We start from the raw sequence: 57,671 nt of genomic DNA, 5'->3' as shown, positions 1-57,671 counted from the left end.
ATTCTCACATTATGGAAAATCAATCAGTTCATTATCGCAACATCAAAGTCAACAACTTAAATCTATTCTACAGAGAAGCAGGTTCTACGGATGCTCCCATCATATTATTGCTACATGGTTACCCAACCTCATCACACATGTTTAGAAACCTAATTCCCATATTGAGTACAAAGTACCATGTCATTGCCCCTGATCTACCAGGATTTGGGTATTCTGATGCTCCGGATCATCAACATTTCAATTATACATTTGACAATCTTGCGGCTACGATGCAGGCCTTTGTCGATACATTAGGAATGAAACGTTTTACCATCTATATTTTTGATTATGGTGCTCCGGTAGGATTACGCCTTGCCTTGAATAATCCTGAAAAAATAACAGGTATTGTTTCTCAAAACGGAAATGCCTATGAAGAAGGATTAAGCACAGAATGGAATCCTATACAAAAATACTGGAAGGAGCCCTCAGAAGCTAATCGACTTTCTTTGAAAGATTTTGTTTCTAAAGAAGCTACCTATTTTCAATACCATCATGGAGTATCAGACATTTCTTTAATAGCTCCTGAAGCGTATACATTAGACCAAAAGTTCCTGGATAGACCGGGAAATATAGAAATACAGCTTGATTTGGTTAAAGATTACAGAACGAATGTAGCTTTATACCCAAAATTTCATGAATATTTCAGAAAGCATCAGCCAAAACTTTTATTGGTCTGGGGAAATAAGGATCCCTACTTCTTACCAGAAGGTGCAGAAGCTTATAAAAAAGACCTTCCCAATGCCCGACTCAAGTTTTACAATACCGGACATTTCGCATTAGAAACCCATGCTACGGAAATCGGTACTGAGATTCTTGAATTCATGAAAACTCTTCCTCAATAACAACTATTAAATAAACAGATATCTTATTATGAAAGCTATTGTCATCAAAAATTATGGGGGGCCGGAAGTCCTTCAATCTGCAGAAATTCCTACTCCATCTATCACAAATCCTTCTCAGGTATTGGTAAAAGTAAAAGCTACATCAATCAATCCATTGGATTATCAGATAAGACGAGGGGATTATGCTCCTTTATTTGATTTACCTATCATAACGGGGCACGATATTGCAGGTGATATTGTAGCAGTGGGCGATGCTGTTAAAAACTGGAAACCCGGTGATAAGGTTTATTATTCACCACGTTTTGGCAGTACCGGAAGCTATGCGGAGTATCATGTTACTGATGAATCCTCATTGTCAAGAATGCCTGAGAATATTAGTTATGAAGAAGCAGCTTCCATTCCTCTGATTGGGGGAACAGTCTGGGAAATGCTGGTTGTAAGAGCACAATTAAAAAAAGGAGACACCATTCTTATTCTTGGGGGTGCCGGAGGAGTCGGAACATTAGCCATACAGGTTGCTAAATCACTTGGAGCTTTTGTCTATACAACAGGGCAAAGTACTTTACATAAAGAGCTTCACAATCTTGGCGCGGATGTAATTATTGATCACCATCAAAAAAACTATATTGAAGAAGTACAAACTCTTACAAATGGGAAAGGTGTCGATGTAATTATTGATACCGTTGGAGGCAGTACATTATCAGACAGTCCGCTTGTCTTAGCTGATTATGGCAGAATTGTCACATTGGTTGATATTCCTCAGCCTCAAAATCTTATCCATGCCTGGGAAAAAAATGCTACCTATCATTTCGTTTTTACCAGACAAAGCAGAGATGAAGTTCATCATATTACGCAATTAATTGAAAGCGGACACGTAAAACCAGTTATAGATAGTGTATTTCCACTTGAAGACATTCAAAATGCCCATCAAAGAATAGAAGATACAAATCGAAACCGCCCTTTGTTTGGTAAAATTGTATTGTCATTATAGATATACGAAAGCATCGTTAGTTATGCATTATAATATTGAATTCCCTCAACATATGTAAACGTTTTGAAAAATGATTCAGTTTACCTTTGCTTCATCAATTTAAACTTTACCAGTCATGATTCATTCTAAAAACATCATATATAAAGGAAAGCTTCTTCTGGCTTCATTTATTTTTATGTTGTTATTTTCAAGCTGTTCACAAACTAGCAACAATAAAACCAACAAACAAAAAAATATGACAAACGTCGAGTCTAAAAACCCAGAAACTCTATTTGACCCTACTCCATTTGCTTTTTCACATGCAACAAGCGGCGTAGGGAATGAAAAATATGTATTTATATCAGGACAAAGCGGTGGTGAAGACCTGCACCATAATCTCTCTGTAGACTTTAGACAACAAGTTCAGTTTGCTTTGAAAAACCTGGAAACAGTGCTTAAAGAATATCATTTGAAGCCTGATGATGTCCTTAAAATTACAGTATTGATTGTTGATCACGATCAGGAGAAGCTTAGAATCTGGACAGAAGAAATGCATAAAGTATGGAAAAACAACAAGTTCCCTGCCAGCACTTTAATTCCTGTTCCCAAATTAGCATTGGATGGGATGATGATAGAAGTGGATGCCATTGCTTTTATGCCTTTATAGATAATAATCTCACCAAGCTGTTTTGTTCACAAAACCTATAAATTATTTAAATTTTAAACCATGTACTCCATTTTTTCATTGAGAAAATGGCAATCCCTGCCCTCTTTAAATTAGAGAGCAGGGATTAATTGATAAACTGGTCTTCATTCCGGCTATACGTTTTACACTTTAAAAGTATAAGTTAAAGCGAAAAACAATATAAAAAAGCAGATTACGGTATAAATCCCATTGGCTACCATCAATACAGCTCCCAGTCTCGTTTTTCTTGATGCAATGGCTAACATCAAGGCTAGAATGACAACCACAACAATCAGGAACATGACATCATTTTCCCAATCATAAGTAAACAACCACTCATTATACTTCATCAGTATCACAAGTAAAATAATATGAGTTATAGTGGCAGCCAGGCTTAATTTTGATGTAGACATAGGTAGATTTTATGAGGGATAAGATGCACTCTTTCCCATGATAAGAAGATCAAATATAATGTATTATTTTCTTACCCTCTATTTTTCGGGAATCTACTTCAATGGATCAGATCATTCGGATAATATCTCTGATCCTTCAAAAATTGATCATCCAGATTTACTATTTTCATGAAAACAGCACTTTCAAAACTCCAATATCCAAAGAATGAAGACTGCTTGCTTTTATCACTTTCATACCAATAGCTCTCTTTCATTTTTTTGTACCAATGATCATCGAGATATTTCTTTAATTTGGCAGTATCTTTCGTTTCGTAGAGCTCTTTCAAAAAAACAAAAACATTAGGAAAAACCAACAGAGAATCTGATAAAGGCTGTTGCCCTGCCTGGAATGCAATGATAATATCATAGAGGTAATCCTGATGCCCGTTTGCTTTCAAAACACTTACAATTCTACTAAAATCTGAATCGTCAATAGCAAGTAAAATGCCTAGCGACAGCATCCAGAGCATAAGAATATAATCATCAAACCGAATTTGCTCTTTCCAGCTTTTCCATCCTTCAGGCAAACGATCAATAGCTTTTAGAAAATCGGGTATAATATCCTGTACAGTATATCCTGCCGAGTATTTTGCAATAACTGTATGCAGAGTTGTGGTAAATATCTGGCGGTTTACAGCAGAGATTCTTTCTTCCGCCACTCTTCCAGCTCTTAATTCGTTCAGGTAATACTCAATATCGTCATTATTTAATTGAATATAGTATTCAAAATAGGCTAAATCTTTAAGGAAGGTTCTTACTATCATTATTAATCCAGTTTTATTAGATCTTCATTTATTTTTTACAAAAATCTTTCATCAATTTCAGCTGATTTTTAATTCTTTAAATGTAACAAAAAAGGTGAATGAACATCACATTCATTCACCTTCTATATTGTCCGCCCAATTGATCTACCAGATCACGGATGTTTTTCCATACAGGATTATCATAGGCATTCATTTTGGAAATACCCCCAGTACTTGTTGTGATGATAATCTTGGTATCAATTCCGTCTACAGGCTGTACACTTTTCCCTTCCTTTGCTGCTCTAAATAGTTTCTGATCAGTTGTAGCAACCAGGTTTTTCCAGTCTTCAGTCTTCACTTTTCGGCTGTAGGTCAGATTTTCAGCTTCATTAGCAGCTACTGTACGGCTATAATGAATAGAATCTTTATCAATTAAAGTGCTGGAAGAAAAACCCAGTTCTCCACCGGCAGAAACCATTTTTACAGATTGAATGGTTTCAGTATGTTCCATAATATTATGATCTGTTTTGCTCTTATTTTCTTTACAAGAAATCAATATCAACAACGACAGAATCATTAATTTACCTAAAATATATCCCTTCGTTTCTATTCTTGATGGTATTCGTTTTCTCATATTGTATTCGTTTAAATTCTAAATGATAAGACTTTTTAAAGTATAATCAAAAATACAATATAAACAGACAGAACAAAGGCTTGTTTAGTCTTCTTTTAAAATGATACCGGTTATTTTATGTGCCACAGGTAAGAATAACAGAACACATACATAGGCAACAGGCAATGAGAAAGCCCATGACTTGAAAAATGCTTCTATCCATTTTCCATCAGGAACTTCTTTGATAAAAACAGAGAGTACAGATATGGTAAAAGTAGTTGGAAGCACTACAAACAATGTGTTAAGCAATCGATAATATTGGTGCTGATCTTTCAAAATCTTAGAATTTACCATTCGTGTTTTTACGGTGCTCAGGAGCCGGAATTGCTTCAATAACATCCCAATGCTCCATAATTTTATCATCCTCTACTCTATACAGATCATAAAAAGCAGAGTGTATCTCTCCGATATATCCCTCGCTCAGCACCAGGACAAAGTTCCCCTCTCCCAACACCATTTGGATCTTGTGATAAACCTGAGCTTTTCCCGCCTCCTTCATCGCTGCCAACCCGTTGAAATACTCCTGAACTCCATCCTCCATATCAGGATTATGCTGTATCAGTTGATTTCCTTTAAAATAATCTGAAGCCTGTTCCTTATCATCATCAATCAGAACCTGTTGAATAAAACTTCTTACAAGAGCCTTATTCGCCTCCGTTTTATGATGATCTATTGCCTTCGTTTTCCCGTCAGTCATGGTTCTACCGCTTTTATTTAATCTTTTGGAATTGATCTGCAGGTTATCCCAATGTTCAACACTCATTCCGTTCTCAAAACGATGGATATCGAAAGCAACCGTAGGTTCAAAAAGGAAATAATCCACATGTACAAAACCGTAATCACCATCCTGGAATTTACGCACCACATTCGTATAGACTTTTTCCATCGGCATTTGTTCATGCAGTGCCTGAATCGCTTCTAATCCCGTTTCTACATGAGGATTATGCTGTTTGTATGACTTAGGATTGATTAATCCGATTTCCAATAATGTTTCCGTTTCAATGCTATTTTGAATAGCCTCTGCCTTATCTCTGTTGGATAATAAATTCATGTTGTATATTATTTTGATTAAAAACTATCGGCAAAGGTATTCGCCTCCGGAATGGAAAGAAATAAGGGTGAAAATTTTGGAATGGTGAAAATATTATCCCTATAATACCCAAATGGTAATATTCCTAAATTTGTACCTTAAAAAACAGAGATAAAATGTACGAGAAGAAAATACCAAAAGATTTCAGCTGCGGCATGAGTATTACAGTGGAAATTATAGGCGGAAAATGGAAACCCTGCTTAATCAATTCTATTCATCAGGGAATACGAAGACCCAGTGAATTATCCAGACATCATCCGGGAGCCAGCAAACGGGTTTTAAGCTTACAATTAAAAGAACTGGAAGAACACGGTATCGTTGAAAAAATTATCTATCCCGTCCTCCCGCCCAAAGTTGAATATTTTTTAACACCACTCGGAGAATCTCTTTTGCCGATTGTAGCCATGATGGAAAACTGGGGAAATGATTTTATGGATGAGTTCAATCAGAGACAGGAATCCAAAACTGCTATACAGCTCTAGTCCAACAGATATTTTTTATTTTTATTTCTCCAGCCCGTTTTGTATTTGGAGCTTACATAATAGATTTTAAGATCCGCAGCATACTGATTACTGGTGAAATACACTTTCTTTGCCGCCCATTTTGAAACATCCGTAAAATACCATTTTCCATCATTTCCATCCGCATCTCCCGGATAGCTTACTTTATATACCAGAAGATCAGCTTTGGATGGATAATCTACCACGTACACTTTGAAATCAGCCTTTTGAGAAAAATAGACTTCTTTTATATATTGAGCTTTCAGATGGATAGCAGATAATAGCAGAAAGGGAAAAAGAATTTTCATTAATTTTTAATTATTGTGTTTTTAACTCCTTATAAAATACAGTTCAGATTTTAAAAATAGATATTATTTTTTAAGTAGACTAAGAAAAATCAGTTACAACACAGCAAATCTTATCCATCTGCTTTATAGAATCAATTCTTTTGATTCCATACAAAAATTGAGCACCGAAAAAGTGCCCAATTCAAAATGTAATATATAGAGATCGTTATTAGTTCTGTTTTTTTAAATTCTTACATTCTGTTCAGTTTTTTTCTGAAAAAGATCAGTAATGAACCGAAGAATGTAAGATAAGCAATATTGAATATCGCTCCCCCAACCCACCCTGAGTAAGGAAGTGGTAAAAGACCTTTCATGGGGATGATAAATAAAGTCAGCACAAATGGGGTAAGCAAAGCCATCCATCTTGGAAGCAATGTTTTATTCAAAAGGATACATACCGCAAATGAAATCCATCCGATAGCTAACACTCCAATAGCAGCTCCCCAAGCAATATTAAGCATCTTCATAAATCCACGCCCTGTTTCTAAAAGATAGGCATGGGCAACCGAATCGGTATGATAGATCGCTTTATAAATTTCTCCTACATAAAAGAATCCTGCATGACCTAAAGGAGACAAAACCGCACCTGTCAGTAAAATCCAGTACACACCCACCGAATACCATGTTTTGGTATCTTTAAAGAACTGCAAAACCAACCAGGTTGCCGGAAGTAACAGTGGCCCTGTGAGTGCTCCGATTAAAGCTCCAAACATTAATCGAGGAGTTGACCCTTCTAACATCAAAGTGGCAAATTCTACATTCACCTGATCGGCATAAGTCTTTGAAAACAATGGATAATCGGCAGGATTCGGATCAAATCCGGCAACAAATATATCTCCGATGATCCAAAACACAGATACCATGATAGCCGCTGCAAAAGACCAGTTTACTTTACTTGAATACTTCATATTTTATAATTATTGATTACGTTTTATTTCTTCATTTCTATTTATTATCAGCCTCTATTCCCTATTTTTAATAGAAATAATGAGATCGTTCTTCCTGTTTCCTGAGTTTTCTTTTTAGGATAATTTTCCACTTGTTTTGCTGGAAATTTTTCACCCGCAAGAAAAAACGGATGCAATGCAATATGATTTGTTCTTTTTTGAACATTTTCAAACTCTTTTTGTTCGGTTTCAAAGTTCTTCATAGGCTTCCTTTTCGTTGATTTTAAATCTTTTCTGTTTCGTAAAACATAAAATATTATTAAGAATGATTCTAAATAATTATTATATTTGTGCAAAAGTAATAGGAAAAGCACTGCCCATAGGTCTGCAAAAAGGAGTAAAAAGTCCGTAAAAAGGAGAATTCTAATTAAAACAAACAATAATGGCATTAAGGATCTACGATGATAAAATTGGTGGAACATTGGTGGAAAGAAAATATCCCAATGCTTATTTTGTAAATGATGGCGATATCAGAGAATGCATTACCCATCTTCAACCACCTTATGGAAGTGGTTTTTATCATGAAATCTGTTTTGAGAATGTGCATATCGGTTTCGGAAATGTTTCTCTTGAAAATAAAATATTGCTATACTTTGAGGCCGATTTTGACAGTGTTGAAATGCATTTTTCATTAAAAGGAAAAAGTTCTGCCCTTTCAGAAAACTTCAGCAAAAAAGTGTGTTTTGACAGCTATCAGCACAATATTATTTATGCCAATCAGATGTCCGGTCAGATGGAATTTGACGGCCAGGAAATGCAAATCCTGGAAATCAATTTAGCGCCTGACTTTTTTAAAAAATTCCTCCCGGAAGACTCAGACTTATTCAATACTTTCAGAAATGCTATTGAAAAGCAGCATTCGTGTCTTATTAATCCTTACCATAACCGCATCAGCCTGGAAATGTATCAGATTCTAAACGATATCATCCATTGCGATCGAAAAGGAACATTTAAAAGAATCTATCTGGAAGCTAAAGTTGCTGAATTGCTTCTTTTACAACTGGAACAGCTTTTTAAAAGTGAATCCTCCACCTCATCTCTTCTCAAAAAAGATGAAGAAAAAATATATGCAGTGAGGGATTTTATTATCAATAACCTCAGCACAAACTGCACATTAATAGACCTTGCCCATCAGGTAGGAACCAATGAATTTACTTTAAAAAAGGGATTTAAAGAGCTGTTTGGAACTACCGTTTTCAACTTCTGGAACGACATGAAAATGAAAGAAGCAAAAAGAATGTTGCTTGAAGGAGACCTGAATATCAATGAAATCTCCGACATTATCGGATATAAAAACCCAAGACATTTTTCTGCGGCATTTAAGAGAAAGTACAATTTAATTCCAAGTAAACTTAGAAATACCAATGGAATAACTCACTAAACCCTTCAATGATTTCAACTTAATTTCCCCATAAAAATTCATAAAATCATCCCTTAGTGTTTATCTTTCACTATAAAACTTAACTCCACTATTTTCAAATATAAAAAGTAGCCATAAAAACACATCTTTTATTTTATTTCATTTAACATTCAGCTCTATTTGTTAATGATTTGGTAATAAGAAAACACTATAAAAAGACTGATTTTTATCATATCATCAAAAAACAAAGATTCACAAAACAAACATTATCAACCCATTACCCAAAATTAATTATTGTTTACATAAAATATTTTGTCATTCTCTTAAAATGGCTATATTTACCACCAAGGAGTTCTTAACACCTTCTTTATCAACCGAAATTGGTTACACTTAGCTGTGTATTAAAAGGGAATCGTGTGTAAATCACGAACTGTCGCGCAACTGTAAGTAACAAAAAAAGGTTTTTATCAAATCAATATCCACTGTATGCTCTGGTGTATGGGAAGGATGATAAAAACTGTTACAAGTCAGGAGACCTGCCTATTTCGTAGTGACGATGCTTTCGCGATTTGAAGCTTATAGTCAGGCATGATACGGTATGGATAATTGTGTGATAAAATTGTTTATCAACTTATTTCATTTTTTGAGATAGATACTGGCAGAACAGCATGTGCTTATTCTGTGGGTCTGTAACTCGTCCGTGTTCCCCTTTCCGTAATTTTTCTTTCTCACAAAACATCGTGAAGTTTACCAAGAACTTTTTATTGGGTTTAATCTATGTAAAAAGTTAAAAAATGTACCAAACCAATCACAATTACGTATTCACGAGCCGCAGATCTCTTACAGCACAGATCTCATCATGCAGAATTTTTAAAAAACATCTGTCTTCATGCTCATCAACAATTCATGTGATTTCTTCTGACCATTTTCTTTTTACATCCCACAGCATAGCAGCTCTTCTTTCTTATCGCACAAATTTCAACTAAACAATAAATATTAAAATGACTAAAAATGAAAACTGGAAGTCTCCTGGTGCTCTGTTCCGGGAGGCTATGCACAAAGAAAGTCCTCTTCAGATTGTAGGAGCCATCAATGCCAATCATGCATTACTGGCCCAACAAGCAGGCTTCAATGCCATTTATCTTTCAGGAGGTGGAGTTGCTGCCGGATCTTTAGGAGTTCCGGATCTGGGAATTACCACGCTGGAAGATGTATTAATAGACATTCAGCGTATTACCAACGTTTGCGATCTGCCTTTACTGGTAGATATAGATACAGGGTTTGGCCCATCAGCGTTTAATGTTGCCAGAACGGTAAAATCTTTAATCAAAGCTGGAGCAGCAGCCCTGCATATCGAAGACCAAGTGGGCGCAAAACGCTGCGGACATCGTCCTGGAAAAGAAATCGTAAGCAAAGAAGAAATGGTAGACCGATTAAAAGCTGCCGCTGATGCCCGTACTGATGAAAACTTCGTAATCGGAGCAAGAACTGATGCCTTTGCCAATGAAGGATTGGAAAAAACCTTGGAAAGAGCAGCCGCTTACAAAGAAGCTGGAGCTGATTTTATTTTTGCAGAAGCCGTTCCTGATTTAAGCTTCTATCAAAAATTTGTAGATGCTACAGAAATCCCTGTGCTAGCCAATATCACCGAATTTGGAATGATTGATCTATATACTGTTGATGAGCTAAAAGCTGCCGGAGTAGGATTAATACTCTACCCTCTTTCAGCCTTCCGTGCTGCCAATAAAGCCGCATTGAATGTCTATGAGCACATTCGTAAAGACGGAACTCAGGCTCATGTATTAGATACTATGCAAACCAGAGAAGAGCTCTACCAAAGTATTGGATACCATGACTATGAACAAAAATTAGATAACCTTTTTAAACAAAATATTAGTAATGTCAACGAATAGCGAACCAACATTCAAGCCTAAGAAAAGCGTAGCCCTTTCAGGAGTAGCAGCAGGTAATACCGCGCTTTGCAGCGTAGGAAAAAGTGGAAATGATCTTCATTACAGAGGATATGATATTCTAGATCTGGCAGAGAAAGCAGAATTTGAAGAAGTAGCTTATCTTTTGATCTATGGTCAGCTGCCTACAGGGGCTCAGTTGAAAAATTATAAAGCCAAATTGAAATCTCTGAGAGGATTACCACATTCTGTAAGAAATATTTTAAAAAGTATTCCTGCAGCGGCTCATCCCATGGATGTGATGCGGTCTATGGTATCTGCAATCGGAAGTATTCAGCCTGAAAAAGATGATCACAATGTAGCCGGAGCAAGAGATATTGCGGATAAATTATTAGCTTCATTCAGTTCCGGGCTTTTATACTGGTACCACTATACTCATAATGGTAAAGAAATCAATGTAGAAACAGATGACGATACGATTGGCGGCCATTTCCTTCATCTGTTACATGGTAAAAAAGCTCCAGATTCCTGGGTAAAGGCCATGGAAATATCGCTTAACCTTTATGCGGAACATGAATTTAATGCTTCTACATTCACAGCTCGTGTTATTGCCGGAACTTCTTCAGATTTTTATTCATGTATCACAGGAGCTATCGGTGCGTTGAGAGGCCCAAAACATGGAGGAGCCAATGAAGTGGCCTTCGAAATCCAAAGCCGCTACAATTCACCGGACGAAGCTGAAGCTGATATCCGTCAGCGTATTGCCAACAAAGAGGTCATTATTGGATTCGGACATCCGGTTTACACGATTTCAGACCCTAGAAACGTAGTGATTAAAAAAGTAGCTAAAGAACTTTCTGAGGAAGCTGGAGATATGCTTCTTTACAATATAGCAGAAAGGTTAGAAACCGTGATGTGGGAAGAAAAGAAAATGTTCCCAAATCTGGATTGGTTCTCTGCAGTATCTTACCATTTAATGGGAGTACCAACCCTTATGTTTACTCCATTATTCGTTATTTCCAGAGTGACAGGATGGAGTGCACATATTATTGAACAGAGACAAGATGGAAAGATCATCCGTCCAAGTGCTAACTATACAGGCCCAGAAAGCAAGGAATTCGTTTCTCTACAAGACAGAAAATAAAAAATACCATTAATAACAAAACTATAAAACAAAGATGTCATCACACATTTCAAATGAAAGACCACAACCGGATCAGGTATTAGTAGATATTGCAGATTATGTATTACACTACGAAATTAAAAACGACTTAGCCTGGAAGACTGCTCATTATTGTCTTCTGGATACCATCGGATGTGGTCTGGAAGCTTTAACCTACCCCGCCTGTACAAAACTTTTAGGCCCTATCGTGAAAGGAACAGTGGTTCCTCATGGTGCAAAGGTTCCGGGAACACAGTTTCAATTAGATCCTGTTCAGGCAGCATTCAATATCGGAGCTATTATCCGTTGGCTAGACTTTAATGATACATGGTTGGCTGCTGAATGGGGACATCCGTCAGATAACCTGGGTGGGATTTTAGCAACAGCAGACTGGTTATCAAGAACCAATATTGCAGAGGGAAAAGCCCCTTTAAAAATGAAGCAGGTATTGGAAGCCATGATTATGGCTCATGAAATTCAAGGCGTAATGGCATTGGAAAATTCTTTCAATAAAGTAGGTCTTGATCACGTATTATTGGTAAAATTGGCCTCCACTGCTGCTGTTGGAAAATTGATCGGATTGACTCGTGATGAGATTATCAATGCAGTATCATTGGCTTTTGTAGACGGACAATCTTTAAGAACATATCGTCATGCTCCCAATACAGGTTCCCGTAAATCATGGGCTGCCGGAGATGCTACATCAAGAGCAGTACGTTTAGCATTAATCGCGAAAACAGGAGAAATGGGTTATCCATCTGTTTTAACAGCTAAAACTTGGGGATTTTATGACGTTTCTTTCAAAGGAAATGAATTCAAATTCCAGAGAGAATATGGCTCTTATGTAATGGAAAATGTATTATTCAAAATTTCATTCCCGGCTGAATTCCATTCTCAAACTGCTGTAGAAGCTGCAATGACCCTGCATTCTACTTTGAAAAAGCTTGGAAAAACAACAGATGATATTAAAAAGGTTACGATCCGTACCCATGAAGCTGCGATTCGTATCATCGATAAAAAGGGGCCTTTGAACAATCCGGCAGACCGTGACCACTGTATTCAATACATGGTAGCTGTCCCGTTGATCCACGGAAGATTAACGGCTGCTGATTATGAAGACAATATTGCCTCAGATCCAAGAATTGATATTCTGCGCGATAAAATAGAATGTGTGGAAGACGTTCAGTTTACAGCAGATTATCATGATCCTGAAAAACGTTCTATTGCCAATGCGATGACCATAGAACTCAATGATGGAACTATTTTAGATGAAATCGTGGTAGAATATCCTATTGGACACAAACGAAGAAGAGAGGAAGGAATTCCTGAACTTATCAAGAAATACAAAGTCAACTTAGCCCGTATTTTCCCTGAAAAACAGCAAAAAGTAGTCCTTGAAAACTCATTGGAATACGAAACATTGATCAATCTTAATGTCAATGAATTCGTTGATCTACTGGTAATATAACCCCATTAAAAGTTGAAAGTAAGCAACACCACTTACTTTCAACTTTCCTTCTCAACTTTTCAACTTATAAAACGATGTCACAAAAAGTAAAAATATTAATCAACGGAGCGTTTTTTGAAAGTAAAACTCAAGAATACCTTCCTGTAGAAAATCCTGCTTCCCAAGAAATTCTTGCTGAGGTACCTTTAACATTAGTATCAGAAATCGATCAGGCCATTGAAGCTGCTACAGAAGCTTTCAAAATCTGGAAAGAGGTAGCCACTCCGGAAAGAGCGAGGTTATTTTTAAAATACCAACACCTTTTAAAAGAACATCAAAAAGAAATTGCAGAAATCCTTTCCAAAGAAAACGGGAAAACCTTTGCAGATGCAATGGGAGATGTATGGCGTGGTATTGAAGTCGTGGAACATGCCTGCAATATTCCAACCCTGATGATGGGAGAAACCGTAGAAAATGTAGCCCGTGGAGTGGATACCTATAGCTATATTCAGCCTCTTGGAGTTTGTGCGGGAATTACTCCCTTTAACTTCCCTGCGATGATTCCTTTATGGATGTTCCCAATGGCAATTGCCTGTGGAAATACCTTTATCTTAAAACCCTCTGAGCAAACTCCGATGACTTCAATGAAAATGGCAGAGCTATTCTTAGAAGCCGGTTTTCCAAAAGGTGTTTTAAATATTGTTCATGGCTCCAAAGATCAGGTGAATCACATCCTGAACCATCCTGAGATCAAAGCCATTTCATTTGTAGGTTCCGTCCCAGTGGCTGAACACGTGTATCGTACAGGAACAGATAACCTGAAAAGAGTTCAGGCTTTTGGCGGTGCTAAAAACCACATGGTCGTTATGCCTGATGCTAATAAAGGACAAGTCATCAACAATCTGGTAGGAGCATCGTGTGGTGCAGCCGGGCAACGTTGTATGGCTATCAGTGTTGCAGTTCTGGTAGGTGAAGCTCAAAACTGGGTAGAAGAGATCAAAACAGCTTTAAGCACTATCAAACCTGGAGTATGGTCTGATGAAGCGGCAGCTTTTGGCCCATTAATCAATAAACAGTCTAAGGAAAAGGTGCTAAGACTTATTAAGAGTGCTTATGACCAGGGCGCTGAAGTATTATTAGATGGAAGCAACTGTACCGTAGAAGGATATGAAAACGGATATTTTGTAGGCCCTACTTTGTTTAACAATGTATCTGTAGAAATGGATATTTACAAAGAGGAAATTTTTGGCCCTGCTTTACTTTTATTAAAAGCAGATACGCTAGATGAGGCAATTCAGATCATCAATAATAACCCTTATGGAAACGGAACTTCAATCTTTACCAATTCAGGAGCAGCAGCCAGAAAATTCCAGCATGAAATTGAAGTAGGGCAAATTGGAGTCAACCTTCCTATTCCTGTTCCATTGCCATTTTTCTCATTTACAGGATGGAGAAAATCTTTCTTTGGTGACCTGCATTCTTACGGAAAACAAGGAGTAAAGTTTTATACAGAAACCAAAACCATTACCGCACGCTGGTTTGAAGAAGATGTTCCGGGAGGAAGTCTCAATATGACGATCAGTTTAAAATAGTACATGATGAAAGTGGGCAACTGAAAATAAGAGGCAAGTCCCCATTCACGATGTGAGCACTTTCAATTCAAATTTTAAACCTTAAAAATTATGGAATTTAACCTAAGTGATGAACAACTGGCATTTCAGGATGCCGCTAGAAAGTTCGCTGAAAAAGAGCTCACACCTTATGCTTCAGAATGGGATGCCCAAAAGATATTTCCAAGAGAAGCTATAACCAAAGCCGGTGAATTGGGATTTTGTGGAGTCTATACAAGTGAAAACGCCGGAGGTTTGGGATTATCACGGCTTGATGCCGCCATTATATTTGAAGAATTAGCCGCTGCTTGTCCTTCCACCACCGCTTATATAACCATTCACAATATGGTGTCGTGGATGATTGACGAGTTTGGGAATGATGAAATCAGAAAAGAATTCTGTTCAAAATTGGCTTCCGGAACACTACTTGGCTCTTATTGCCTTACTGAGCCCGGATCAGGATCTGATGCCGCAGGCTTGAAAACGACTGCTACGAAAAAGGAAAATAAATATATCATTAACGGAACAAAGGCTTTCATTTCAGGAGCTGGCGAAAGTGATATTCTTATTGTGATGGCGCGTACAGAAAACTCCGGTGCAAAAGGGATCAGTGCTTTTGTAGTACCTGCTAACAGCCCGGGAATCAGCTTTGGTGAAAAAGAGAAAAAACTGGGATGGAATACCCAGCCTACCCGTTTTGTATTTCTCGATCATGTAGAAGTGGATGAGAAATATCTTTTAGGTACCTTAGGAGAAGGATTTAAAATTGCCCTGAAAGGATTGGACGGTGGCCGAATCAATATCGGAACATGCTCTGTAGGAGCTGCTCAGGGAGCCATCAATCAGGCTCAGCGCTATATGCACGAAAGACAGCAGTTTGGAAAATCATTGGCACAGTTTCAGTCATTACAGTTTAAAATTGCAGATATGGCGACAGAACTGGTAGCGGCCCGTCAAATGGTACAGTTGGCAGCCTTTAAACTTGATTCTAAAGATCCCAATGCAACGACTTACTGTGCCATGGCTAAGCGACTGGCTACCGATATGTGCTTCAGCATCTGTAATGAAGCGCTGCAGATATTGGGGGGCTATGGCTGTACACAGGATTTCCCTGTAGAACGTTTAATGCGTGATGCCCGAGTGCATCAGGTAGTAGAAGGTACTAATGAGATTATGAAGCTCGTTATTTCAAGAAAGATACTCGAAGAAGGAGCTACTTTACAAATTCGTTAATTCAAATCATAAAAAATGAGTTTACTACTTACAGAAATAAAAAATAAAGTCGGAATCATCACTCTTAATTCTGAAAAAACACTCAATTCTTTGTCATTACCTATGATTGAAGAATTAAAAGCAGTTTTGGAAGACTGGAAAAATTCCGATGAAATAGCCTGCCTGTTTATTCAGGGGGCAGGTGAAAAAGCCTTGTGTGCAGGAGGTGATGTAAGACAATTGCATGATGCTATCATTGCACAAAGAGCTATTGATGATTCTCAGGTACCACAGGATTGCTTTGATTTCTTTTCAAAAGAATATCAGGTAGATTACACTATACATACCTATCCTAAACCTATTATCGTTTGGGGACACGGAATTGTAATGGGAGGCGGAATCGGAATTATGGTGGGTGCATCACATCGTATTGTAACGGAAAGAAGTAAACTCGCCATGCCGGAAATTACAATTGGATTGTATCCGGATGTGGGAGCAACTTGGTTTTTAAATAAAATGCCATCCGCTTATGGATTGTATTTAGGATTAACAGGTGCCAGACTGGATGGAGCGGATTGCAAATTTTTAGGACTGGCAGACTATTATGTATCATCTTCATCAAAAGAAACCATCTTCAACGAATTAGAACGTACAGAATGGAATGACAATCACCACAAAACCGTTTCTGAAATATTAAAAAATATTTCCAAGGAGGTTTCTGTTCCGGAATCACAGGCAGCCTTGCATCAGGATTTTGTAGAACAGTTTGAAAAGGCTGAAACATTGGAACAATTCAGAGAAATATTAATCAATTCTCCCGAAAAAGATGAATGGATCAATGCCGGAATTAAAAGTTTTGAAGCCGGTTCTCCCAGTTCAGCTCACATTATTTTCAGACAACTGAAACAAGGGAAAGATCTAAGCCTGGAAGAAGTTTTTCAATCTGAACTGAATCTATCCTCCCAATGTTGTATTCATCCTGATTTTGCAGAAGGAGTACGAGCATTATTAGTAGATAAAGATCAGTCTCCAAAGTGGCATCCTGCCACCTTAGATGAGATCACTCAGGAATGGGTAAGTTCTTATTTTGAATGGATCATCGGAGAATGGAAAGTGAATAAAGAAGTCGTGATCGGATCTTAAATTGTCCTCATTCTTTTTTCAATTCAATTTAAATCATTTTGTAACCCTCAAAGAAATAATTATGTCCAATATAGCATTCATAGGATTAGGAAATATGGGCGGGCCTATGGCCGCAAACTTAGTAAAAAACGGTCATTCTGTAACCGGATTTGACCTTTCACATGCCGCTTTAGAAGCATTAGTTTCTGCAGGTGGACACATTTCAGGCTCAGCTTTGGAAGCTGTTAAAAATGCAGAGGCAGTCATCACGATGCTTCCTTCCGGAAAACACGTTGCTGAATTGTATTCTGAAGAATTTGTCAACAATTTACAACCTAATACATTATTAATCGACAGCAGTACCATTGATGCTGTAACAGCCCGTTCAGTTGCTAAACTTGCAGCATCTAAAGGCTGTAAAATGATAGATGCTCCTGTTTCCGGAGGTACAGCCGGAGCAAAAGCCGGAACATTAACTTTTATTGTAGGTGGTAAAACCGAAGATTATGAAAAAGCAAGACCTATTTTAAAATGTATGGGACAAAATATATTCCATGCAGGAGATTCCGGAGCCGGTCAGGTGGCAAAAATTTGTAATAATATGTTATTGGCCATCCACATGATTGGAACTTCTGAAGCTATTAATTTAGGAATCCGACATGGATTAGATCCTAAAACATTAAGTGAAATCATGCAGAAAAGTTCCGGTAAAAACTGGTCTTTAGAAGTATACAATCCATACCCTGGCGTGATGGAGAATGCTCCTGCATCAAGAGAATATTCAGGAGGATTTGCTGTAGATCTGATGACCAAAGATTTAGGACTGGCAGCAGAAGCAGGATTGGAAACCAAAACCTCTACTCCACTGGGAAATGCCGCTTTAAATTTATATAGAATGTGGAGCGAATCCGGAAATGGAGCTATAGATTTTTCAAGTATTATCCAATTTTTAAATGGGAAATTAAACGTAGAAAACGGAAACTAATTCCACTTCCCTAAAAATCATCCCATACACTAAAACCAGATACAATGAATTTCGAAACACTATTATATGAACAACAGGGATATGTCGGAACACTGACTATTAACCGTCCACAAGCCTTAAATGCCTTGAATGAAGTTGTTTTAAAAGAACTAAAAATATTTGCCGATCAGATAAAAACAACCCCAGACATTCGTGTTCTGATCATCACAGGTTCTGGCGAAAAAGCTTTTGTTGCAGGTGCGGATATCAAGGCCATGCAGGGAATGACTCCTCAGGAAGCTGAAACCTTTTCCATCATGGCACAAACTGCATTTAATGCTATTGAAGAATTACCGATGGCTGTTATTGGAGCAGTGAACGGCTTTGCACTAGGTGGCGGCTGTGAACTGGCATTATCCTGCGACATTATTCTGGCCAGCGAAAAAGCTAAATTCGGACTGCCTGAAGTTACCTTAGGCTTATTACCTTGTTTTGGCGGAACACAAAGACTTCCAAGAGCCATTGGTCTGTATAAAGCAAGAGAAATGGTTTTCTCAGGCGAATTTTATTCAGCAGCAGCCTGTAAAGAATTTGGCTTTGTCAACCGTGTCATTGCACCGGAAGAACTCCTGAGTGAGGCTAAAAAACTAGCAGAAACCATCGCTTCAAGAGGGCCTGTAGCTGTAACTAAAGCAAAACAATCATTAAATACAGGCTTTGAACTGCATATTGCAGACGGACTGAAACAAGAAGCCGCCTTATTTGGTGAGTTGTTTACAACCCAAGACCATAACGAAGGCATAGGCGCATTTATAGAAAAAAGAAATCCTGAATTTACAGGGAAATAATAATGAAAATGAATTTTGAAAGAGAGAAATTAGTATTGCCGGAAGGAGGCAAAAAGCTGCTGCTGCATTCCTGTTGTGCCCCGTGCTCAGGAGAAGTAATGGAAGCCATCATTGCATCAGGTATAGAGTTTACCCTATTTTTTCATAATCCTAATATTCATCCAAAGAAAGAATATGATTTAAGGAAAGAAGAAAATATACGTTTTGCAGAAAAACATAACATTCCTTTCGTTGATGCTGATTATGATGTGGATGATTGGTTCGCCAGAGCAAAAGGTATGGAATGGGAACCCGAAAGAGGAATCCGATGTACCATGTGTTTTGATATGCGCTTTGAACGGACTGCATTGTATGCCTATGAAAACGGATTTGATATCATTTCCAGCTCACTGGGCATTTCCCGTTGGAAAAACATGGAACAAATCAATGATTGCGGAATTCGTGCTGCCGGTCATTATGAAGGAATTACTTATTGGACCTACAACTGGAGAAAAAAAGGCGGTTCAAAGCGTATGCTTGACATTAGCAAGGAGGAACAGTTTTATATGCAGGAATATTGCGGCTGTGCCTATTCTTTAAGAGATACCAATAAATGGCGGGTGGAAACAGGAAGAGAGAAAATAAAATTGGGCGAAAAATATTATGGTAAAGACTGAAAATATCTTTTTATTGATCTCAGCTAGATAAAATCATTTCATTATACTACGATACAAATGACCCCAATGGTCTTCAATAAATTGTATGCCCGTACTGTTGGGTACGGGTATATTTTATAGAGTCATTGTCTTGATTCCATCTTTGCTTCCTTAAAAATATAACATAAAATTCTTAAAGCTTTGCATCAAAAAAATCATTGTTTTCTAAACTCTACAGAGTAATTACCACAAATCATCTTATTTATAAAAATGAAGCTCTAAATTCCAAGGGTGAAAAAGAGGTACGGTTTTTAAACAAACGGTGAAAAGACTGTGGATGCTCAAATCCTAATTGATAAGCAATTTCTGAAACCGACATTTCTGTTGTGGAAAGTAGTTCTTTAGCTTTTTGAATCAAACGATTTTGAATATGCTGCTGGGTAGTCTGCCCTGTCTGTACCCGAAGCATATCACTGAGATAATTCGCACTTAGATTAAGTTTTTCAGCCACAAAATGAACGGTAGGAATTCCATTAATGATCAGCTTATCATTTTTAAAACATTCATCCAAAAGGGTTTCCAGCTTTGAAAGCAGATCATTATTCACTTTTTTACGGGTTAAAAACTGTCGGTTATAAAAACGATCACAATATTTCAACAATAAATCCAGGTTGGATACCAGCAGATCTTGTGTAAAAGAATCCATATTTGCATCGATCTCCTGTTCTATATTTACAATAATATCCATAATCGATTTTTCTTCTTTCTCAGAAAGGAATAGGGCTTCATTGGCGGTATAGGAGAAAAAGCCATAGTCTTTAATTTGGGATGCCAGAGGATAACTTTGAAGAAAATCAGGATGTACAACCAATACAAAACCCTCCACTTCATTCAGAAGAATATCTTCAAATTGTAAGACCTGCTGTGGAGCAGTAAAATACATAATACCCTCGTCAAAATCATAATACTGCTGACCATATTTAAACTTACCTCCTGCACAGTCTTTCTTAAGGGCTACAGCATAAAAATCTGTTATTATTGCACTGAGAATAGTCTCTGATTTTAATTTCACATCATTAAAACTGAATACACTGATCAGTGGGTTGGATGGCTTTTTCAATCCCAGAACCTGATGCATCGCATTGATTGATGAAATTTTTATGGGTGTTTTCATTACTGAATTTCTAATTTATTTTTTTTAACCCCAATAGAAATTTATGTGGTTTTAAAAGATAACTCATACTAAGTTACAATTTTATTATTTTCCGGAAAGCTGTTCGCTTTTAATCTGGCTGATTCCTTGTTTATAAAGAGTCACCTGAAATTCAGGAAATCTTTTTCTGAACTTTGAATCATCAAAGATATTATCATGCTCATATCTTGGAAGCAGCTCCAATAATTCCTTTACTTTTTTATTGAATAAAGCACCTATCTTAAATATAAACTTAGGTACAGCTGAATACTTCAGATCTTTATCATAAACTTCAGACGCTATTCTAATAAATTCGTTATAGGTTGGGTGGCTTTTATCCACTGGTAAATGCCAGGTTTGTCCAAATGCATCCGGTGTATTTCCAATTAAAGAGGTTGCACGGCTCGCATCCGGTGTCCAGATGAGACTTCTTCTTTTACTTGCACTCAATGGAACTTTCAATTTTTTTCCTTCTTTGATATGATTAAAAATCAATGTATTGGTAATACTTTGTGTTTTTCCAGGGCCATAAAATTCAGGAGCACGGCAGATTACCGCTTCCAACTCACCGGATTCTATTTCTCTCAATACCATTTCGGCCATTTTCCGTCTTACTCGTCCCTTTCTTCCCACTGGATCAAATACTGTATTTTCGTTCAAAACACGGCCATCTTGTGGATACATATAGGTGTTGTCAAAAAACACCAGTTTTGTTCCGTTGATCTTACAGGCATCAATTACATTTTGAAGTATCAGTGGAAATTGTTTTTCCCAAAGATCTGAACTTATCGAAAGGCCCAGTGTAAAGTAAGCAATTTCACTTCCTTTTACAGCTTCAATAGCTTTTTCACGAATAGATAAATCTGCGGAAAACACCTCATCAGTATCGTTTACTTTCTTTGCATCTCTGCTGACAATTCGGATATCTGAAGTAAAGTTTCTTTTTAGTTCTCTTGCCAGCTCTTCACCAATCTGTCCATTGGCTCCTAATATTGTTTGCATATTGTTTTACTTTTCCGGTTAATATTATATCCCGTTATTTTGATAAGGCAAAGTTCAGAAGAACAGAAATCATCAGAGTATCTCAATTAAGGGAAGTTGTAACAGAATCTCTGTTTTGAAAATTTCAAGATAAAAATGACTGTTATGAGCTTTTGCAGCAATGAATTCCAGGTAATTTATTTTAATTTCCCTCTAAACTCATGGATTTCGCAGATTTTACAACGATAAAGAGGAGTTAACTGGATCAAAGAGAGGATATTTACTCCTGATAAAAAATTATGGCTATGCGCCCGCTTAAAAAGAATCAATTTCATTGATACCATAAAACATAACTTAATTTATATTAAGAAATAGCACCATTTAAAAAATGATGCTACTATATTTATAAGTTAACAGTAAAAAGTTGTTATTTTTTCCGTTAGATCATTAATTTAGTTCCTGATTGGTTTTCTGAACAAAATCATTCCACTGTTTATTCAGAGATTCTAAAGATTGTTTTTTCTCATTTTTATTCAAAGAAGAGTAGTTAATAGAATTGAGAACCAATTTCTTTAATGCTTTTACATCCAATTCCCAATATACATAGGCCATCCAAAAGTCGTAACTTAATCCTTCATAGCCATATACGGCAGGGTCATCACTATTAATAGAGCATTGTACTCCATTGCTCAGTAAAACTCTTGCCGGATGGTTTCTCATATCACTTACATATCCTAGGATTTGGTTACTGATTGGACTTACTTCTACCAATTTATTCTGTTTTTTAATTAGCTCCATAGATTTTGGGAAGTAGATCAGATTAAGACCATGCCCAATTCTCTGGTTGTTCAATAAAGTAATATCCAGTATGTTTTTATTGAAAATGGAAGTGCTTTCTCCCGCATGAAGGAACAAAGGCATTTCTATTCCTGATTTTTTAGTAATTTCATTAATTTTCGTCCAGTTTTTCTGGAAAGAATTGATGCTGTTTCCGGCTGCTTCATCGGCAACAAGATCAAAACCTGAAATCATATCCGGGAATTGTTTTTTTAACTTAAAAGCAATCTCAAGTTCTTTTTCAATACTGTCGGAATCTAAAAATTTAAAACTCGAATAGATCAACTTCAGACTGAACTGAGGATCCGACTGACGCATTTGCTTTACAATATCCTGTAGATCTGTAATGGACTTTTCCAATGGATATTTCCCATGTTCAAAATCGTAGAGTTCATTAAAAACATATCTGATCTCCACATGCTGCACATGATCTTTAGCTAGATCCTGAAAGCCTTTTAAATAATATTCCTTGAAAAAAGGACGATAAGGCAATAACAAGTTGATGCGTTGGAAACGTTTTTCAAACTCAATCCAATAGTCTGTGTAAGAACAAAGATTATCTCTTTTTAAAAGGAGAAGATCATACAGTTTCTTTTCAAAACCGGCATCTGAACTTAGCTTTTTATCTAGATTAACAAATCCTTTTGGAACTTTTCCATTTTCAAAGAAGCCTAACTGACCGAAAATGAATTTATCATTGTCTTGTTGGTCATACACATAGCATTCTTTATATTTTCTAGCTGTCGCTATCAACCATTCTGCATTAGCCAACCCGCCACTGTGTGTGTGGAGCAGCCCTCCTTTAGGCATTGTTTGAATGATCTTAAACAACTTACTGGATTCTATCAATGGTTTTATTTCATTAAAAGAACGATTATATAGTGGAATATGCTGTTTTTCTGTTTCAATAAGAAACTGTTTCCTGATCTGAAATAGTTTTTTATCTAAAGCAATCTCAGCATCAGATAATTTTACATCTGCATCAAAGGCTATTGCTGCATTTTCTTGATCCAGCAATGTCCAGTTCTCTTGATAAGTAGACTTTTCTGCTACTTTAGTTTGGGCTCCTAACAGAGGAAACCCCAACATTAATATATAGGTAAGGTATTTTCTCATAATAATACTAACCTGTCATCAGCAAAAAGTACTTTGCCAATACAGTATTCAAAAATATAATTAATTTTTTGGTAAAAGTGTTTCTATCTGAAAAAAAAACAAATGATAACCTTTTAACGACATATTTTTCCTCTTCATCATCCTGCCTCTAGCCCCGATAGTAACGGTTACCCCGCAACACGTCCAAGCCATAGCCTGGCGTGAGGAGTATGAGTGGATAGCGGGAAATAGCTCCCACAAAAGAAATCGGGCGTAAAATACATAAAAAGTCTACAAAAACAATAGACTTATAATGTTAATTTTTATTCAACTACTAAAAATGGATTTTTTTCTAATTTTAAAACAAATATTTACAAGAATATAACGCATTAAAAAACAACACATTACCTTCTTTAAAATTCAATATTTTGCACAAAATTTCAATTACCCCACTAAATTAGTAGACTAATATGATTTTTCTCATATCCTTTTTTAACAAAGTTTTATGAATTATTAAATAATTTTGACCCAGATAAAAAAAATAAAACTCTATTCTCATGAATAAGAATGACTTTAATTCTTACCTATACACTATCATGGCTGTAGTTTCTGAACAACATAAGGGTTGTACAGGGAATAGCCTTTCACAGCACAACATCACTTCTAAAAAGATGTGCTTTGAATCTATGATGTGTAAAATGATGATGCCATAACTCCCAAAGAAATATGCACATTATTGTAGGAATTAAAGCCCGATAAGCTCAAGGCCTATTTAATCCGGGTACACCTCCTCTATTTTAACATTTTCTTTCTAACACCTCCTTACAAAAGGGAGGCTGGGGACTTATTTTTCCTAAACAGGAAGACAAAGAGTAATACACATATTCAATTTTTTAAACCTAAGATTAATATAATGAGAAAAAAACAATGCAAACTTGGTGTATTGGCCGTGCTTCTATTCGCAGAATATGGCTTTGCACAGAAAAAAGATAGTCTTTCACAGGAGACTTCCATCAAAGAAGTGGTGGTGGTAGCCTTCGGAAAGCAGAAAAAAGAGGAGATCACCGGATCTGTACAATCTTTAAAGGCTAAAGATCTTGGTAATCTTCAAAATGGAAACGTTCTTCAGGGAATTGGAGGTAAAGTAGCAGGGGTACAGGTGATCTCTTCCGGACAACCGGGTTCTCAGCCTACGATAAGGATGAGAGGAATTGGTTCCATCAATGCATCCAGTGACCCTTTAATCGTATTGGATGGAATTCCTTACAGTGGTGACTTGAATAGTATTTCTTCGGCGGATATTGAGAGTATTTCCTTTCTGGAAGATGCTTCTTCTAATGCTTTATACGGTTCAAGAGGTGCCAATGGGGTTATTATCGTGAATACCAAAAGGGGAAAAAATAAGAAGTTAACCGTAGATGTTGATGTAAAAACCGGAGTAAACTTCAGATCTATTGAGGATTATTCGGTATATACTTCACCACAGGACTACTATACAGCCTATTATAACAGAGGGAGAATTGGGGAAATTGTAAGACAGAAACAACCGGGAGCTGTTCCCTCCGGAACGACACCTCATGCAGTAGGACTTGCAGCATTAAACGGATTAGGCTACAATGTTTATAATGTACCTTTTAGTCAGTTGATTGCTCCTGACGGTTCTTTTAATCCTAATGCGAAGCTGCTTTATCAGGATAATTGGAAAAAATTACTTTTCAAGCCTGCTTTAAGAAGAGAAGCTACGGTAGGAATCAACGCCAGCGGTGATCAGGTAAAGTCTTATACATCATTGAACTACCTGGATGATAAAGGATATCTTATTGGTTCTGGTTTTGAAAGATTCGGGATCAGATCGAATGTAGACTACTCTATTACTCAAAAATTAAAATTAACAACGGCTCTTTCCTATACATATAGCAAGCAGAATTTTGGAGAAACAGGAGGTTTTTCCAATCCGTTTCAGTTTGCCAGAAATATAGCCCCTTTCTATCCTGTTTTTCTTAGAGATGACAATTATCAAAGGCTTTATGACAACCATGGAAATGCTCTTTATGATTATGGGGATGGACAAGGGCCCAACGGTGCTACCAGATCTTATGCTGTTTTTGAAAACCCGGTGGGAAATCTTCAACAGGATAAATCTCAAAGAATCAGTAATATCACCAATGCCAATCTCGGGTTAAGCTATGAAATCATCAAAGGATTAGATTTCACGTACAACTTTGGAGCTTATCTTGAAAATTTAAGAAACCTTCAATTCGGAAATACATTGGGCGGAACTTCTTCATCGGTAGGTGGAAACATTACGCATGAATCAATATTTAACTATACCCTGAATCATCAGCAATTGCTTACTTATCAAAAGAAATTCGATAAACATAGTTTCAATCTCCTTGTTGGTCATGAATTGAATAAAACAAAAAATGAAGGATTTTCCGGAACTAAGCAACAGCTTCTACTTCCCGATTCATCATCTTTTGATAATGCTGTAAAAATTACAGATTTGTCAGGAAACGGATATGAATATGCTGTAGAAGGATATTTTTCAAGGTTATTATACAACTATGATAATAAGTATTTCTTCAATGCCAATGTACGTAGAGATGGTTCTTCAGTATTTGCTCCTGAAAGCAGATGGGGTACTTTCTATGGTTTGGGAGCAGCATGGAATGTTGCCAAAGAAGATTTCCTGAAAGACAGCAAGGTGATAAACGCACTGAAGCTGAAGGTATCTTATGGACAGCAGGGAAATGATAATATCTTATTAAACAGTACTACCAGAGATTACTACGCTTATCAAGATATCTATGGAATCAATGACTTTGGAGATGGCAAACCTGTACTTACTTTAAAGAAACAAGGAAATAGAGATCTAAAATGGGAAACTTCCAAAAACCTGAATGCTGGATTTGAAATTTCTTTATTCAACAACAGAGTGAATGTAAATGCTGATTACTTTGAAAGAAAGGTATCGGATATGATCTATGCCCTTCCATTAGCAATATCCAATTCAGGCCCCTATGTGAAATATGGAAATATTGGAGATATGTATAATAAAGGAGTTCAAGCTAACATCAATGTAGATATTATCAGAACACAGGATCTTCAGTGGAATTTCTACGCCAACGCCACTCATTACAAAAACAAGATTACAAAATTACCTGAGCAACAAAGAGCAACAGGACTGGTTTCAGGGCTATTTGTTCTTGCTGAAGGCGGTGACCGATATACTTACTTTTTAAAAGAGTTTGCGGGAGTAAATCCTGAGAATGGTGATGCATTATGGTATAAAGATAAGTTCAATCCTGTTACTCAACAAGTAGAAAAGGTTATTACCAACGATAATAAAGAAGCGACCAATTATAATACCGGAAAATCAGCAATTCCAAAGGTATATGGTGGATTTGGAACAGATATTACCTATAAAAGAGTGAACCTATCGGTTAATTTCGCCTACCAATTTGGCGGATATGGATATGATGATATTTACAGATCGCTATTCCACTCTGATGCTTATGGTTCTAACTACACAACTGATCTTGATAAAACATGGACTCCTGAAAACCCAACAGCTGCTCTTCCACGTGTGGATTTAAATTCCAGCAACCAAAACGGAAATTCTACCCTTTACCTGATTAAGTCTGACTACATCAGCCTTCAGGATGTAACATTATCATACCAGCTATCTGACGATTTTGTAAAACAAATCGGTTTATCAGCCTTAAAAATTTATGCTACAGGAAACAATCTGTATCTATGGTCTAAGAGAAAAGGATATGACCCAAGAGCCTCATTAACAGGAGTATCTGATGCTTACAGATATTCTTTATTATCCAGTGTTTCACTTGGTTTTAAACTAACATTTTAAAAGAAATTATGAAAACAATAAAATACTTTATATCAGCATTAGCCGTAGGACTTATTACAACCGGATGTGCTAATGATCTCAATACATTACCAGAGGGAGACATCTCCGGTGAACAACTGAATGAAGATCAATCAAAGCCTGAAAAAATCCTGGGCGGAATTTATCTTGACCTTCGTAGTAATGGTGCCGGAGGAAATATCTCGTCTCACTCTGATTTTGGGATCATGGGAATAAAAGCAGGTGCCGATTTAATGTCTAATGATGTAATACAGGCAAAAAATCAGCATTTGGGAATGTTTTATAATTATGAAGCAACGAATGCCAGTAATATTGCTTCAGAAATCGTATGGACTACTTTTTATGCAAGGATATTTATCATCAATAAGTTACTTGGTGATTTAAAAGATGATGCAAGCCCTAAAAATAAAGCGATTAGAGGACAGTTGCTTGCCCTAAGAGCCTATTCTTATTTTCATCTGATCCGTTTTTATGCGAATGATTATAAGGGGCATCAATCTGATCCGGGGCTTCCTTTGGTTCTTACCACCAATAATCCTAGCCAGGGGCTTCCCAGATCTACAGTAGCCCAGGTATATTCACAAATTGGCCAGGATATTGAAGAATCTATTGTTCTTCTGGAAAGTTTCACCCGCCCATCAAGAGCTCAGATCGATCAAAGAACGGCAAAAGCTATTGCTTCTGAGATATTTCTGCAAACCGGAGATTATGCAAAAGCGGCAAAATATGCAGCAGACGGCAAGCAAGGGATTGCTCTAATGACAGAGAATGATTATACCACTACAGGGTTTTCCAGCATCAGTAATCCTGAGGTGATCTGGGGATTCCATAATACCATTTCCACCATGAGTATTGGAAATTTTTATGCCTCTTTCTTTTCTATGTTTGACAACACCAATGAAGGATACGCAGGAGCGGCACAGATTTATAAGCTTATTGACAAGCGTTTGTACGAAGCTATTCCGGATACGGATTACCGTAAAAAGGTATTCAATGGAAGCCAGCCTGTGAAATATACCTTTAATGGAAAGACTAAAAACTATCCTGCCTATGTAAGCTGGAAGTTCAAAGATCCAAGCATGTTTGAAGGAGATTATGTTTACATCAGAGCCTCATCATTGTATTATATAGAAGCTGAAGCTCTGGCAAGACAAGGAAGAGAAGCTGAAGCAAAACAGGTGTTATTTGAAATCGCATCCAAAAGAGATAAAGCTTATACATTATCTACCAAAACAGGAGCTGAGCTGATTAATGAAATCATCCTGCAAAAAAGGATTGAACTTTGGGGTGAAGGCTACGCTTGGTTTGATATGAAGAGATTGAATACACCTTTAGAAAGAGTATATACAGGAACCAACCATACTTTTGGAAGATTTAACCTGACACCGGATAAATTCAAATTCCAAATACCGAATAAAGAGATTAATAATAACCCCCAAATACAACAGAATTAATAGATAAAACCCAGAAAAAACAATTTTAATATATTTCAAGAAAGGCACCATTTTCAATAAATGGTGTCTTTTTTATCATAATATTTCTATCTTTTCCGGTCTCTTATTTTTCAGTAAGAAATTTATATCTGACAACCAGAATATCAAGAATTCCGACACAGAGATAATAGACTCCGCCTGCTAACATATTTGCCGGAAGATCAGAATAGAACGTATGAAAAAATATTGATAACAATAAAATGAAAAACCATAAGATCAGCTTTGCTGAAAAAACTCCGGCAACCCGAGATATCATTTCGTCATCTTTTATCGTTTTAGACTGAATCAGACACTGAACCAAAGTGATCAGATATCCGTAAAGCAGTTCTTTCTCTTTAACCAAATCAAAGGCAAAAAAATACAAGACAGGCATAGTTGCTACTAACAGCCAAATAAAAAGTTTCAGAAAAAAACCGGCTTTAAATTCTTTGGTGAGAATAAGTGTTGAGATAATAAATAAAGGAAAAACAACAAATACTGAATACAGCATATATTTATAAGTCAAAAGGACTTCTGTTTTCATTTCATCCGACATCCAGAACATCCGGAAATACAAAACCGACAGGTAAAATGAATTAAGTCCAAAAGCAATGGGCAATATTCTATGTTTCATAAAAAAAAAGTTGTTAATCTATTCATTCTATGAATTCTTTACAAAATCTAGCTAATTTATAAAAAAAACAGCACCATTTATAGAAATGATGCTATTCATACAATTTGATAATCAATAGAGTTAACCTTTTCTTCTTTATTTATTTTTTTTCTAATTCCTTTAGTTTCTGTTTCATCAATTCAATTTCCTGCGTCTGGGTTTTCAGAATGCTTTTCTGCAATTTGATTCATTTCAGGTGGTCATCCATTGCCAGCCTTAACGATGAGCATGTCGGTACCAACTGTCTCTATATTGAGTGTTTGGATACTGTATTCTGCATATTTTCCGCAGTCAGAGGTTTTATTGTAATCCATAAATATTGAAATAAACCCTAAAGACTTTAAACGGGTAATATTTCTAAAAATTATGCATGTATAGAGAATAAAGCTATTTTAATCATTAAAACAAAAAAAATCTCAGAATCAAGGTTCTGAGATCGAGGTTATAACTGAATTTAAACTAAAAAGATCCTGAAATTATATATAGATCCTTTTCCACTTGGTTATAGTATTTCTACTGATCCTAAACAAAAGGGAAAGATCTTTATTACTGCAGGGATTTTTTTTCTGATAATCTAAAATTTCAAGAATAGAATTTTGGTCATATGACTTATGCTTCTGATTGTTTATACGATCACCAAAAATCATTGTATTCAGCATAATAACATCCAGTGTTTCCAGCTCTTCTTTATTCAAAACTTCGGCACATATCTCTTTTTTTTCAGGAAACTTCAACTCTAGGATATCCATATAAAGTCTTTTATAATCTGGTTTTATAGCTTCTCTCATTTTACTAGTACTGTTAATATTTATATATCTGATAGAATTTGATGTTTTGTAATCCATTTATACAACGTTGTTTTCGGAATTCTATAATCATGTATAACCTCCTGTTTTGTTTTTTTTCCTGTTTTTATAAGTTCTAATATAAATTCAATAAGTTCATCCGAATAGATATTTTTTCTGAACTGCATAGATTGAGGTTTCTCTTTATTCTTAATCGGATTAGGATATTGAGGAGTATACAGAATCAAATGTTGAGAATATATTCTAAAAAAATCGTACCTCAGAAGTTTAGACCATTTCAGAAGATCACCAGTAGCAAGCTCCGGCTTTGTAAATATCTCTAAAATAGCATCTTCAGAAACCCTAAAAACCTCAGCAAGATGTCTTACGGTAATTTCCATTTCCTCTATTTTACTTTTGATAAGTTCTCCTATATGTATTTTTTTATATAGCATATGTATTTCTTTGGTTTTAATAAGTAAGGGGAAATACACTTACTTATGTGAATGTTATTCTAATAAAGAGCCCTGTTATTCCGGTACGAGGGAAAAATACTCGGCAGAGCTCCTGGATAATATAGTGGTGTGTTTTTAGAATCTATTGAGCTGTGATTGGTTTATTTCAAAGAATCACAACATACCCCTCAATATCTTATCATCAGGTTACCTATACTATAGAATATGTTCTTTAGAAAATATTTCTTAGCTCCAAAATCTATAGGAAGGCTGAGGGATATTTGTATAAATTCCAACCTGGGAGTACAAACCGTAAGAAAATAATGCAAGCATTAAGGTTAACAAATTTGTTTTCATAATTTAATATTAATATTAGTTTATTGGTATATATTATTTACAATTGAAAAAATAACAATAAAACCACATTATCATCCCTACATTTAATTGCTTCATATCGCTAGTATAAATTTGAAAAAAATGAAGTCAAGTTGCCAAAAAAAATAATTCTACAAATGTCCTTCATTAACCACAATACACTGATTATCAGTAAAATATTTTATTAAAAGAATCTTAAAACTTTTATAAAAACTCAATTAATATTCATCCATAAGTGAAAAATTCATTAAATACGCTGCATCACAATGCAAAAAAATACATCAATTCATACAACACCATTAAAAACCTGCCAGTAAACACAATGTTTTATAATCAATTCGTATATCATAAATTCCAGATTTCAATAAATTTCAAGTTGAAATAAGCGAACAAAAAAACAGAAAGAGAAGCTTACAGTTAAGTGTGTACTAACACACAATGAAAGCATCTAATCTTATTTTAGTTACTTTTATATCCCAATGCTCCATTTCACGACCTATTTACACACAGTTTCATAATTGCATATGCTACCACTCTCTTTTTTTACTTCTACCGGAAGAGACTACAATCCTGTTTGAGTACATTTTCAAATCTCAATGATATTACTTTCAGACTGCTCCCCTAATTAGAACCAAACAATTGTATAAAACAAAAAGCCACCCCTTAAAAGGATAGCTGTCATAATGTTCATCTTTGAAAATGTAACGTTTTTATTACTTCAATATATTAGGAATCCAATCCCTGAAAGAAAACATAAAGATCCTGATCGCTTGGAACATTGAGCTTTTTTCTCAACCTGTATTTTTTTTGTTGAGCAGACTTATGAAGGATAGACATATAGGAAGCAATCTCTTTTGAGCTGAAATTAAGCTTAATCATCGCGCACAAATGCAGATCAGCACTTGATAAATCTTCATTAATATCCAATAGCTTTTCTATGAAGTCCGGATATACTTCCTGAAAGCGGGTAAGAAAAGCAGAATCATTTCTTTTCGCCAGCTGAACAAGATCGCTAAAACTTTCATTTACTTTACTGGCAAGAACTTCTGTCTCATTGGTTAAAAGCTCAGTCTGACTTTTAAGAATGGTAGTCTCTTCCCGTAGCTTACTTTTTTTGTTTTTCATCTTTCTATACATCAAAACAAATCCAATCACAATGATCAATATCAGCACTGCCGAACTCGCAAATAATTTGAATTTGAAGACCTCTACATCATTTTCTTTCTCCGTCAATACTTTATCAATCAGAAGATTTACTGTTTCAGTCTGATCTTTAGAAAGTTTTGATTTAGCATCCAGGTATTTATTTTCAAATTCAGCTTCTTTTTCCTTATTCCCCATTCCTTTGTAAGCCTCAGCTATAGACTGATAAATAAATGGAAGATTGTATGCCCGTTTGGTTTCTAAAAAAACATCAAGCGCTTTCTGATAAAAAACCTGTGCTTCAGCATAGTTACCTTGAGTTTTGTAATAATCTCCTGCTACCCTATACACCATTCCTTTCTGTGCATTTAATTGGATTGTATCTCTTTTTACAAGCTCAAGAGATCTGTCAACATATAATTTTGAAGAATCAATAAGTGCTGTATGCAACAAGTGATGTTTAGCAATTAAACTATTAATCAGAGGAGTATTGATCACGTTTCTTGCCCGGTGAAAATAGATAAGCGCAGAATCCTTTCTTCCTGCTTCATATAAAAAATCGCCTCTGTTTGAAAATACTCTATCTAAAAAGTAATTTCTTTTATCCTGCAAAGAGCATTTACCGGTATAATACAGTGCTTTTGAATTAAACCCTAAAGCATTTTTATACAATCCGGTTACTTTACTCAACTGGCCGTACTCCTGGTAAAGCTTTGCTTTAAGAGCTTCATTTTTTGAATTTTGAAGGAGAGCCTCTGCTTTCTTTAAAAATACAAGGCCTTTCTTATAGTTCCCAATGCTTACAGATATATTAGACATATTAATGTAACAAAGAGCTTCTCCATCACTGTAATCTTCTTGTCGGGCTTTTTGAAGATATTCTTCATTCAGCAACATACAGTCTCCAAAATTACCAGCAAGACGCAACACCTCATTTTTATGAAGCAATGGATAATCAAAATTGGTCATAGACAACTTTCCTCCCGTACAACTATTAAAAAAAAAGAAGCAGAATATACTTAACATAAAATATCCACTCTTCGGGAATCTAAGATCTGTCATAAATTAATTATAAATAAAAATTAAATCATAAAATGAATCAATAATACATTTTATGAAAAAGTTTAACGAAAATAAGAAAACAGATACATCCTACAGAAAAAACACATCCTACAAATATCCCTCATTCAAAAAATAACAGAACAAAAAAATTGATAATCAATAAATTAAAATACAAAATTTATTTAGAACAATAAAATAAATAAATCAGGAGACTCATGATGTAGTACCTATTTTTCTTTTCATATTTACCAAAAAATTCATACTTATTTGATATAAGACATTGAAAAAAATCTTTTTTAACATCTTGTAAAAGTCATAAATTAAGTTTCAAAACAGCCAATCAAAATCTATCAATACCATAAAATTTACCAAATGGTAAACTGCAAAGAAAAACTTTTTTATACCTTTTCATCATGAATGAATTCATTGAATATATCCTCCGTTTTGGAACCCTGAACCAACAACAGATTGATTTTATTTCAGGCAAAGGAAAAATAGCTGAACTTCGCAAAGATGATTATTTTGCTGAAGCAGGTAAAGTACTCCGGGAAGTAGGTTTTCTTATTGATGGTATTTTCAGAATCTGTTATTACAACAATAAAGGAGATGAAATTACCAAGATCTTTTTAGAAGAGAATCATTTACTCATGAATTTGAAAAATGTCCCCTCTACAGAATATATACAGGCAGCAACAGATTGCAAGCTTCTTACATTTACAGTAAAAGATTGGGAAGAGATATCCAATACGGTTATAGGCTGGAACGAGATCATTCAAAAAATACATAGTAAAGCACTGCTGCAAAAACTGGAACGAGTTTCTCCGCTTGTATCTCAGGATGCCACGACCCGCTATCTTGAGTTTATGCAGAAATATCCAACGTTAGCTAACCGCATTCCGTTATCCTATATTGCATCCTATCTTGGAATTACCCAACAGTCCCTGAGCAGAATACGGCGAAATATCCACTAACACTTTTTACCAAATGGTAAACGATTCTGTTTTTCTTTTGAAGAATTTTGTCTTGTCGATTCAAAATAAAAGAAAATGAAATCAAGAAAATTAGGAAATATACAAGTCTCTGCCATTGGCTATGGCTGTATGGGATTAAGCATGGGATATGGTGCTCCTCCTACAAAAGACGAATCTATTCAATTGATTCAACAAGCTTTCGATCTGGGATGTACATTCTTTGATACCGCAGAAATATATGCTGCAGGAGACAATGAAAAACTGATTGGTGAAGCACTGAAAGCAGTCCGCCATGATACGGTAATAGCAAGTAAATTCCTGATCAGAGAAGCCTGGACAGCAGGAGCAAAAGACCTAAAGAGAGAAATTCAAACCCGACTGGAAAATTCATTAAGAAATTTAAAGACAGATCATCTTGATCTATACTATCAGCACAGGGTAAACCAAGATATTCCGGTGGAAGATGTTGCCGGGATTATGGGTGATTTTATTCAGGAAGGAAAAATTCTCGGGTGGGGACAATCGCAGGCTACTCCTGATGAGATAAAACGAGCCCATGCCGTCACTCCACTTGCTGCCGTACAAAGTGAATATTCTATTATGGAAAGAATGTTTGAAAAAGAGGTTATTCCTTTATGTCAGGAATTAAACATTGGATTTGTCCCGTTTTCTCCCTTAGCAGGAGGCTTTCTATCCGGAAAAATAAATGCAGATACTTCATTTACAGGATTTGATGCAAGACGTGTCATTACTCGTTACCAAAAAGAAAATATCATTGCCAACCAGCCTTTATTGAATATATTACAGGAATTTGCTTTCAACAAGAATGCTACTCCTGCTCAAATTTCATTAGCTTGGATGCTTCATAAATACGATTTCATTGTTCCTATTCCAGGATCTAAAAATAGAGATCGGCTTAAAGAGAATCTCGGGGCAGCAGATATTGTTCTTACCAATGAGGAATTTAGCAATATTGAAAATGAACTTTCTAAGATTCAGATTCACGGTAACCGTAGGGATGAAGATCTGGCTAAACTGAGTACATTACAATAGCTTCTTTCTCCTCAAAAAAGTTAATCCTAAAATGAGAATAGATTACAATGCCATTTGATTCACCTCAAATGGCATTTTTAAAAACAATTTTCAATGAATAAAAATATTGTCCTCAAATTGAAAAAGAGATAACAGAAATACATATATTTGAAAACCAAAAACCAATTCAAACAACCATCACAAAATGAAATCAGAGAAAATCATTCTTACACTATTTATTCTATTTTTAAGCCTTTCTCTGTTTTCACAAAACAATACCAATTCAGAATTAAAAGCACAAAAAGTACCGTCTTATGCTAAAAAAATCGACAGTATTATGACAACTTCTTCTCCACTGAAGTTTAATGGAGTGGTTTTAGTTTCTCAACATGGAAAAGCAAAATTTCTAAAGGCCAATGGATATAAAGATGTTGAAAAAAAGATCGCTTTAAAAACCGATGACCAATTTGAAATCATGTCCAATTCAAAACAAATCACTGCAGTTCTCATCCTACAAGCTGCAGAACAGGGAAAACTTGATCTTCAGACTTCTATAAAAAAATACCTTCCTTCACTTACTCAGTCCTGGGCAGACACTGTAACGATACACAATCTTTTAAATCATACTCATGGTATTGTAGATATTGAAAAGCCGACAGCTTTTAAAGTAGGATCACAGTTTAAATACGGAAATCTTTCTTATATGCTTTTGGGGGAAATTCTTCAAAATACAACGGGTAAAAACTTTACAGAACTCGCCAATTCCCTTTTTAAAAGGCTAAAAATGAAGAAAACATTCGTTTACAATCATCAAAATAATCAAGCGCTCGTTCCAGGCTATAGAAGTGAGAATAATCAGTTTGAAAAAGTAGAGCATTCATTTTTAAATGATGAAATAGCTCCTGCTGCCGGAGTGATTTCTACAGTAGAAGATCTTTCAAAATGGGATCAGGCGCTCTTTAAAGGAAAACTTCTTTCGCCTCAATTTCAAAAGCTTATCCTCACCCCATCTACATCTTCTCAACACAATGTTTTTGGGAAAGAAAGTATGGGATTTGGATATAACATCAGATTCATCAAAGAAGCCGGACTTGATTATTATGCTGTTACAGGGCTTGGGGATGGTTTTACCTGTCTTAATGTGTATTTCCCATCCACAGATACAAGTTTAATCATTCTTGAAAACCAGATGCCCAGAAATAGTGAGCATTGGAGCTTCCAGGAAGCAGCCATCAAAAATGTAATATTGAAAAGTATGACCTACCAATAACGCTTTGAAATTTTCACGCACTTTTTTGTATCTTTTCAAAACACAGTAAAACCGATGGGAATATTCTTCATAGTTTTTATAGTCATCATTCTGGTTATTCTCCTGATATCCAAATTAAAAATCCCTACCCTTCAGAAAATATTCTGGTCTGTAGTGGCCGTTATTGTTGTCTTTTCTTTGATTTTCTATTGGTTTATCCGGGGATTTGAAAGAGGAAGAGACAAACTGGCTCCAACCGAAGAAGAACTCAATCAACCTACCAAATAAAAGCTCTCCTATTTACTTCTTTTTAAAATCCGGTCTTTCATAGCAGCAAAAGGTTTTTCAATGAAAAATCTGTACAGCAAAGCACTTATAAGGCAGCTCACTAAACAGATAATCATACATATTGCATCTGAAGATTCAAGATCAAATCGTTCGAAGAGAGTCTGAATTATATGAATAATTCCCTTATGAGAAAGATAGATTGCATAAGATAAAGCTGCCAGTTCAGTCGTAATATAGGATTTCCACTTAGCAAGAAACGAGGACGCTGAAACAGCAGACATCAGAATACAACCATAACTTACTGCCACCAAAGTAAATCCCCAAACTGAAGCCATTTCTGAAGCCTGTTCATTACATATCCAAAATGTAATACCCAATAATATTACTCCTACCAGAAAAAGACCGTTACCATTCTGATGAACCCCTTTTTTAAAAAGGGAAGAATACTGCATACAATGACTAATGAGAACCCCTACTCCAAGGCAATCCAATCTAGTATGGGTGGGGTAATATATTGTCATATACCAAGTACGCCAGAATTCCAGAGAGTTAGTTTCCATTCCCACAATAGATGTATTCCATAATACCAACCGCATGATGATGGAAAACATAATGAATAACACCATCAAAGCTGCTAAATATTTAAACAGTTTTGAAGGCATTATCAGTAAAAGAAATAAAGGGAGGAAAAGGTAAAATTGTTCTTCAATGCACAATGACCATGCGTGAGAAAATGTTCCCTGATCAATCACATTTAATCCATAATTTTGTGTGAAAGTAATGAATTTCCAGAAGGGTGGTAAAGCTTCCCGTTCCCTGAAAAAAGGTACTGTAAAATACAGGAAAAGCGTAAAGAAATAGGTTGGGATAATCCGAAAAAAACGTTTGATGTAAAATGTCTTCAGACTTATAGTTCCTGTATATTTCATCTCCTTAAACAATTGACCTGAAATCAGGAAACCACTCAGTACAAAGAAAAGATCCACTCCTGTCCAGCCAAACTTCCCCATTATTTCGATCCATTCCGGATGTTTAAATGCCCGGTAGTGAAACAATAAAACCAATACAATAGCTAATGATCTCAAATGATCTAATCCATAAAGCCTTTCTGAACGCTCTGTTGTCATATTTTTTTATACAAATTTTGAGAAAAACAAGACTTCCTTTAAACAAGAAATGCAGAAAGCAGGAATTCAGATTCCAATGACGAAATATGCAGTCTGCCCTTTGAATGATGTTATCTATCCTCATTGCATCGGATTTTAAATCAATTTTACCAGCGTTATCCTAAGTTTTTATATTTTTGATGGTGATGACAATCAAACCCTTCGCTTATAACCTACAAAATCTATACTTCCAGCTTCTTTTCTGGATCGCTTTATTTTTGTTTGGAACTGCCAAAACTTATGGGGAATATGATGGAGAAGTGTTTAATCAATCGGTAATTTACAATTTCTGTCACTGGATTTTTCAGATTTTGGGTGCTAATTTTATCTACTATTTCCTGATCCGATATTTTTTTGACCGAAAAAAATATATTGAATTTTCAATCTATCTTATTCTAAGCTTGTATTGTATTTCGGTAGCCAACAGGATCTTTATTGTGGATATTGCAGAACCTTTTTTCACCCATGAGCCTAAAGATAGCCTGATCAGCATTTTCACAGATATCCGATATCTTTTGTTTCATTATACATTTCCCATTATCAGTGGAGCTTTTATCTTTATCTCAATAATGTTTTTCATGCGGTATAAAGATGAAAAAGAAAACAGCATAAAGCTTCAAAAAGAAAAAACTGAACTGGAACTAAAATCCCTTAAATCACAACTTAATCCTCATTTCTTGTTTAATACTCTGAACAATATCTATTCTCTTTCCATCAGTCGGTCAGATAAAACCTCCCAGTCCATCAGTCAGCTGTCAGACATTCTGGATTACATCCTTTACAAAGGACAAAAAAAATGGGTTCCTGTGGCAGATGAACTTAGTATTATTGATGATTATATAGCATTGGAAAGTCTTCGTTATTCTGATGAAAGATTAAAAATAACCAAGAAAATAGCTATAAGATCTTCCAATTGTATTCCACCACTCCTCTATCTTACCTTAGTAGAAAATGCCTTTAAACACGGTGCCGGAAAAAATTTTGAAGCGACAGAAATAAAGATAGAGCTGGAAGCGAATGAAAAAATCTCAGTTTTCAAAATTAAAAACACTTTTATCACTCCTTCCGTTCATCATGAAACAGGTATTGGGCTTCAGAATATTCAGCAACAATTGGAGCACCATTATCCGGGAAATTTCACCTTTTATATTTCCAGAGAAAACAATATTTTTAATGTTGAAATAATTACTCCCTCACAATATGATTAACTGTATCATTGTAGATGACGAACCTTTGGCTGCCACATTACTGGAAAATCATATTTCTAAAATCGATTATTTAAAATTGATCGGGAAAGCAGAAAATGCTCTTGAAGCCTATAAACTCCTTCAAAACCAAACTGTAGATCTGATGTTTCTTGATATTCAGATGCCTCACTTCAACGGAATCGATTTTTTGAAATCACTTTCTCAAAAACCTAAGACCATTTTTACAACCGCTTACAGAGAGTTTGCAGTAGAAGGATTTGAGCTTGAAGCTGTAGATTATCTCCTGAAACCCATCACCTTTGAACGTTTTTTTAAAGCCGTAGAACGCGTATTGAGGAATATTACAGATTCAAAAGATGATTTTATCATTCTTAAAATTGAGGGAATGCATAGAAAATTGCCTCTTTCAGATATCGTTTACATGGAAAGCCAGGGAAATGATATTAAAATAACTTTATCTACTCACGAAAACTTTATTTCAAAAAGTAAAATAACAGACCTGGAATTTCTTTTATCTTCAAAAGGATTTATAAGAATCCACAGATCGTTTATCATCAATACGGCTTTTGTTACAGCATTCAATAATCATGAGATTCATCTGGGCAGTTATCAGATTCCTGTTGGAAGAAGCTATAAACAGGAATTTGATTCTTTTACTTCTATTATTATAAAAAATCGTTTGCTATAACCTACCCATCAAATTTATCACAGTTAAGTGATGAATTATTGCAATTTTATCAGTTAAATAACTGACTTATATGTATTTTCACTATATTTGAAAATAGATAATATAAAAATCTACCCTATACACCTTACACAAATGAATGAAGAATTTTTAATACATGATGTATTATCAGGTGAAAGCCTTTCTACTATTGCAGAAAAGATAGGAATGACCGATGTACAACTCAGAGACTTTCACAATGAAAATTGTAGAAAAGTCAACTTACCGTGGTTCTATACCTTCTTGGGTATTCAAAAAATTGTAATTCCTAAAAATTATAAAAGTCCGGAACAACTTTGGAATGAAATTTCAGAAAAACTCCCACCACAGTCTTTACAACCGGGAATGTATGAAGAAAAATATGTAATCCAAGAGACTTTCGAGCAAATAGGGGAAGAAAAGATGGAACATGAATATTTTCTTGCGTTGAATCTTAAAGAAATAAAAGAATCCTTAATTGCAGAAATCAAACAATCCGGACACACTATAAACCAAAGAAAACCGGACAAAAAAACCAGTAATTTGGGCATGGCATGCATGGAAGCTATTTATCCCATTCAAATTCCTATTTCTAATAAAGGCGAAATGTCTGTAGTGCCAACAGAAGATTTAAAGAAAAAATTTGAAAGCAAACGAATCGAAATTGAGGAATTTTACACGGATGATATTTCAAAAAAATATCTGGATAATTTTCAAAAAGAACTCGGTAAAGACGGCCATTTTTATCAACAGTTTCGCTCTACATTACTTTATCAACTGATGTTTCCTGATTTTGAATTATTCTGGAAAAAGGAAAAATTTGTGAAAGAATTATTCGTGATATTGAATTCTTTTCCCATACAATGTGAGTTTTTACCACACCACCAGATCAATGAAGACCTCATTAACATAAATTTCTCAGGGAAAATAATTGAAAACTGTACACTTTCGGAATTATTGCAAAATGTTCGGGATGAAGATGATGAAGATAAAAACAGAATAATTGGGCAAGTAAATTTCAGGTATGTTTATAATTCCAAAAATAAAAAATTCACCGATGCCGAAGCTGAAATTTTAGTATGGAATGATGATGATTTATATCTACAACACAAATTAAAAATATCGAAAGATGAATGAAAATAATTATTCTGAACAAGAGGATAAAGCAGATTTCATGAACGTTTTTGATAGCAAAACCCATGAAAACAATACCTCTACAAAAGAAGGCTCTGAAGAAAAACAGGATTATGCAAGTAGCAATAGTTCTGGTGAACACGACGGAAAATATTTCGTTGTTCAAAAAGGGATGTGCCAATGCAATCAGGGTTTTAAGTTTCCTAAATTTAAAGTTACCAGTCACCAAAAACATTATTGGAACGATAAGGAAGGACAAGCGGATTATCTTGCCGTAACAGAAGATGATTTGACTTTTGATCCTTCTGCAATGCCTTTCGGAAACTGTAAACTCAAACCAACTTCCGGCGGTTATTTGCCCTGTACTTATGCTCCTGCGGGAAAATGGACAAAAACCTATGAAAAAGTAAAAGTAATGGGTAAAAGCTGTCTCACAGAAATCTCTGAGCTTATGTGTACAACAGGTGGAAAAATCACCATCCTAAAACACGGACAAAGGAATGAAATAGGAAAAAGTAATGTAAAAAACACTGACCCTAATGAACAACATGTTTATAATCCCATTGTAAACTTTGAAAAATTTCAAGAAGATATACTTGGAACTGATTCTTATGAAGTAATCTAAAAACAGAACATGATGAGAACAATACAAGGCGATACAAAACCAAAAGCAGAACAGAAAACCCTCTATGAGCTTAGTACCATCATTTTGAAATTTACCTCGTCCGTTTTCTCGCCCCACAAAGAAGAAAAATATGTCTGGACACTTTATAAATTGGTAAACAATCAATGGAAAAAAGTAGAAAACAATATAAAATACGGCGAAAAAAACACGTACCAGTTTGGACAGGGCGTTGTAGGAATACCTTTCAAAATTATGGTTCATTCGGAGGAAAAGGATATTCTTCAGGTAAACCGAAATAAACTGATTGCTGAACTGACGGTTGTTCCCAAAACAGCCAAAGAACCTGTTATAGGAAGGGTTATTCTTCTAAACAAGAGCAATAAAGATGTAAACAAAGCTAAATTTAATGAGCATCTCACCGCCCAGGCAAGAACTTCCAATTTATTGGGCAAAGAAATCACATTTTATTTATGGGAAGAAGGAGCCTCCGAATTTGAAAAATACAAGAAACCCAAAAAAGCAAGAGTAAATAAACATGGAATTGCGGAAGTTCAGTTTAATCTCTCAGAGTATGCTTCTCCTGCTACTTTTATGATTTTTTTTGGAGGTAATAATGCCACCAAGAAATTTTTTGTAACCGCAACGTATGAAGGAAAAGTAGAAACTAATAAAACACCTGTCATTGCAACAGATGGACAGCAACAAACTCCAAAAACCAACACAACACCAACACAACAGAAGCCGCAACAACCACCAGCACCACAGCCAACTCAAGCTCCCAATAACCAAGGCACAGGAATTATAGCAAAAAGCAGGGAGATTATAGCTGAAGGCATTGGAAACTTCTTTCACACTGTTGAAAGTGCGATAAGTCCTGCACAGGTGGGGTCTACACAGAGGAAGGAGGGAAAGAAAAATTGCATCTGCCAAGAGCAATACAAAGATTTAATTTGGGGAGGTAAAGTGAGTTGTGAATTTAGAAAAAAGGTTATGGAGATTTCCAAAAGACAGGGGATTGATCCTAATAATTTTATGGCAGCAATGGCTCATGAAACTGGCGGTACATTTGATCCAAAATGTGGAACTTTCAAAAAACATAAAAACGAAAAAAAAGAAGGCTATGTGGGTTTAATACAAATTGGGAAAGATGCTGCTAAAAGTATTGGAATTACAAGAACTGAACTATTTAAAATGAATCAGCTGGATCAATTAGATTACGTTGAAAAATATTTAGCAAAAAAGAAAGGTAAACTAAACACATTAACAGACTTCTATTTAGCTATATTATTTCCTGTTGATTGTGGAAAAGGTAACCAACCCAACCATATTGTTTTTGATAATAGTTTACCAATTTCTTATAAAAACGGTGAGCCTATAAAAGATTTAAATTATTGGAGAAATGTTGCTTATTCAGCTAACCCTTCTTTCCATAAGGAAGGAAAAGAAGAAAATGGAAAAACTTATATTTGGGAAATTGCAGAAAATATACAAATTTGGTATGAAAAAGGAAAAAATAATAAATCAATAAATTTTGCATGTAACAAAGAAGCACAAGCTACTAAGCCCACTAAAGATAAGGGTACATGGAATGTTATAATAACAGAAAAATATACAGGTAGTAAGTGTACACATATTGAAAAAACCCCTATTAGGACTAACTGTAGAAGGGGTAGAATAGATATTTATGATCATAATAACGAAGTTATCTTGACTATTTCTGATTGTTTATTAGAAGGTATTGCCGGCGAAGATAGAACCATAAAAGATTCAGATGCTCCATATGGTACATACCAAATATCTACGGAACCATTCATAATGGGTTCATCTTCTGGGGGTAACCGCACATCATATGGTCCTAATCCTCGTTTATCATTTGAGCCAATTAAGGGATCAGGTGATGAAGCAGATAAAAGTGGACGCTCTTTAATTAGAATACATGGTGGAAGACAAGAAACTAAAAAGTTTAACCCAAGAGTTAATCCAAATTTACTAAGAACCCACGGTTGTATTAGGATATGGGATGCAGATGCCAAAAAATTTTATGATTGGTGGGTAGAGTATCATAAAAATAATCCAAATATAAAACCAGGTAAACTAACTCTAAAAAAATAATATAATGTCAAATAAGTTATTAGTAATATTTTTTTTCGGATTTTTATTAACCATTTATAATTGTCAAAACAAGGAAAATAATAAGCAAAAAATGATAAATAATTCAAACAAAATAAATCAAAATAAGAAATTAATAGACGGTATTAATCTAGATGGAGCAATCTTTGAAAAAGAAGATATTAATTTAAGAAAATATAAATACCAAGGTGTTTATTTAGAAGATATTTATATTGCGGATTTACTAAACAAAGGCTATCGCGAAGATTTTTTCAAATACTTAAAAAATCGTGAAAGTGAGGATGATTTTAAAACTACATTATTTGCACAATTACTTATGATAAGGATTCAACAGCTAAAAGATAGTAATGCCTTTTTCTTGCTTACAGAATCTTCAAAAAGTGTTGAGTTATCATTTGATGGAATAGAATTATTACATGATTATTTAATAGAATTATTTCTCGAAAATCCAACCTTTTTCATTAAACAGAGTACAAAATATAATGATAAAGAAACTATAAATTACATATTGTTAGAAAGTAATGAATATCTAGTTCAAAAAAAATTCTTTGATGAAAACATGGGGTATATTGAAGGTAATGAAAAGAAATTGTTATTAAATAGAGAATTTGAAGAAGAAATTAGTGATAAAAAATTAAGTTGGAAACTAAAACAATTTCCAAAAGCAACTATTATTTTTTCACCTTCCCTATATTCTGACTGGGAAAACAAAACTATTAAGTTTACAAATATTTATGAAATGTTTTTTGGAGATGAGATCACAAAAAATCTGAATAGTGCTGAATTGATCTATTACAATTTAAATGTTTTGCCCACTATAAAAAGATATATTATAGATATAAATAATGAAGAACAAATTGGAATAATCCAAGATCCCGATGGCTACACCAATCTTAGAAAAGATAAAAATACAGCTTCCGAAGTTTTACAAAAAATAAAATCAGGAGAAAAAGTAAATGTGTTAGATCAAAATGGAGATTGGTGGCTTATTGAAACAAAAGATGGAAAGCAGGGATACGTTCACAAAAGCAGAATAAAATAAATATGTTTAAATCGCAAAATATAATCTTTTTTCTAATTGTCTTATTTCTATTTAGTTGTAAGGACAATGCACAAACAAATAATTCTCAAAAAACAACAAGTCAGAAAGAACTCAATTTTGATAAACTTTTAAAGTGTAGTGATTACTCTTATGATGAAGATTATTTCCTAACTGCTGATTACGGTTGCATTTATGATCCAAAAGGGAATAATAATTTTGGAAATGTTATTATTTATCTTGTGCAAAAGAAGAAACAACCTATTTCGGATGAACAAATAAGCTCCCAAACTACCAGAGTGAATAGTTTATCAATTGCTGAATACAAAAAAGAGTTCAAAATATATCTTTTTTTAATAGATAAGCAATACCTTAATTACGCCAAAGCAGATCCTTCCTATTATGAAAAATCGAAATATAAAGAAGAAGCGTATACATTTGACGATAAACAAAACAAGTGGGTTTTAATTGATTCAATAAATATACTTAATCAAAATCTGAATGAACAGACCTGGAGAAAAAATATTGTTTCAAAATCAGATACAAAGGACGAAAACAAAGAAGTATTATCACTCGAAAAATGGACAGGAATCTATATCAATTCTGATAATCAAAAGCTTTCTTCTTATCAGGAGATTAAAAACAGGATTGGCTGGTACGAGCTAAAAATCACTCCTAAAGAAATTACTTTCAGTAATGATACCAGAATGGAAAGTGAATTTCCAACAGAATCACCAGGAGGTTATGCGATAAATTATGATTGTGATTATAATATTTCTGGAAATACATTAAAGTTATATGAAAAAAATGAAAATGATACCTCACCTTCAAAAAATGTATCTGGAAATGGACAAAAATTAGTCCTTGAACTTACCAAAAAAGAAGGTAAATATTATGCAGTTTCTCCTGATATTCAAGAGTCAGAAAATTTAGATAATGCTATAAGGAAAAAGGGTAATTCTCCTTACCTGTTCTACAGATTTGACATTAACATAACCAAATGATATGGAAACAATATCACAATCTTTGAAATCAATCCTGATAAAAAATGGGTTTAGAAATATATCTGAGACTGAGTTTTCAGAAAAACTGAACATTTATTTTGAGATTGACAGTTTTGACAGCGATACAATTATTCTTTTTAATCAAAAAGGCTATACCATTGACATTAAAAATAGATTTATAAACACCTATCCGTTTGAACCCTATTATATTAAAGATTATGTCATAGATGAAGGTTTGAAAAATGAATATACTGCTCAGTTTATTAATTACAATAAAATTATTTTTAATGATAATTTATCTGCTGTTACAAGCATATTAAATGATAAAATGAGTATCGAGGAAATATTCTATTATTTTGATTATGAAAAGAATAGAATGCTCAATATGTTGGCATTACGTGAAATAGATTATAATAATCTGGAACCTGATTATATCCAGCATTTATTTTTGTATAATAACACAAAAGATACTCCTATCAAAAGCAATGTTATTTCTTATATCATTCAAAATTATAAAGAATCAGAACAATACTTCTTAGATATTATTGAAGTCCTCTTTAATTTCTGGGATCATATTTATTCCAAAGATCAATACAAATTTCAATTGACAGCTACCTTAACAGAAAAATTACTTGAAAAATATGAACAGAAAATGGATATTGAAAAATGTACACCATTAATTCAATACCTATATTGTCTGCATGATAATCTTCCTGAAAAATTCGATAACGAAAAATATTTTGATCAGCATTTATTAAAGAAATATTCTATTCAGTATTTTGCAACTCTTGATCATTCTGATATGAACAGAACAGAATAAAGTATCCTGATATGAAAAAAATTTGTTTATTTTTTATTGTATTGATTTCACTGATACACTGTACCGATAAGGCAAAGCAAAATAAAGCTCCCTATAATTTGATTGAAGAAGGTGACAATACTAAATTCGATTATGACAATCTATCACCAGATATTATTAATTATGGAGCCAAATCATTGGAAAATTTCAAATTTAAATTTCCAGATTCTGAATTGTTTTCAAAAAGAATATCAGAAGTTTATGGAATAAACATTGATCAATATACTAATAATATCCTTGCTTTAAGAATATCCGACTTTCCGGAAATAGCTATAAAAAACAAAAAATACATATTAATACAAGACAGCGATTCTGATACGAAATATGCTATAACACCAGATATTTTATATAATTATAACAAGTACCTCTTTTATAAGGATAATACAGCTTTGAAAATCTTGAAAATGAGAGATCCCTATCTTGTAAAAGATCTGGTGTTATATTATGGATATAATGAAGATAAAGATCTTGTTGGTTTCGCATTTAAAGGTTTTGATTTTTCGAATGCAACATCTTTTCACGAATTAATTTTCGGAAGAAGAAATAAAGATCAGCAATTTGTTCTTAGAGAAGGCATAATCAACGATATTGAACAAATCATCTATAAAGGCAAAACAAAAGAACTCCTTTCCGAAGCTAAGGAGGGGAACGGTTATGATTCATTAGGAGAAGTTCTGAATATGATGTATAAAAGTCCTTTTGATTATGCAGAATGGGAGAAAAGTATCGCTTTTCTTTGTGAAAAATCATTAAATGTAGGTGATATAGGTGATGTTCAAAGCTTTATCAATAAAAACAAGACTTTTATTAAAAAGCTGGAACACAACAATTTTTATGATAATGAACGATTAAAAGCTTTTTGTGAAAATTTGGAAATATTCAATGGATCTGATGAAGACAGATTCATTAGTGATCCTGACGGGTATACCAATCTAAGAAAAGATAAAAATACGGCTTCCGAAGTCTTACAAAAAATAAAATCAGGAGAAAAAGTAAATGTGTTAGATCAAAATGGAGATTGGTGGCTTATTGAAACAAAAGATGGAAAACAAGGCTATATCCATAAAAGCAGAATAAAATAAATATGTTTAAATCGCAAAATATAATCATTTTTCTAACTACCTTATTTTTATTGAGCTGTAAAGACAATACACAAGCAACAATAAATAAGAAAGAGTTCAATTTTGATAATCTTTTAAGAAACACTGACAAGTATTTTGCAAAATCTACCATAGACACATTATATGAACAACCAAAATCATTATATTTTGATGATGATAATATAAAAGATACGGCAAAAATTCAAGAAAAAAACAGCAATGAACTTTTAAATTTTATTCTCTATATCTATTTATCTTCTTTGAACAAGACTCTTGAAATACCTATCCTAAACAATAGTATCTTATATAATAATGTCGAAGCAGATTACTATTTAAGTGATCCCATAATTAAAGATAAAGTCATTGAAATTCGAATAGACTATGCCGATCGAACAACAAAACCCAACATTTCGGGTGAGAAAAAAAGCCTAACTGAAAATATTAAGTTTAGATTTAATTCTAAAAATAAAAAAATACAAATTATCGGATATGATTTAAGTTACATTAAAGACGGAAAGCGTAATTATAAAAAATCGTTTAATTTTATTACAGGAAAATATTATGCTTCCTGCTATTTAGATAGAGAAAAAAAAGATACATCAGGTTGGGCAGCAGAACTTCAAAATGTATATATAGATAATTGGAATTCAGATTTTATAAATAAACTTTTATTATATGGGAATGAAATTGAGTGAAAATAATAAAAGAAGAATGAAAAATATAATTATTGGTGTATTTCTCACCTTCTTTTCATGTAAGGAAAATACTCAAAAAATAAATACGACTGATAATCCAGTACAAAACAGTAAATCTGAAAATTTAAAGACTGTGAAAAATAAACTACCATATACCTCAGAAGATATAAAAAAATATTATAAAACTGATTTGGATTCTACTAATTATATTGTCACTATACCTGACCAAAAACGGATTAATTTTAATTCAGAAGAGATTAGATTTCCGATAAAAGAAAATGATTTCGAAATAAATCCCAAACCAACTGACAAATATTCTGTAATAGAAACGTTCAGTTTCCCAAATGATATATCATGTAAATTAATAATTTATAATACTTACGGAGAGAATGATTCTAAAATTTTGAACGTACAATTGAACAGCTATAAGCAGAACAAATTAACGGATCAATTGTTGCTCGATTGCAGATTTACATTTGAAAACCAATATTATAGAACTTTTTCAATAAACAAAGATGAAATGATAGAATTAGTAAAATATTCTATAAACAGGTTGGAGTTTAACGAAAACGGAGATATCATCGGAGAAAAAGAAACTCCCATTACAAATAAAGAAAAATTTCTGTACGCAATAGATAACGAAGGAAAGTTTGTAAAGAAATAAAGACAAAAAAAATTATGATTTTAATATAATGAAAAATACACTTTTTGCATTTTCTTCTCTTTTAATAATATTTGTTGGTATTTGTTGTAAACAAAGTAAAAATCCTTTGCCTGGCAGAAATCAGATTTCAGATCCTTTCTTTGGTGATCCTATTCTAGCAAAAAATAATTATTTTGAAACACTAGTTAAAGGTAATGATAAATTATTTTTGAAAAAACAAAATGCCAAATATTTAAAAGAATATTCAAAGTTTGGAGATAATGAATTATCCTATACTTCACAAAATACTATTTCATTTAAATTTGTAAAAGTAAAGTTGGTAGATAAGGAAAATGTAAAAGTAAATCTTATTACCTATTTAGGAAGTAAAAAGGTAGATTCAATTCAGTTTTACAGAAATATTTCAGGAAATGAATTTGGAACCTACAATTGTTTATCATACTTTGATAAAAAAACAAACAAAATTTGGCAGATAAAATACTTTCCTTCAAATCCTATAAGAGGAAATTCGGTAGGAATTGTTTCCTATAAAAAAAGTAGTATTACTTCTGATGGTACTATTAAATCTGATTCTCTATATTACTTAGATGAATCTTTAGATGTTGAGATGGATAAGTATAATCTTTATTATTGAATTTCATTAAACTCAATAAATGGTAAAAAAGATATTTTCACATATCATATATTTTGCTTTAACATTTCTATTTGTTTCTCTCAAAGCACAAAATAATAGAAATGATAAAGAACCACATCTATTCACAGAATATTTCGGAACAAAAAAATATTCCTACCCTTCAGCCATTGATTTTAATACCAGAAATAGAGCCTATTTAGGCATTAATTCAAAAGACACTGATTCTAAAGGATATAGCGAAATTGTTATTAATAATGAATATATTGACTATCAAATCAATCAGAATTATAAATTCATTAAGATTGGTCAGGATGACCTTCCTGATTTAGACCATGTAAAAACTGAAATAAAACAAAATAAAAAACTACCCTATTTTGAAGACGTTTTAGATCTAAACAAGGTACTATACCAGGATGATAAAAATGCAATAGCAAATATTATAAACTGGAAAAAAGATCTTGCTGCAGATATTGTAATCCTATTTGACTATGAGAAAGATGATAATCTTAATAAGGCAGCAGTAAAAAAAATCACTTCAATAAAGGATCAGCCCCATTATTTTAATTGGAGCATCTTATTTTATAATGATAAAAGCAAAGACCAAACAATACGAAAGGAATTGCTTCTTACAATATTTAATAATAATGCAAATTTAATTTCTGATCTTGTCAGGTTTATAGTCAATAATAAAACTCCCTTTAATCAGGCAAAAACAGATGAAGCTTTAGTTTATCTACTTCATTTGCAGCTCAAAAAGAATGAAAATAATGACTGGAAACAAAATGAGGGATTTGGAATGCTATCTTATTGCTATGATAAAGACAGAGATCTTATGAAACGTTTAAAAAGCACCAACTTTTATAATGATCCCCTAATCAAAAACGCCACTGAAGCCTACAACACATTTAATCAGCAAGAAACTTCAGAATCATATACTATTCAGGATCCCGACGGGTATACCAATCTAAGAAAAGATAAAAATACAGCTTCCGAAGTTTTACAAAAAATAAAATCAGGTGAACAAGTAAATGTCTTGGATCAAAATGGTGATTGGTGGCTTATTGAAACAAAAGATGGAAAGCAGGGATACGTTCACAAAAGCAGAATAAAATCTGAATAATAGAAATTATTAAAATGTATCGAAAACAAGCTCAGTTTACTCACTTCTCTGTTCTTAAAAAATAAACTATTATAACTGTTTATTAACAGCTTATGAATGGATTTACTATGTATTATTTTCACTTTTCGTCTTCAAAATTATCATTTTAACATTTATTTTCATTTTTTTAATTTCATTTTTTCACATTCGTCATTTTCCATCTGTTTTTCAATGTATTACACCGTTTCAACTCATTGAATATATGATCAACATAAGTGGAGATATCCTCCACAAAAACATTTTAAATATTTGATTTTTAAATAATTAAAATCAACATCAAGAACCTTTCCCTATCTAGCCATTTCTGATAGATGTTAAAAAAAAGTATTACTTTTGCCATAAGGAATAAAATTGCTTTTTAGCCGTTTTATTTGTAAGTTTATGTGCACCAATTTATAAAACATTAAAATTCATTCTATGAGAAAAATAATTCTACTTATTACATGTATGTTCGGTATTTCGGTTTTCTCTCAGATTAAAGTGTTGAAAAATGAAAGTTTGGTGGAAATCGGTAAAGACAACTCTGTTGGTTTATATAAAAAAGAAGACAAGTATACAGTCAATTATCAGGATCTGAACACCAGCAACCTGAATACAATCCGAGCTTTTTCATTTCAAAATCTGAACGGAGACGTTTCAGGACTTTATAAACTCATTATGGATGGTTTTATTTCTGCTCCTGAAGAAAACATCGTATTGGAACTTCCCAACGATATCATCGAACTTCATTATGAGAAAAACTATGGCCAGCCTACTGTACAATTTATCCAGTACATCAATAAAAATAGAAAGTATGTGGGTAAGTCACAGTTTTTAACTCAAAAACAGGTTGATAAGGTATTTGGAAGAACAAACGGCAAATATACCATGTATGACAAAGCCTCTGGTATCAATCAAGAAGGGAATAAAAAAGGAGGAGCAAGTACAGCTTCTGGCAATAATTCCGCTTCCGGATCAAAGAAAAAAACAAAAAAATAATTATTATTTATAAATATTGCGAAACTCATTCCATCGAATGAGTTTTTTTATTTTATTTTTGCAGAAAGACATTAAAAATTATGCCGCTTCAGATAAACAATTTGACCAAAAAATTTGGTGAGCAGACTGCCTTAAACAATATCAATATCTCTATTGATAAAAATGAAATCATCGGTCTTTTAGGCCCCAACGGTGCCGGAAAGTCTACCTTGATGAAATCTATTGTAGGTGCCTTGAAAATTGATGAAGGTGAAATTTTTTTTAATGGACTCAACATTTCCAACCATGAGATCGAAAGCAAGAAAAAAATAGGCTTTCTGCCGGAAAACAATCCACTTTATCTGGAAATGTATGTGAAAGAATATCTTCAATTCGTGGCCAATATCCATAAAATCTCTGAAGCTAAAATAGATGAAGTGATTGAACTCGTAGGCATTACTCCTGAGAAATCAAAAAAGATCGGACAGCTTTCCAAAGGGTATAAACAACGTGTGGGATTAGCTCAGGCCATTATCCACCAACCGGATTTATTAATTCTTGATGAACCAACCAATGGATTAGACCCTAACCAGATTCTTGAAATCAGAAATGTGATCAAAGAAATCGGACAACAGAAAACAGTTCTACTTTCCACACATATCATGCAAGAGGTAGAAGCGCTTTGTACAAGGGTTATTCTTATTCATAAAGGAAATATTCTTCAGGATTGTCCTATTGATGAATTTAAAGGGAAATTCGACAGTCTGGAGGAGGCTTTCGCCAGCTATACGTCAGTTTCATAACTATAATGGAAATTTCTGTTACCCACGGAAAAGGAATCATTAAACTCCTATTTGATGGTTTTGCCAGCTGCCTGATTATACGCCGCCCGATTGCCGTTAACTGTGGCCGGATTGCATAGGCAGTGTTGGCGAATACTATGCCGTCTCTGAGCTTTCAAAAGAGGAACAGATTAGCATGGCTGATCAGCTTAATCATGCACTTATTGAGGGAACAGAAGAGGAAATAATATAAACAATGGCTTCATATTTGATGGAGATTGAGAGTTAACCAATAACCATTATAATATGATTAAGTACTTCTTATTGGGAGTTTTTTCCCTAGCTCAAATCTCTTTTGTTTACGCCAAAGAAACTCCGGATTTACCTCAAAAAAAGATAGTTTCTTCTACTTTCCAAAAGGTACCTAAAACGGTGATCATTAAAACTAAAAAATTTAAGATCAGAATTGATAAACAACCTAATGGTAACTATCTATACCAATCCTGGAACGCTAACGCAAAGATTACAGCTAAACCAAGCATGATCATCAGCGACGGAGAAGTGGTTCCTGATGGCAGTGGCGGTAATTATTATTTTAATTTCAATAACCAAGGGCATAATTATCAGGTCTGGAGAAATTATCTCACCGATTCTGCCAAGAAAGCCCCTTATACCTTGGTGGTTTACGATACAAATGGTAACGAAATCGTACGCCAGGATGCGCAGGTAGTTAAAAATTAATATCAGTTTAATTTGATCTGAAAGCTGGGAGAAGGAGGCTGAAAACTCATTTATTCTAAAATGTAAGGCCTTTTTCTTTCAGCTTTCTGATTGTATAGAATGCTAAGTTCCCGATTGTTTCAGCTCTGTAAGAAAACGGCTACCGTCATAGCTTTCTTTAGCTGCGGTATAACCGATATCAAAAATTTGCTCCAAACGGTCTCTTCCACGTTCAAAAGTTCCGTAACCAGCCAGTTTCTGAGAAGAAATAAACCAGTCACAGTAATCGAATTTTACTTTTTCTATTCTATAGGAAAGAAGGTCATAAGAACGGGAAACAATAGCTTTAATAGAGTTCAGATCTTTGATTTTAGCATCATTGGGTGGTGAAACAAACACCCCAATCAGTTTATCACAATCGTCTCTGATGATATCTGCCGGAAAATTGTTCAGTACTCCTCCATCGCAATACATTTCATCCCCGATAATATAGGGTGTAGTAATTCCGGGAATAGAACAGGAAGCAATAATAGCATCTACTACTTCAAAATCTTTATCAAAAATCTTCTGGGTTCCGGTAACCAATTCTGTAGCTACAATTTTCACATCAATATCCAGATTCCCCAGTTTCATATCATGAAAAATAGGTTTAAGATAATTCCTGAAAATAATAGAGGAAACCAATCCCGGCTGATTAAAGGTAAAGTGTTTCCAGTTGAAAAAATATACAGAATCAAAAAATTCCAGAATTTCCTCAGGAGTCTTTCCTATAGCGTAAAGACATCCCACGATAGACCCTGCACTACAACAGGAAAGTATATCTATTTCTACATTTTTTTCCTTTAAGAATTTCAATACCCCCGCATGGGCGATGCCTTTGGTACCGCCGCCTGACAAAACAAGTCCTACTTTCTCAAAATTCATAGAATAAATGTAAGGAATCATGATGAGATAACAGGATTAATTTTTATAAATATGCTGATTTTAAAATTATTTTAACAAAAAGCCACTGCATGCCAGCTAAAATTTCATCAGAATACTTTTATTAATAAAAATATGGGCAGACAATAAATCAAACAGGTCTTTGAAAGTTACTACTAGGCTTATTTAATCATTTTACTAATTTAAAAAGGAAAACCACAGAAAAAATCTGTGGTTTTTATGCTAGTCTTATTCTAGTTTAGTATCATATAATTGCAAAAGCTTGATGAAGTCTTTTTCTGTCTTGGCTTGCTTGAGTTCTTCCGTCAAATCTGAATTATCTTTAAATAGCTTTTTTAAATTCTGTTTAAAATCCTCTAACGTTCCTTCTTTATAAAGAATTTTCCTGTCTTTATCTACCAGATAATTGAGAAATTGAACATTGGGAGTTAAAATAGAGTTATTAAAACCTTTATACCAATTTATATTCTTTCCTTCATATAATACTTCAACTAATCCTTTCTCTTTAATAAACTTATCTGTTGAAGCAAAATATTCATGTTTCTGCTTATTTTCATCTAAAATTTTAATATACTTTACTTCATTAATTGGAACCCAGGTTGTATTCCCTCTTTCATTCATCATTTTCATTTTAAACAAAATGGTACCAAATGAATATTTGTCATTAGTATATACACCCATATTCCTTACTTTAGACTTTACAGTATCTTTTGAGTTCTTCAAAACATATTCTGCAGGAAAATATCCTTTACTTCCTTTTTCTTGAGAAAAAGAAAAAACAAAGCTAAAGATTGCTAATAAAAAAATTATTTTCTTCATGGTTATTAAAAAAGCTCAGAAAAATCTGAGCTTTATATATTAAAATAATTAATTAAATGTGAATCACCTCACCGTAAGCAGCTGCAGCAGCTTCCATGATGGCTTCAGAAACCGTTGGATGCGGGTGGATCGATTTGATGATCTCGTGACCTGTAGTTTCTAATTTTCTAGCCACTACTGCTTCAGCAACCATATCAGTTACTCCTTCACCAATCATGTGGCATCCTAACCACTCTCCGTATTTAGCATCAAAGATTACTTTGATAAATCCGTCTGTATTTCCGTTTGCAGTAGCTTTACCACTTGCAGAAAGAGGGAATTTACCCACTTTGATTTCGTATCCTTTTTCTTTAGCCTGTTTTTCAGTAAGACCTACAGAAGCTACTTCAGGGTGACAGTACGTACATCCAGGGATATTGCCATAGTCGATTTTCTCAACGTGCATTCCTTTGATTTTCTCAACACAAGTGATTCCTTCTGCAGAAGCAACGTGAGCTAATGCCTGAGTTGGGATGATATCACCAATTGCATAGTAACCTGGTACTGAAGTTTCATACCATTCGTTTACTAATACTCTACCTTTATCTGTCTGGATTCCTACTTCTTCTAAACCGATGTTTTCGATGTTAGCAGCAATACCTACAGCAGATAATAATACATCAGCTTCAAGAGTAATGTTTCCGTTAGCTGTTTTAACGTTAGCTTTTACACCTTCTCCTGTTGTATCTACGCTTTCTACAGAAGCGTTGGTCATGATTTCGATTCCTGATTTTTTCAGAGATTTCTCTAAGTGTTTAGAGATTTCTTCGTCTTCTACAGGAACGATGTTTGGCATAAATTCAACAACAGTTACTTTCGTTCCCATTGTGTTATAGAAGTCAGCAAATTCTACTCCAATCGCTCCAGAACCTACAACGATCATAGATTTTGGCTGCTCAGGAAGAGATAATGCTTGTCTGTATCCGATTACTTTTTTACCATCTTGCGGTAGGTTTGGTAATTCTCTTGAACGAGCTCCTGTAGCAATGATAATGTGGTTTGCAGTGTACTCTACTACTTTACCGTCTTTATCTGTTACAGACACTTTTTTACCTTTCTGTACTTTTGCAGTACCCAGAATTACGTCAATCTTGTTCTTTTTCATCAAGAACTCGATTCCTTTGCTCATTTTGCTGGCAACACCACGGCTTCTCTGAATCACATTCGGGAATTCGAAGCTTGCTTCTACTTTATTTAATCCATAATCTTCAGCATGGTTGATATAATGAAAAACCTGAGCAGATTTCAATAAAGCTTTGGTTGGAATACATCCCCAGTTAAGGCAAATTCCTCCTAAGTTTTCTTTCTCGATAATTGCGGTTTTGAAACCCAATTGTGCTGCTCTGATCGCAGTAACATATCCACCAGGACCACTTCCAATGACAATAATATCGTAATTCATTACTTTAAAAATTTTTATGCGAATTTAAGGAAAAATATTGGATGTTTCACGTTTCCGACTATTGATCTTAAAATCCATCAATAAGCCATTTTCATTTAATTTTACATAAGAAAAGAGAACGCAAAAAGCATTCTCTTTCAACAAAAATTATTTTAAACTACAAACTTCGCAAAATTCCTTTGATTGAATTTTGCTCATCAAATTTTAATAAGTGCAAGAAATCTCTATTATTTCACTTCTTTAAGCAATCGTTTTTCAGTCTGATATCTTTTATTTAAAGCTTTCATCTGATCTCTTTTCATTTGTTTGGTAGCAAGGGGATGATTCAGGATCAGTTTCTTTTCCATATTGTATTTTCTATCCAATTCCTGCTTCTTAATATTGATTAATTCATTTTTTGACGGATGTGGAGGAACCGGCGGATGTTTTTGTCCAAAAACATTCATCGATAAACCAAATAATAACAGAGTTGAAATTAACAATTTTTTCATGATGTTTATATTTTGGAATGAATTCAATCATCAATTATATTCATTCAGGTTTATACTTTTCTATCTGCATATATCATACCAATATATTTTATAAACCCGGTAAACTTCCCTGTTTTTCAGACAAATTAAAATTATTAAATTTAGTTTGTTAAACATTATGAAAAAGAGCAAATTTTCAGAACATCAGATTATCAATATTCTGAAAGAATATGAATCTGGGAAAGCGACAAAAGATATTTGTCGTGAGCATGGAATTTCAGCAGCTACTTTCTACCAGTGGAAGCAGAAATACGGAGGAATGGATGCACAACATCTTAAGGAACTTAAAGCGTTACAGGAAGAGAA

The 57,671-nt window shown here is 34.3% G+C and carries 58 protein-coding genes and 1 riboswitch (1 of these 59 running past the window's edge); of the genes, 38 read left to right on the top strand and 20 right to left on the bottom strand.

Annotation, left to right across the window (positions count from 1 at the left end; translation table 11 throughout):
- From GTR01_RS22620 to GTR01_RS22610, 3 genes are all read left to right on the top strand, one after another.
- On the top strand, nucleotides 1–881 hold the 3' portion of the coding sequence (locus tag GTR01_RS22620; RefSeq protein ID WP_228452325.1) for an alpha/beta fold hydrolase. Its footprint begins 97 nt before the window's first position; the window shows 881 of its 978 coding nt (coding positions 98–978); its start codon lies off the left edge, out of view; it ends in the stop codon at nucleotides 879–881.
- A gap of 28 nt (nucleotides 882–909) precedes the next feature.
- Nucleotides 910–1,872, top strand: coding sequence for a zinc-binding dehydrogenase (locus GTR01_RS22615; protein WP_160139987.1), 963 nt, complete (start codon nucleotides 910–912; stop codon nucleotides 1,870–1,872).
- A gap of 235 nt (nucleotides 1,873–2,107) precedes the next feature.
- Entirely contained in the window at nucleotides 2,108–2,518 is a 411-nt protein-coding gene (locus GTR01_RS22610; protein ID WP_160139986.1) for a RidA family protein, read from the top strand.
- A 161-nt stretch (nucleotides 2,519–2,679) separates the two neighbouring features.
- Here GTR01_RS22610 and GTR01_RS22605 read toward each other — a convergent pair whose 3' ends face one another.
- The 5 genes from GTR01_RS22605 to GTR01_RS22585 form a co-directional block, all read right to left on the bottom strand.
- Nucleotides 2,680–2,949: a hypothetical protein gene (locus GTR01_RS22605; protein ID WP_160139985.1), complete on the bottom strand. Its 270-nt coding sequence runs from the start codon at nucleotides 2,947–2,949 to the stop codon at nucleotides 2,680–2,682.
- 98 nt (nucleotides 2,950–3,047) lie between these two features.
- Nucleotides 3,048–3,752, bottom strand: coding sequence for a PoNe immunity protein domain-containing protein (locus GTR01_RS22600; protein ID WP_160139984.1), 705 nt, complete (start codon nucleotides 3,750–3,752; stop codon nucleotides 3,048–3,050).
- A gap of 115 nt (nucleotides 3,753–3,867) precedes the next feature.
- Nucleotides 3,868–4,365 (bottom strand): hypothetical protein, encoded by a 498-nt coding sequence (locus tag GTR01_RS22595; protein ID WP_160139983.1) that lies wholly within the window; start codon nucleotides 4,363–4,365, stop codon nucleotides 3,868–3,870.
- An 84-nt stretch (nucleotides 4,366–4,449) separates the two neighbouring features.
- Nucleotides 4,450–4,698, bottom strand: a complete 249-nt coding sequence (locus GTR01_RS22590) for a DUF2798 domain-containing protein (RefSeq protein WP_160139982.1) — start codon at nucleotides 4,696–4,698, stop codon at nucleotides 4,450–4,452.
- Complete coding sequence (locus GTR01_RS22585) at nucleotides 4,685–5,455, bottom strand: hypothetical protein (RefSeq protein WP_160139981.1); 771 nt, start codon at nucleotides 5,453–5,455, stop codon at nucleotides 4,685–4,687. The genes GTR01_RS22590 and GTR01_RS22585 overlap by 14 nt, the downstream gene beginning before the upstream one ends.
- 155 nt (nucleotides 5,456–5,610) lie before the next feature.
- On the opposite strand from GTR01_RS22585, the gene GTR01_RS22580 reads away from it, so the two are divergent.
- Nucleotides 5,611–5,976: a winged helix-turn-helix transcriptional regulator gene (locus GTR01_RS22580; RefSeq protein WP_160139980.1), complete on the top strand. Its 366-nt coding sequence runs from the start codon at nucleotides 5,611–5,613 to the stop codon at nucleotides 5,974–5,976.
- On the opposite strand, the gene GTR01_RS22575 is transcribed toward GTR01_RS22580, so the two are convergent.
- The 3 genes from GTR01_RS22575 to GTR01_RS22565 form a co-directional block, all read right to left on the bottom strand.
- Nucleotides 5,973–6,302, bottom strand: coding sequence for a DUF6150 family protein (locus tag GTR01_RS22575; protein WP_160139979.1), 330 nt, complete (start codon nucleotides 6,300–6,302; stop codon nucleotides 5,973–5,975). The genes GTR01_RS22580 and GTR01_RS22575 overlap by 4 nt on opposite strands.
- Before the next feature lie 230 nt (nucleotides 6,303–6,532).
- On the bottom strand, nucleotides 6,533–7,249 hold the full coding sequence (locus tag GTR01_RS22570) for a DUF6796 family protein (protein ID WP_160139978.1): 717 nt from the start codon (nucleotides 7,247–7,249) through the stop codon (nucleotides 6,533–6,535).
- A 47-nt stretch (nucleotides 7,250–7,296) separates the two neighbouring features.
- Entirely contained in the window at nucleotides 7,297–7,491 is a 195-nt protein-coding gene (locus tag GTR01_RS22565; protein ID WP_160139977.1) for a hypothetical protein, read from the bottom strand.
- Between the two features lie 179 nt (nucleotides 7,492–7,670).
- Between GTR01_RS22565 and GTR01_RS22560 the strand changes: the two genes are divergently transcribed.
- The 10 genes from GTR01_RS22560 to GTR01_RS22515 all read left to right on the top strand — a co-directional run bounded on the left by GTR01_RS22560 (nucleotide 7,671) and on the right by GTR01_RS22515 (nucleotide 19,579).
- The gene (locus tag GTR01_RS22560; protein ID WP_160139976.1) at nucleotides 7,671–8,669 is read left to right on the top strand and encodes a helix-turn-helix domain-containing protein; all 999 of its coding nucleotides are present in this window, start codon (nucleotides 7,671–7,673) and stop codon (nucleotides 8,667–8,669) included.
- Between the two features lie 343 nt (nucleotides 8,670–9,012).
- Nucleotides 9,013–9,207, top strand: a riboswitch (cobalamin riboswitch).
- Nucleotides 9,208–9,649: 442 nt separating this feature from the next.
- Nucleotides 9,650–10,561, top strand: a complete 912-nt coding sequence (gene prpB, locus GTR01_RS22555) for a methylisocitrate lyase (RefSeq protein ID WP_160139975.1) — start codon at nucleotides 9,650–9,652, stop codon at nucleotides 10,559–10,561.
- Nucleotides 10,548–11,702, top strand: a complete 1,155-nt coding sequence (gene prpC / locus GTR01_RS22550; protein WP_160139974.1) for a 2-methylcitrate synthase — start codon at nucleotides 10,548–10,550, stop codon at nucleotides 11,700–11,702. Before prpB ends, prpC begins: the two co-directional genes overlap by 14 nt.
- Before the next feature lie 34 nt (nucleotides 11,703–11,736).
- Entirely contained in the window at nucleotides 11,737–13,188 is a 1,452-nt protein-coding gene (locus tag GTR01_RS22545; RefSeq protein ID WP_160139973.1) for a bifunctional 2-methylcitrate dehydratase/aconitate hydratase, read from the top strand.
- Between the two features lie 74 nt (nucleotides 13,189–13,262).
- Nucleotides 13,263–14,759 carry a CoA-acylating methylmalonate-semialdehyde dehydrogenase gene (locus GTR01_RS22540; protein WP_160139972.1) on the top strand — a complete coding sequence of 499 codons (1,497 nt, stop codon included), beginning with the start codon at nucleotides 13,263–13,265 and terminating at the stop codon, nucleotides 14,757–14,759.
- Between the two features lie 90 nt (nucleotides 14,760–14,849).
- On the top strand, nucleotides 14,850–16,010 hold the full coding sequence (locus tag GTR01_RS22535) for an acyl-CoA dehydrogenase family protein (protein ID WP_160139971.1): 1,161 nt from the start codon (nucleotides 14,850–14,852) through the stop codon (nucleotides 16,008–16,010).
- A 15-nt stretch (nucleotides 16,011–16,025) separates the two neighbouring features.
- Nucleotides 16,026–17,132: an enoyl-CoA hydratase/isomerase family protein gene (locus GTR01_RS22530; protein WP_160139970.1), complete on the top strand. Its 1,107-nt coding sequence runs from the start codon at nucleotides 16,026–16,028 to the stop codon at nucleotides 17,130–17,132.
- 61 nt (nucleotides 17,133–17,193) lie between these two features.
- Nucleotides 17,194–18,096, top strand: a complete 903-nt coding sequence (gene mmsB, locus GTR01_RS22525; protein WP_160139969.1) for a 3-hydroxyisobutyrate dehydrogenase — start codon at nucleotides 17,194–17,196, stop codon at nucleotides 18,094–18,096.
- Between the two features lie 44 nt (nucleotides 18,097–18,140).
- Nucleotides 18,141–18,923 carry an enoyl-CoA hydratase/isomerase family protein gene (locus GTR01_RS22520; RefSeq protein WP_160139968.1) on the top strand — a complete coding sequence of 261 codons (783 nt, stop codon included), beginning with the start codon at nucleotides 18,141–18,143 and terminating at the stop codon, nucleotides 18,921–18,923.
- An 8-nt stretch (nucleotides 18,924–18,931) separates the two neighbouring features.
- Nucleotides 18,932–19,579, top strand: a complete 648-nt coding sequence (locus GTR01_RS22515) for an epoxyqueuosine reductase QueH (RefSeq protein ID WP_160139967.1) — start codon at nucleotides 18,932–18,934, stop codon at nucleotides 19,577–19,579.
- A 241-nt stretch (nucleotides 19,580–19,820) separates the two neighbouring features.
- Here GTR01_RS22515 and GTR01_RS22510 read toward each other — a convergent pair whose 3' ends face one another.
- From GTR01_RS22510 to GTR01_RS22500, 3 genes are all read right to left on the bottom strand, one after another.
- Nucleotides 19,821–20,732, bottom strand: coding sequence for a helix-turn-helix domain-containing protein (locus GTR01_RS22510; protein WP_160139966.1), 912 nt, complete (start codon nucleotides 20,730–20,732; stop codon nucleotides 19,821–19,823).
- An 84-nt stretch (nucleotides 20,733–20,816) separates the two neighbouring features.
- On the bottom strand, nucleotides 20,817–21,752 hold the full coding sequence (locus tag GTR01_RS22505) for an NAD-dependent epimerase/dehydratase family protein (RefSeq protein ID WP_160139965.1): 936 nt from the start codon (nucleotides 21,750–21,752) through the stop codon (nucleotides 20,817–20,819).
- Between the two features lie 426 nt (nucleotides 21,753–22,178).
- Complete coding sequence (locus GTR01_RS22500; RefSeq protein ID WP_228452324.1) at nucleotides 22,179–23,684, bottom strand: adenosine kinase; 1,506 nt, start codon at nucleotides 23,682–23,684, stop codon at nucleotides 22,179–22,181.
- A gap of 536 nt (nucleotides 23,685–24,220) precedes the next feature.
- Between GTR01_RS22500 and GTR01_RS22495 the strand changes: the two genes are divergently transcribed.
- The 3 genes from GTR01_RS22495 (at nucleotide 24,221) to GTR01_RS22485 (ending at nucleotide 29,003) form a co-directional block, all read left to right on the top strand.
- Complete coding sequence (locus GTR01_RS22495) at nucleotides 24,221–24,376, top strand: hypothetical protein (RefSeq protein WP_160139964.1); 156 nt, start codon at nucleotides 24,221–24,223, stop codon at nucleotides 24,374–24,376.
- A 200-nt stretch (nucleotides 24,377–24,576) separates the two neighbouring features.
- Nucleotides 24,577–27,531, top strand: a complete 2,955-nt coding sequence (locus tag GTR01_RS22490; RefSeq protein ID WP_160139963.1) for a SusC/RagA family TonB-linked outer membrane protein — start codon at nucleotides 24,577–24,579, stop codon at nucleotides 27,529–27,531.
- A gap of 8 nt (nucleotides 27,532–27,539) precedes the next feature.
- Entirely contained in the window at nucleotides 27,540–29,003 is a 1,464-nt protein-coding gene (locus tag GTR01_RS22485) for a RagB/SusD family nutrient uptake outer membrane protein (RefSeq protein ID WP_160139962.1), read from the top strand.
- A gap of 103 nt (nucleotides 29,004–29,106) precedes the next feature.
- Here the strand turns inward: GTR01_RS22485 and GTR01_RS22480 are convergent, their stop codons facing one another.
- The 4 genes from GTR01_RS22480 to GTR01_RS22465 all read right to left on the bottom strand — a co-directional run bounded on the left by GTR01_RS22480 (nucleotide 29,107) and on the right by GTR01_RS22465 (nucleotide 33,421).
- Entirely contained in the window at nucleotides 29,107–29,655 is a 549-nt protein-coding gene (locus GTR01_RS22480) for a hypothetical protein (RefSeq protein ID WP_160139961.1), read from the bottom strand.
- A gap of 515 nt (nucleotides 29,656–30,170) precedes the next feature.
- Nucleotides 30,171–30,482: a helix-turn-helix domain-containing protein gene (locus tag GTR01_RS22475; RefSeq protein ID WP_160139960.1), complete on the bottom strand. Its 312-nt coding sequence runs from the start codon at nucleotides 30,480–30,482 to the stop codon at nucleotides 30,171–30,173.
- Between the two features lie 20 nt (nucleotides 30,483–30,502).
- Nucleotides 30,503–30,880, bottom strand: coding sequence for a hypothetical protein (locus GTR01_RS22470; RefSeq protein ID WP_228452323.1), 378 nt, complete (start codon nucleotides 30,878–30,880; stop codon nucleotides 30,503–30,505).
- Nucleotides 30,881–32,035: 1,155 nt separating this feature from the next.
- Nucleotides 32,036–33,421: a hypothetical protein gene (locus GTR01_RS22465; RefSeq protein WP_160139958.1), complete on the bottom strand. Its 1,386-nt coding sequence runs from the start codon at nucleotides 33,419–33,421 to the stop codon at nucleotides 32,036–32,038.
- Between the two features lie 506 nt (nucleotides 33,422–33,927).
- Here GTR01_RS22465 and GTR01_RS22460 point away from each other — a divergent pair.
- The 4 genes from GTR01_RS22460 to GTR01_RS22445 all read left to right on the top strand — a co-directional run bounded on the left by GTR01_RS22460 (nucleotide 33,928) and on the right by GTR01_RS22445 (nucleotide 37,054).
- Nucleotides 33,928–34,485 (top strand): Crp/Fnr family transcriptional regulator, encoded by a 558-nt coding sequence (locus tag GTR01_RS22460; protein WP_160139957.1) that lies wholly within the window; start codon nucleotides 33,928–33,930, stop codon nucleotides 34,483–34,485.
- A 75-nt stretch (nucleotides 34,486–34,560) separates the two neighbouring features.
- Complete coding sequence (locus GTR01_RS22455) at nucleotides 34,561–35,538, top strand: aldo/keto reductase (RefSeq protein ID WP_160139956.1); 978 nt, start codon at nucleotides 34,561–34,563, stop codon at nucleotides 35,536–35,538.
- 184 nt (nucleotides 35,539–35,722) lie between these two features.
- Entirely contained in the window at nucleotides 35,723–36,787 is a 1,065-nt protein-coding gene (locus GTR01_RS22450) for a serine hydrolase domain-containing protein (RefSeq protein WP_160139955.1), read from the top strand.
- Between the two features lie 54 nt (nucleotides 36,788–36,841).
- Nucleotides 36,842–37,054 (top strand): hypothetical protein, encoded by a 213-nt coding sequence (locus tag GTR01_RS22445; protein ID WP_160139954.1) that lies wholly within the window; start codon nucleotides 36,842–36,844, stop codon nucleotides 37,052–37,054.
- A gap of 8 nt (nucleotides 37,055–37,062) precedes the next feature.
- Here GTR01_RS22445 and GTR01_RS22440 read toward each other — a convergent pair whose 3' ends face one another.
- Complete coding sequence (locus GTR01_RS22440) at nucleotides 37,063–38,181, bottom strand: acyltransferase family protein (RefSeq protein ID WP_160139953.1); 1,119 nt, start codon at nucleotides 38,179–38,181, stop codon at nucleotides 37,063–37,065.
- A gap of 185 nt (nucleotides 38,182–38,366) precedes the next feature.
- Here GTR01_RS22440 and GTR01_RS22435 point away from each other — a divergent pair, with 185 nt between their 5' ends.
- From GTR01_RS22435 to GTR01_RS22360, 16 genes are all read left to right on the top strand, one after another.
- The gene (locus tag GTR01_RS22435; protein WP_160139952.1) at nucleotides 38,367–39,428 is read left to right on the top strand and encodes a sensor histidine kinase; all 1,062 of its coding nucleotides are present in this window, start codon (nucleotides 38,367–38,369) and stop codon (nucleotides 39,426–39,428) included.
- The gene (locus GTR01_RS22430) at nucleotides 39,421–40,116 is read left to right on the top strand and encodes a LytR/AlgR family response regulator transcription factor (RefSeq protein WP_160139951.1); all 696 of its coding nucleotides are present in this window, start codon (nucleotides 39,421–39,423) and stop codon (nucleotides 40,114–40,116) included. Before GTR01_RS22435 ends, GTR01_RS22430 begins: the two co-directional genes overlap by 8 nt.
- 132 nt (nucleotides 40,117–40,248) lie before the next feature.
- Complete coding sequence (locus GTR01_RS22425) at nucleotides 40,249–41,268, top strand: hypothetical protein (RefSeq protein ID WP_160139950.1); 1,020 nt, start codon at nucleotides 40,249–40,251, stop codon at nucleotides 41,266–41,268.
- Nucleotides 41,261–41,890: a DUF4280 domain-containing protein gene (locus GTR01_RS22420; protein ID WP_160139949.1), complete on the top strand. Its 630-nt coding sequence runs from the start codon at nucleotides 41,261–41,263 to the stop codon at nucleotides 41,888–41,890. The genes GTR01_RS22425 and GTR01_RS22420 overlap by 8 nt, the downstream gene beginning before the upstream one ends.
- A 9-nt stretch (nucleotides 41,891–41,899) precedes the next feature.
- A complete protein-coding gene (locus tag GTR01_RS22415) occupies nucleotides 41,900–44,002 on the top strand; it encodes a L,D-transpeptidase (protein ID WP_160139948.1) in 2,103 nt (700 codons plus the stop codon).
- Nucleotides 44,003–44,006: 4 nt separating this feature from the next.
- On the top strand, nucleotides 44,007–45,062 hold the full coding sequence (locus tag GTR01_RS22410) for an SH3 domain-containing protein (RefSeq protein ID WP_160139947.1): 1,056 nt from the start codon (nucleotides 44,007–44,009) through the stop codon (nucleotides 45,060–45,062).
- A gap of 2 nt (nucleotides 45,063–45,064) precedes the next feature.
- Entirely contained in the window at nucleotides 45,065–46,063 is a 999-nt protein-coding gene (locus GTR01_RS22405; protein WP_160139946.1) for a hypothetical protein, read from the top strand.
- Nucleotide 46,064: 1 nt separating this feature from the next.
- A complete protein-coding gene (locus GTR01_RS22400) occupies nucleotides 46,065–46,883 on the top strand; it encodes a hypothetical protein (RefSeq protein WP_160139945.1) in 819 nt (272 codons plus the stop codon).
- Between the two features lie 11 nt (nucleotides 46,884–46,894).
- Entirely contained in the window at nucleotides 46,895–48,004 is a 1,110-nt protein-coding gene (locus tag GTR01_RS22395) for an SH3 domain-containing protein (RefSeq protein ID WP_160139944.1), read from the top strand.
- Between the two features lie 2 nt (nucleotides 48,005–48,006).
- A complete protein-coding gene (locus GTR01_RS22390; RefSeq protein ID WP_160139943.1) occupies nucleotides 48,007–48,717 on the top strand; it encodes a hypothetical protein in 711 nt (236 codons plus the stop codon).
- Complete coding sequence (locus GTR01_RS22385; protein WP_228452322.1) at nucleotides 48,698–49,381, top strand: hypothetical protein; 684 nt, start codon at nucleotides 48,698–48,700, stop codon at nucleotides 49,379–49,381. The genes GTR01_RS22390 and GTR01_RS22385 overlap by 20 nt, the downstream gene beginning before the upstream one ends.
- A 28-nt stretch (nucleotides 49,382–49,409) precedes the next feature.
- The gene (locus GTR01_RS22380) at nucleotides 49,410–50,015 is read left to right on the top strand and encodes a hypothetical protein (protein WP_160139942.1); all 606 of its coding nucleotides are present in this window, start codon (nucleotides 49,410–49,412) and stop codon (nucleotides 50,013–50,015) included.
- Nucleotides 50,016–50,034: 19 nt separating this feature from the next.
- On the top strand, nucleotides 50,035–51,135 hold the full coding sequence (locus GTR01_RS22375; protein ID WP_160139941.1) for an SH3 domain-containing protein: 1,101 nt from the start codon (nucleotides 50,035–50,037) through the stop codon (nucleotides 51,133–51,135).
- Nucleotides 51,136–51,591: 456 nt separating this feature from the next.
- Nucleotides 51,592–52,152: a hypothetical protein gene (locus GTR01_RS22370; RefSeq protein ID WP_160139940.1), complete on the top strand. Its 561-nt coding sequence runs from the start codon at nucleotides 51,592–51,594 to the stop codon at nucleotides 52,150–52,152.
- An 80-nt stretch (nucleotides 52,153–52,232) separates the two neighbouring features.
- Nucleotides 52,233–52,934 carry an ABC transporter ATP-binding protein gene (locus GTR01_RS22365; RefSeq protein WP_160139939.1) on the top strand — a complete coding sequence of 234 codons (702 nt, stop codon included), beginning with the start codon at nucleotides 52,233–52,235 and terminating at the stop codon, nucleotides 52,932–52,934.
- Nucleotides 52,935–53,219: 285 nt separating this feature from the next.
- Nucleotides 53,220–53,654, top strand: a complete 435-nt coding sequence (locus GTR01_RS22360) for a hypothetical protein (RefSeq protein WP_160139938.1) — start codon at nucleotides 53,220–53,222, stop codon at nucleotides 53,652–53,654.
- A gap of 102 nt (nucleotides 53,655–53,756) precedes the next feature.
- Here the strand turns inward: GTR01_RS22360 and GTR01_RS22355 are convergent, their stop codons facing one another.
- The 4 genes from GTR01_RS22355 to GTR01_RS22340 all read right to left on the bottom strand — a co-directional run bounded on the left by GTR01_RS22355 (nucleotide 53,757) and on the right by GTR01_RS22340 (nucleotide 57,326).
- Nucleotides 53,757–54,557 carry a patatin-like phospholipase family protein gene (locus GTR01_RS22355; RefSeq protein ID WP_160139937.1) on the bottom strand — a complete coding sequence of 267 codons (801 nt, stop codon included), beginning with the start codon at nucleotides 54,555–54,557 and terminating at the stop codon, nucleotides 53,757–53,759.
- A gap of 246 nt (nucleotides 54,558–54,803) precedes the next feature.
- Nucleotides 54,804–55,394, bottom strand: a complete 591-nt coding sequence (locus tag GTR01_RS22350; RefSeq protein ID WP_160139936.1) for a hypothetical protein — start codon at nucleotides 55,392–55,394, stop codon at nucleotides 54,804–54,806.
- Between the two features lie 52 nt (nucleotides 55,395–55,446).
- A complete protein-coding gene (lpdA, locus tag GTR01_RS22345) occupies nucleotides 55,447–56,835 on the bottom strand; it encodes a dihydrolipoyl dehydrogenase (protein WP_047097043.1) in 1,389 nt (462 codons plus the stop codon).
- Between the two features lie 227 nt (nucleotides 56,836–57,062).
- On the bottom strand, nucleotides 57,063–57,326 hold the full coding sequence (locus tag GTR01_RS22340) for a hypothetical protein (RefSeq protein WP_228452321.1): 264 nt from the start codon (nucleotides 57,324–57,326) through the stop codon (nucleotides 57,063–57,065).
- Nucleotides 57,327–57,483: 157 nt separating this feature from the next.
- Here GTR01_RS22340 and GTR01_RS22335 point away from each other — a divergent pair.
- Nucleotides 57,484–57,671 (top strand): transposase (locus tag GTR01_RS22335; RefSeq protein ID WP_160138522.1); only part of this gene is annotated, 188 nt, incomplete at its 3' end.

It is taken from the genome of Chryseobacterium sp. c4a (assembly GCF_009900745.1).
In the GTDB taxonomy this organism is placed as follows: domain Bacteria; phylum Bacteroidota; class Bacteroidia; order Flavobacteriales; family Weeksellaceae; genus Chryseobacterium.
Note: the sequence above shows the minus strand (reverse complement) of the source record. Positions and strands in the feature narration are given on the sequence as shown.

Bases quoted from the DNA above. Each gene is read 5' to 3' on its own strand.
- GTR01_RS22615 (WP_160139987.1), top strand. From the start codon at position 910: ATGAAAGCTATTGTCATCAAAAATTATGGGGGGCCGGAAGTCCTTCAA.
- GTR01_RS22610 (WP_160139986.1), top strand. From the start codon at position 2,108: ATGACAAACGTCGAGTCTAAAAACCCAGAAACTCTATTTGACCCTACT.
- GTR01_RS22605 (WP_160139985.1), bottom strand. From the start codon at position 2,949: ATGTCTACATCAAAATTAAGCCTGGCTGCCACTATAACTCATATTATT.
- GTR01_RS22600 (WP_160139984.1), bottom strand. From the start codon at position 3,752: ATGATAGTAAGAACCTTCCTTAAAGATTTAGCCTATTTTGAATACTAT.
- GTR01_RS22595 (WP_160139983.1), bottom strand. From the start codon at position 4,365: ATGAGAAAACGAATACCATCAAGAATAGAAACGAAGGGATATATTTTA.
- GTR01_RS22590 (WP_160139982.1), bottom strand. From the start codon at position 4,698: ATGGTAAATTCTAAGATTTTGAAAGATCAGCACCAATATTATCGATTG.
- GTR01_RS22585 (WP_160139981.1), bottom strand. From the start codon at position 5,455: ATGAATTTATTATCCAACAGAGATAAGGCAGAGGCTATTCAAAATAGC.
- GTR01_RS22580 (WP_160139980.1), top strand. From the start codon at position 5,611: ATGTACGAGAAGAAAATACCAAAAGATTTCAGCTGCGGCATGAGTATT.
- GTR01_RS22575 (WP_160139979.1), bottom strand. From the start codon at position 6,302: ATGAAAATTCTTTTTCCCTTTCTGCTATTATCTGCTATCCATCTGAAA.
- GTR01_RS22570 (WP_160139978.1), bottom strand. From the start codon at position 7,249: ATGAAGTATTCAAGTAAAGTAAACTGGTCTTTTGCAGCGGCTATCATG.
- GTR01_RS22565 (WP_160139977.1), bottom strand. From the start codon at position 7,491: ATGAAGAACTTTGAAACCGAACAAAAAGAGTTTGAAAATGTTCAAAAA.
- GTR01_RS22560 (WP_160139976.1), top strand. From the start codon at position 7,671: ATGGCATTAAGGATCTACGATGATAAAATTGGTGGAACATTGGTGGAA.
- prpB (WP_160139975.1), top strand. From the start codon at position 9,650: ATGACTAAAAATGAAAACTGGAAGTCTCCTGGTGCTCTGTTCCGGGAG.
- prpC (WP_160139974.1), top strand. From the start codon at position 10,548: ATGTCAACGAATAGCGAACCAACATTCAAGCCTAAGAAAAGCGTAGCC.
- GTR01_RS22545 (WP_160139973.1), top strand. From the start codon at position 11,737: ATGTCATCACACATTTCAAATGAAAGACCACAACCGGATCAGGTATTA.
- GTR01_RS22540 (WP_160139972.1), top strand. From the start codon at position 13,263: ATGTCACAAAAAGTAAAAATATTAATCAACGGAGCGTTTTTTGAAAGT.
- GTR01_RS22535 (WP_160139971.1), top strand. From the start codon at position 14,850: ATGGAATTTAACCTAAGTGATGAACAACTGGCATTTCAGGATGCCGCT.
- GTR01_RS22530 (WP_160139970.1), top strand. From the start codon at position 16,026: ATGAGTTTACTACTTACAGAAATAAAAAATAAAGTCGGAATCATCACT.
- mmsB (WP_160139969.1), top strand. From the start codon at position 17,194: ATGTCCAATATAGCATTCATAGGATTAGGAAATATGGGCGGGCCTATG.
- GTR01_RS22520 (WP_160139968.1), top strand. From the start codon at position 18,141: ATGAATTTCGAAACACTATTATATGAACAACAGGGATATGTCGGAACA.
- GTR01_RS22515 (WP_160139967.1), top strand. From the start codon at position 18,932: ATGAATTTTGAAAGAGAGAAATTAGTATTGCCGGAAGGAGGCAAAAAG.
- GTR01_RS22510 (WP_160139966.1), bottom strand. From the start codon at position 20,732: ATGAAAACACCCATAAAAATTTCATCAATCAATGCGATGCATCAGGTT.
- GTR01_RS22505 (WP_160139965.1), bottom strand. From the start codon at position 21,752: ATGCAAACAATATTAGGAGCCAATGGACAGATTGGTGAAGAGCTGGCA.
- GTR01_RS22500 (WP_228452324.1), bottom strand. From the start codon at position 23,684: ATGAGAAAATACCTTACCTATATATTAATGTTGGGGTTTCCTCTGTTA.
- GTR01_RS22495 (WP_160139964.1), top strand. From the start codon at position 24,221: ATGAATAAGAATGACTTTAATTCTTACCTATACACTATCATGGCTGTA.
- GTR01_RS22490 (WP_160139963.1), top strand. From the start codon at position 24,577: ATGAGAAAAAAACAATGCAAACTTGGTGTATTGGCCGTGCTTCTATTC.
- GTR01_RS22485 (WP_160139962.1), top strand. From the start codon at position 27,540: ATGAAAACAATAAAATACTTTATATCAGCATTAGCCGTAGGACTTATT.
- GTR01_RS22480 (WP_160139961.1), bottom strand. From the start codon at position 29,655: ATGAAACATAGAATATTGCCCATTGCTTTTGGACTTAATTCATTTTAC.
- GTR01_RS22475 (WP_160139960.1), bottom strand. From the start codon at position 30,482: ATGAGAGAAGCTATAAAACCAGATTATAAAAGACTTTATATGGATATC.
- GTR01_RS22470 (WP_228452323.1), bottom strand. From the start codon at position 30,880: ATGGAAATTACCGTAAGACATCTTGCTGAGGTTTTTAGGGTTTCTGAA.
- GTR01_RS22465 (WP_160139958.1), bottom strand. From the start codon at position 33,421: ATGACCAATTTTGATTATCCATTGCTTCATAAAAATGAGGTGTTGCGT.
- GTR01_RS22460 (WP_160139957.1), top strand. From the start codon at position 33,928: ATGAATGAATTCATTGAATATATCCTCCGTTTTGGAACCCTGAACCAA.
- GTR01_RS22455 (WP_160139956.1), top strand. From the start codon at position 34,561: ATGAAATCAAGAAAATTAGGAAATATACAAGTCTCTGCCATTGGCTAT.
- GTR01_RS22450 (WP_160139955.1), top strand. From the start codon at position 35,723: ATGAAATCAGAGAAAATCATTCTTACACTATTTATTCTATTTTTAAGC.
- GTR01_RS22445 (WP_160139954.1), top strand. From the start codon at position 36,842: ATGGGAATATTCTTCATAGTTTTTATAGTCATCATTCTGGTTATTCTC.
- GTR01_RS22440 (WP_160139953.1), bottom strand. From the start codon at position 38,181: ATGACAACAGAGCGTTCAGAAAGGCTTTATGGATTAGATCATTTGAGA.
- GTR01_RS22435 (WP_160139952.1), top strand. From the start codon at position 38,367: ATGACAATCAAACCCTTCGCTTATAACCTACAAAATCTATACTTCCAG.
- GTR01_RS22430 (WP_160139951.1), top strand. From the start codon at position 39,421: ATGATTAACTGTATCATTGTAGATGACGAACCTTTGGCTGCCACATTA.
- GTR01_RS22425 (WP_160139950.1), top strand. From the start codon at position 40,249: ATGAATGAAGAATTTTTAATACATGATGTATTATCAGGTGAAAGCCTT.
- GTR01_RS22420 (WP_160139949.1), top strand. From the start codon at position 41,261: ATGAATGAAAATAATTATTCTGAACAAGAGGATAAAGCAGATTTCATG.
- GTR01_RS22415 (WP_160139948.1), top strand. From the start codon at position 41,900: ATGATGAGAACAATACAAGGCGATACAAAACCAAAAGCAGAACAGAAA.
- GTR01_RS22410 (WP_160139947.1), top strand. From the start codon at position 44,007: ATGTCAAATAAGTTATTAGTAATATTTTTTTTCGGATTTTTATTAACC.
- GTR01_RS22405 (WP_160139946.1), top strand. From the start codon at position 45,065: ATGTTTAAATCGCAAAATATAATCTTTTTTCTAATTGTCTTATTTCTA.
- GTR01_RS22400 (WP_160139945.1), top strand. From the start codon at position 46,065: ATGGAAACAATATCACAATCTTTGAAATCAATCCTGATAAAAAATGGG.
- GTR01_RS22395 (WP_160139944.1), top strand. From the start codon at position 46,895: ATGAAAAAAATTTGTTTATTTTTTATTGTATTGATTTCACTGATACAC.
- GTR01_RS22390 (WP_160139943.1), top strand. From the start codon at position 48,007: ATGTTTAAATCGCAAAATATAATCATTTTTCTAACTACCTTATTTTTA.
- GTR01_RS22385 (WP_228452322.1), top strand. From the start codon at position 48,698: ATGGGAATGAAATTGAGTGAAAATAATAAAAGAAGAATGAAAAATATA.
- GTR01_RS22380 (WP_160139942.1), top strand. From the start codon at position 49,410: ATGAAAAATACACTTTTTGCATTTTCTTCTCTTTTAATAATATTTGTT.
- GTR01_RS22375 (WP_160139941.1), top strand. From the start codon at position 50,035: ATGGTAAAAAAGATATTTTCACATATCATATATTTTGCTTTAACATTT.
- GTR01_RS22370 (WP_160139940.1), top strand. From the start codon at position 51,592: ATGAGAAAAATAATTCTACTTATTACATGTATGTTCGGTATTTCGGTT.
- GTR01_RS22365 (WP_160139939.1), top strand. From the start codon at position 52,233: ATGCCGCTTCAGATAAACAATTTGACCAAAAAATTTGGTGAGCAGACT.
- GTR01_RS22360 (WP_160139938.1), top strand. From the start codon at position 53,220: ATGATTAAGTACTTCTTATTGGGAGTTTTTTCCCTAGCTCAAATCTCT.
- GTR01_RS22355 (WP_160139937.1), bottom strand. From the start codon at position 54,557: ATGAATTTTGAGAAAGTAGGACTTGTTTTGTCAGGCGGCGGTACCAAA.
- GTR01_RS22350 (WP_160139936.1), bottom strand. From the start codon at position 55,394: ATGAAGAAAATAATTTTTTTATTAGCAATCTTTAGCTTTGTTTTTTCT.
- lpdA (WP_047097043.1), bottom strand. From the start codon at position 56,835: ATGAATTACGATATTATTGTCATTGGAAGTGGTCCTGGTGGATATGTT.
- GTR01_RS22340 (WP_228452321.1), bottom strand. From the start codon at position 57,326: ATGAAAAAATTGTTAATTTCAACTCTGTTATTATTTGGTTTATCGATG.